This window comes from Rhizobium phaseoli (assembly GCF_010668805.1).
In the GTDB taxonomy this organism is placed as follows: domain Bacteria; phylum Pseudomonadota; class Alphaproteobacteria; order Rhizobiales; family Rhizobiaceae; genus Rhizobium; species Rhizobium phaseoli_A.
In genome coordinates, this window is the sequence record NZ_WUFT01000008.1 from 223,260 (window position 1) to 278,759 (window position 55,500).

General features: G+C 60.0%; 58 protein-coding genes and 5 pseudogenes (2 of these 63 running past the window's edge). 25 read left to right on the plus strand and 38 right to left on the minus strand.

Annotated elements, in window-relative coordinates; translation table 11 throughout:
• Positions 1-903, plus strand: the 3' portion of a protein-coding gene (gene cysD, locus GR197_RS14695) for a sulfate adenylyltransferase subunit CysD (protein ID WP_164010721.1). The gene continues 51 nt to the left of window position 1, outside the view; 903 of the gene's 954 nt are visible here — the last part of the coding sequence; its start codon lies off the left edge, out of view; it ends in the stop codon at positions 901-903.
• 1 nt (position 904) lies between these two features.
• A complete protein-coding gene (gene cysN / locus GR197_RS14700) occupies positions 905-2,401 on the plus strand; it encodes a sulfate adenylyltransferase subunit CysN (RefSeq protein WP_164010723.1) in 1,497 nt (498 codons plus the stop codon).
• A 211-nt stretch (positions 2,402-2,612) separates the two neighbouring features.
• On the opposite strand, the gene GR197_RS14705 is transcribed toward cysN, so the two are convergent.
• Positions 2,613-3,650 (minus strand): LacI family DNA-binding transcriptional regulator, encoded by a 1,038-nt coding sequence (locus GR197_RS14705; protein ID WP_164010725.1) that lies wholly within the window; start codon positions 3,648-3,650, stop codon positions 2,613-2,615.
• Between the two features lie 540 nt (positions 3,651-4,190).
• On the opposite strand from GR197_RS14705, the gene GR197_RS14710 reads away from it, so the two are divergent.
• Complete coding sequence (locus GR197_RS14710; protein WP_164010727.1) at positions 4,191-5,696, plus strand: DegQ family serine endoprotease; 1,506 nt, start codon at positions 4,191-4,193, stop codon at positions 5,694-5,696.
• A 180-nt stretch (positions 5,697-5,876) separates the two neighbouring features.
• Here GR197_RS14710 and GR197_RS14715 read toward each other — a convergent pair whose 3' ends face one another.
• Both GR197_RS14715 and GR197_RS14720 read right to left on the minus strand, forming a co-directional pair.
• Positions 5,877-6,248: a hypothetical protein gene (locus GR197_RS14715; RefSeq protein ID WP_164010729.1), complete on the minus strand. Its 372-nt coding sequence runs from the start codon at positions 6,246-6,248 to the stop codon at positions 5,877-5,879.
• Positions 6,249-6,412: 164 nt separating this feature from the next.
• Positions 6,413-6,802, minus strand: a complete 390-nt coding sequence (locus GR197_RS14720; protein ID WP_164010872.1) for a hypothetical protein — start codon at positions 6,800-6,802, stop codon at positions 6,413-6,415.
• 175 nt (positions 6,803-6,977) lie between these two features.
• Between GR197_RS14720 and GR197_RS14725 the strand changes: the two genes are divergently transcribed.
• From GR197_RS14725 to GR197_RS14755, 8 genes are all read left to right on the plus strand, one after another.
• A complete protein-coding gene (locus tag GR197_RS14725; protein WP_164010731.1) occupies positions 6,978-7,280 on the plus strand; it encodes a hypothetical protein in 303 nt (100 codons plus the stop codon).
• Between the two features lie 156 nt (positions 7,281-7,436).
• On the plus strand, positions 7,437-7,700 hold the full coding sequence (locus GR197_RS14730) for a DUF1488 domain-containing protein (protein ID WP_164010733.1): 264 nt from the start codon (positions 7,437-7,439) through the stop codon (positions 7,698-7,700).
• A gap of 51 nt (positions 7,701-7,751) precedes the next feature.
• Complete coding sequence (locus GR197_RS14735; protein WP_164010735.1) at positions 7,752-8,114, plus strand: hypothetical protein; 363 nt, start codon at positions 7,752-7,754, stop codon at positions 8,112-8,114.
• A gap of 66 nt (positions 8,115-8,180) precedes the next feature.
• Positions 8,181-8,327, plus strand: coding sequence for a hypothetical protein (locus GR197_RS32030; RefSeq protein WP_204330212.1), 147 nt, complete (start codon positions 8,181-8,183; stop codon positions 8,325-8,327).
• 90 nt (positions 8,328-8,417) lie between these two features.
• The gene (locus tag GR197_RS14740) at positions 8,418-8,861 is read left to right on the plus strand and encodes a pyridoxamine 5'-phosphate oxidase family protein (protein ID WP_164010737.1); all 444 of its coding nucleotides are present in this window, start codon (positions 8,418-8,420) and stop codon (positions 8,859-8,861) included.
• 203 nt (positions 8,862-9,064) lie between these two features.
• Entirely contained in the window at positions 9,065-9,301 is a 237-nt protein-coding gene (locus GR197_RS14745; protein WP_007627002.1) for a hypothetical protein, read from the plus strand.
• A gap of 130 nt (positions 9,302-9,431) precedes the next feature.
• Complete coding sequence (locus tag GR197_RS14750; RefSeq protein WP_164010739.1) at positions 9,432-9,599, plus strand: DUF3606 domain-containing protein; 168 nt, start codon at positions 9,432-9,434, stop codon at positions 9,597-9,599.
• A gap of 267 nt (positions 9,600-9,866) precedes the next feature.
• A complete protein-coding gene (locus GR197_RS14755) occupies positions 9,867-10,067 on the plus strand; it encodes a hypothetical protein (RefSeq protein ID WP_164010741.1) in 201 nt (66 codons plus the stop codon).
• Between the two features lie 578 nt (positions 10,068-10,645).
• On the opposite strand, the gene GR197_RS14760 is transcribed toward GR197_RS14755, so the two are convergent.
• The 14 genes and pseudogenes from GR197_RS14760 to rffA all read right to left on the minus strand — a co-directional run bounded on the left by GR197_RS14760 (position 10,646) and on the right by rffA (position 21,249).
• Positions 10,646-10,831 carry a hypothetical protein gene (locus tag GR197_RS14760; protein WP_164010743.1) on the minus strand — a complete coding sequence of 62 codons (186 nt, stop codon included), beginning with the start codon at positions 10,829-10,831 and terminating at the stop codon, positions 10,646-10,648.
• 127 nt (positions 10,832-10,958) lie between these two features.
• Complete coding sequence (locus GR197_RS14765) at positions 10,959-11,387, minus strand: DUF1515 domain-containing protein (protein WP_164010745.1); 429 nt, start codon at positions 11,385-11,387, stop codon at positions 10,959-10,961.
• Positions 11,388-11,409: 22 nt separating this feature from the next.
• Positions 11,410-13,250, minus strand: a pseudogene (locus GR197_RS14770) (hypothetical protein).
• The gene (locus tag GR197_RS14775; protein WP_164010747.1) at positions 13,247-13,456 is read right to left on the minus strand and encodes a hypothetical protein; all 210 of its coding nucleotides are present in this window, start codon (positions 13,454-13,456) and stop codon (positions 13,247-13,249) included. Before GR197_RS14775 ends, GR197_RS14770 begins: the two are co-directional and overlap by 4 nt.
• Before the next feature lie 22 nt (positions 13,457-13,478).
• Positions 13,479-13,841 carry a hypothetical protein gene (locus tag GR197_RS14780; RefSeq protein WP_164010749.1) on the minus strand — a complete coding sequence of 121 codons (363 nt, stop codon included), beginning with the start codon at positions 13,839-13,841 and terminating at the stop codon, positions 13,479-13,481.
• Positions 13,841-14,305: a lysozyme gene (locus GR197_RS14785; RefSeq protein ID WP_164010751.1), complete on the minus strand. Its 465-nt coding sequence runs from the start codon at positions 14,303-14,305 to the stop codon at positions 13,841-13,843. The genes GR197_RS14780 and GR197_RS14785 overlap by 1 nt, the downstream gene beginning before the upstream one ends.
• A complete protein-coding gene (locus GR197_RS14790) occupies positions 14,280-14,534 on the minus strand; it encodes a hypothetical protein (protein ID WP_164010753.1) in 255 nt (84 codons plus the stop codon). The genes GR197_RS14785 and GR197_RS14790 overlap by 26 nt, the downstream gene beginning before the upstream one ends.
• A gap of 256 nt (positions 14,535-14,790) precedes the next feature.
• On the minus strand, positions 14,791-15,153 hold the full coding sequence (locus GR197_RS14795) for a hypothetical protein (RefSeq protein ID WP_164010755.1): 363 nt from the start codon (positions 15,151-15,153) through the stop codon (positions 14,791-14,793).
• A gap of 64 nt (positions 15,154-15,217) precedes the next feature.
• The gene (locus GR197_RS14800; RefSeq protein ID WP_246724580.1) at positions 15,218-16,669 is read right to left on the minus strand and encodes an NAD(P)/FAD-dependent oxidoreductase; all 1,452 of its coding nucleotides are present in this window, start codon (positions 16,667-16,669) and stop codon (positions 15,218-15,220) included.
• Between the two features lie 29 nt (positions 16,670-16,698).
• Positions 16,699-17,463 carry a class I SAM-dependent methyltransferase gene (locus GR197_RS14805; protein WP_164010759.1) on the minus strand — a complete coding sequence of 255 codons (765 nt, stop codon included), beginning with the start codon at positions 17,461-17,463 and terminating at the stop codon, positions 16,699-16,701.
• A 37-nt stretch (positions 17,464-17,500) separates the two neighbouring features.
• Positions 17,501-18,442 (minus strand): glycosyltransferase, encoded by a 942-nt coding sequence (locus tag GR197_RS14810; RefSeq protein ID WP_164010761.1) that lies wholly within the window; start codon positions 18,440-18,442, stop codon positions 17,501-17,503.
• Positions 18,443-18,533: 91 nt separating this feature from the next.
• Entirely contained in the window at positions 18,534-19,244 is a 711-nt protein-coding gene (locus GR197_RS14815) for a WbqC family protein (RefSeq protein WP_164010763.1), read from the minus strand.
• Positions 19,241-20,125: a class I SAM-dependent methyltransferase gene (locus tag GR197_RS14820; RefSeq protein ID WP_164010765.1), complete on the minus strand. Its 885-nt coding sequence runs from the start codon at positions 20,123-20,125 to the stop codon at positions 19,241-19,243. The genes GR197_RS14815 and GR197_RS14820 overlap by 4 nt, the downstream gene beginning before the upstream one ends.
• Positions 20,122-21,249, minus strand: a complete 1,128-nt coding sequence (gene rffA / locus GR197_RS14825; protein WP_164010767.1) for a dTDP-4-amino-4,6-dideoxygalactose transaminase — start codon at positions 21,247-21,249, stop codon at positions 20,122-20,124. The genes GR197_RS14820 and rffA overlap by 4 nt, the downstream gene beginning before the upstream one ends.
• A 423-nt stretch (positions 21,250-21,672) precedes the next feature.
• On the opposite strand from rffA, the gene GR197_RS14830 reads away from it, so the two are divergent.
• Positions 21,673-23,298, plus strand: coding sequence for a hypothetical protein (locus tag GR197_RS14830; protein ID WP_164010770.1), 1,626 nt, complete (start codon positions 21,673-21,675; stop codon positions 23,296-23,298).
• A 55-nt stretch (positions 23,299-23,353) separates the two neighbouring features.
• Here GR197_RS14830 and GR197_RS14835 read toward each other — a convergent pair whose 3' ends face one another.
• From GR197_RS14835 to GR197_RS14915, 17 genes and pseudogenes are all read right to left on the minus strand, one after another.
• Positions 23,354-23,644: a transposase gene (locus GR197_RS14835; protein WP_164010772.1), complete on the minus strand. Its 291-nt coding sequence runs from the start codon at positions 23,642-23,644 to the stop codon at positions 23,354-23,356.
• Between the two features lie 299 nt (positions 23,645-23,943).
• Positions 23,944-24,501, minus strand: coding sequence for an acyltransferase (locus GR197_RS14840; protein WP_164010774.1), 558 nt, complete (start codon positions 24,499-24,501; stop codon positions 23,944-23,946).
• A 129-nt stretch (positions 24,502-24,630) separates the two neighbouring features.
• Positions 24,631-25,989, minus strand: coding sequence for a hypothetical protein (locus GR197_RS14845; RefSeq protein ID WP_164010776.1), 1,359 nt, complete (start codon positions 25,987-25,989; stop codon positions 24,631-24,633).
• A 138-nt stretch (positions 25,990-26,127) separates the two neighbouring features.
• Positions 26,128-26,775 carry a hypothetical protein gene (locus GR197_RS14850; protein WP_164010779.1) on the minus strand — a complete coding sequence of 216 codons (648 nt, stop codon included), beginning with the start codon at positions 26,773-26,775 and terminating at the stop codon, positions 26,128-26,130.
• A 317-nt stretch (positions 26,776-27,092) separates the two neighbouring features.
• Positions 27,093-27,581, minus strand: a pseudogene (locus tag GR197_RS14855) (tail fiber domain-containing protein); the annotation flags it as partial.
• Complete coding sequence (locus tag GR197_RS14860) at positions 27,547-27,963, minus strand: GNAT family N-acetyltransferase (protein WP_164010781.1); 417 nt, start codon at positions 27,961-27,963, stop codon at positions 27,547-27,549. The pseudogene GR197_RS14855 and the gene GR197_RS14860, both read right to left, overlap by 35 nt.
• A pseudogene (locus GR197_RS14865) lies at positions 27,960-29,784 on the minus strand (hypothetical protein). Before GR197_RS14865 ends, GR197_RS14860 begins: the two are co-directional and overlap by 4 nt.
• Positions 29,781-30,488 (minus strand): hypothetical protein, encoded by a 708-nt coding sequence (locus GR197_RS14870; RefSeq protein ID WP_164010783.1) that lies wholly within the window; start codon positions 30,486-30,488, stop codon positions 29,781-29,783. The pseudogene GR197_RS14865 and the gene GR197_RS14870 overlap by 4 nt, the downstream one beginning before the upstream one ends.
• A 29-nt stretch (positions 30,489-30,517) precedes the next feature.
• On the minus strand, positions 30,518-31,084 hold the full coding sequence (locus GR197_RS14875; RefSeq protein WP_164010785.1) for a hypothetical protein: 567 nt from the start codon (positions 31,082-31,084) through the stop codon (positions 30,518-30,520).
• A gap of 235 nt (positions 31,085-31,319) precedes the next feature.
• Positions 31,320-32,105 (minus strand): annotated as a pseudogene (locus GR197_RS14880) (hypothetical protein).
• A 24-nt stretch (positions 32,106-32,129) separates the two neighbouring features.
• Positions 32,130-33,104 (minus strand): phage major capsid protein, encoded by a 975-nt coding sequence (locus GR197_RS14885; protein ID WP_003587937.1) that lies wholly within the window; start codon positions 33,102-33,104, stop codon positions 32,130-32,132.
• Between the two features lie 32 nt (positions 33,105-33,136).
• Positions 33,137-34,216, minus strand: coding sequence for a hypothetical protein (locus GR197_RS14890; RefSeq protein ID WP_164010787.1), 1,080 nt, complete (start codon positions 34,214-34,216; stop codon positions 33,137-33,139).
• Positions 34,217-34,308: 92 nt separating this feature from the next.
• The gene (locus tag GR197_RS14895) at positions 34,309-34,620 is read right to left on the minus strand and encodes a hypothetical protein (RefSeq protein ID WP_164010788.1); all 312 of its coding nucleotides are present in this window, start codon (positions 34,618-34,620) and stop codon (positions 34,309-34,311) included.
• A gap of 17 nt (positions 34,621-34,637) precedes the next feature.
• Positions 34,638-36,737: a hypothetical protein gene (locus GR197_RS14900; protein ID WP_164010790.1), complete on the minus strand. Its 2,100-nt coding sequence runs from the start codon at positions 36,735-36,737 to the stop codon at positions 34,638-34,640.
• Positions 36,737-38,307, minus strand: a pseudogene (locus tag GR197_RS14905) (terminase). Before GR197_RS14905 ends, GR197_RS14900 begins: the two are co-directional and overlap by 1 nt.
• Positions 38,273-38,743 carry a terminase small subunit protein gene (locus GR197_RS14910; RefSeq protein WP_164010792.1) on the minus strand — a complete coding sequence of 157 codons (471 nt, stop codon included), beginning with the start codon at positions 38,741-38,743 and terminating at the stop codon, positions 38,273-38,275. Before GR197_RS14910 ends, GR197_RS14905 begins: the two are co-directional and overlap by 35 nt.
• Positions 38,744-38,761: 18 nt before the next feature.
• Positions 38,762-38,998 carry a spike base protein, RCAP_Rcc01079 family gene (locus tag GR197_RS14915; protein WP_012556908.1) on the minus strand — a complete coding sequence of 79 codons (237 nt, stop codon included), beginning with the start codon at positions 38,996-38,998 and terminating at the stop codon, positions 38,762-38,764.
• A gap of 916 nt (positions 38,999-39,914) precedes the next feature.
• Between GR197_RS14915 and GR197_RS14920 the strand changes: the two genes are divergently transcribed.
• On the plus strand, positions 39,915-40,760 hold the full coding sequence (locus GR197_RS14920; protein ID WP_164010794.1) for a dienelactone hydrolase family protein: 846 nt from the start codon (positions 39,915-39,917) through the stop codon (positions 40,758-40,760).
• Positions 40,761-40,989: 229 nt separating this feature from the next.
• Here GR197_RS14920 and GR197_RS14925 read toward each other — a convergent pair whose 3' ends face one another.
• Positions 40,990-41,535 carry a YidB family protein gene (locus GR197_RS14925; protein ID WP_164010796.1) on the minus strand — a complete coding sequence of 182 codons (546 nt, stop codon included), beginning with the start codon at positions 41,533-41,535 and terminating at the stop codon, positions 40,990-40,992.
• A gap of 440 nt (positions 41,536-41,975) precedes the next feature.
• Between GR197_RS14925 and GR197_RS14930 the strand changes: the two genes are divergently transcribed.
• The 4 genes from GR197_RS14930 to GR197_RS14945 all read left to right on the plus strand — a co-directional run bounded on the left by GR197_RS14930 (position 41,976) and on the right by GR197_RS14945 (position 43,788).
• The gene (locus tag GR197_RS14930; RefSeq protein WP_164010797.1) at positions 41,976-42,326 is read left to right on the plus strand and encodes an ArsR/SmtB family transcription factor; all 351 of its coding nucleotides are present in this window, start codon (positions 41,976-41,978) and stop codon (positions 42,324-42,326) included.
• Positions 42,301-42,786, plus strand: a complete 486-nt coding sequence (locus tag GR197_RS14935) for an SRPBCC family protein (RefSeq protein ID WP_164010798.1) — start codon at positions 42,301-42,303, stop codon at positions 42,784-42,786. The genes GR197_RS14930 and GR197_RS14935 overlap by 26 nt, the downstream gene beginning before the upstream one ends.
• Positions 42,779-43,399 carry a glutathione S-transferase family protein gene (locus GR197_RS14940; protein ID WP_204330213.1) on the plus strand — a complete coding sequence of 207 codons (621 nt, stop codon included), beginning with the start codon at positions 42,779-42,781 and terminating at the stop codon, positions 43,397-43,399. The genes GR197_RS14935 and GR197_RS14940 overlap by 8 nt, the downstream gene beginning before the upstream one ends.
• A gap of 188 nt (positions 43,400-43,587) precedes the next feature.
• On the plus strand, positions 43,588-43,788 hold the full coding sequence (locus GR197_RS14945) for a hypothetical protein (protein WP_164010799.1): 201 nt from the start codon (positions 43,588-43,590) through the stop codon (positions 43,786-43,788).
• Positions 43,789-43,911: 123 nt separating this feature from the next.
• Here GR197_RS14945 and GR197_RS14950 read toward each other — a convergent pair whose 3' ends face one another.
• Complete coding sequence (locus tag GR197_RS14950; RefSeq protein ID WP_164010800.1) at positions 43,912-44,658, minus strand: glucose 1-dehydrogenase; 747 nt, start codon at positions 44,656-44,658, stop codon at positions 43,912-43,914.
• Between the two features lie 106 nt (positions 44,659-44,764).
• Between GR197_RS14950 and GR197_RS14955 the strand changes: the two genes are divergently transcribed.
• Positions 44,765-45,109, plus strand: a complete 345-nt coding sequence (locus GR197_RS14955; protein ID WP_164010801.1) for an ArsR/SmtB family transcription factor — start codon at positions 44,765-44,767, stop codon at positions 45,107-45,109.
• Between the two features lie 156 nt (positions 45,110-45,265).
• On the opposite strand, the gene GR197_RS14960 is transcribed toward GR197_RS14955, so the two are convergent.
• Positions 45,266-45,748 (minus strand): RidA family protein, encoded by a 483-nt coding sequence (locus GR197_RS14960; protein ID WP_164010802.1) that lies wholly within the window; start codon positions 45,746-45,748, stop codon positions 45,266-45,268.
• A gap of 198 nt (positions 45,749-45,946) precedes the next feature.
• Here GR197_RS14960 and GR197_RS14965 point away from each other — a divergent pair, with 198 nt between their 5' ends.
• Positions 45,947-46,645 carry a TetR/AcrR family transcriptional regulator gene (locus tag GR197_RS14965; protein ID WP_164010804.1) on the plus strand — a complete coding sequence of 233 codons (699 nt, stop codon included), beginning with the start codon at positions 45,947-45,949 and terminating at the stop codon, positions 46,643-46,645.
• A 55-nt stretch (positions 46,646-46,700) separates the two neighbouring features.
• Here the strand turns inward: GR197_RS14965 and GR197_RS14970 are convergent, their stop codons facing one another.
• Complete coding sequence (locus tag GR197_RS14970; protein WP_164010805.1) at positions 46,701-48,104, minus strand: tetratricopeptide repeat protein; 1,404 nt, start codon at positions 48,102-48,104, stop codon at positions 46,701-46,703.
• 80 nt (positions 48,105-48,184) lie between these two features.
• On the opposite strand from GR197_RS14970, the gene GR197_RS14975 reads away from it, so the two are divergent.
• From GR197_RS14975 to GR197_RS15000, 6 genes are all read left to right on the plus strand, one after another.
• On the plus strand, positions 48,185-48,460 hold the full coding sequence (locus tag GR197_RS14975; RefSeq protein WP_164010876.1) for a DUF4242 domain-containing protein: 276 nt from the start codon (positions 48,185-48,187) through the stop codon (positions 48,458-48,460).
• Between the two features lie 354 nt (positions 48,461-48,814).
• On the plus strand, positions 48,815-49,465 hold the full coding sequence (locus GR197_RS14980) for a pyridoxamine 5'-phosphate oxidase family protein (protein WP_164010807.1): 651 nt from the start codon (positions 48,815-48,817) through the stop codon (positions 49,463-49,465).
• A 100-nt stretch (positions 49,466-49,565) separates the two neighbouring features.
• Entirely contained in the window at positions 49,566-50,357 is a 792-nt protein-coding gene (locus GR197_RS14985) for an aldolase (RefSeq protein ID WP_164010809.1), read from the plus strand.
• 165 nt (positions 50,358-50,522) lie between these two features.
• Positions 50,523-52,448, plus strand: a complete 1,926-nt coding sequence (locus GR197_RS14990) for an adenylate/guanylate cyclase domain-containing protein (protein WP_164010811.1) — start codon at positions 50,523-50,525, stop codon at positions 52,446-52,448.
• A gap of 494 nt (positions 52,449-52,942) precedes the next feature.
• On the plus strand, positions 52,943-53,440 hold the full coding sequence (locus tag GR197_RS14995; protein WP_164010813.1) for a DinB family protein: 498 nt from the start codon (positions 52,943-52,945) through the stop codon (positions 53,438-53,440).
• A 406-nt stretch (positions 53,441-53,846) separates the two neighbouring features.
• Positions 53,847-55,500 carry the 5' portion of an ABC transporter ATP-binding protein gene (locus tag GR197_RS15000; RefSeq protein ID WP_164010815.1) on the plus strand. 137 nt of this gene lie beyond the right edge of the window, so 1,654 of the gene's 1,791 nt are visible here — the first part of the coding sequence; the start codon lies at positions 53,847-53,849; the stop codon falls past the right edge of the window.

Sequence of the window (55,500 nt, forward strand, 5' to 3'; positions counted from 1 at the left end):
GCGCCACTCGACCCGCATCTGAAGGCGCTGGAAAACGAATCCATCCACATCTTCCGCGAGGTTGCCGCCGAATTCGAGCGTCCCGTCATGCTCTATTCGATCGGCAAGGATTCCTCGGTGCTGCTGCACTTGGCGCGCAAGGCCTTTTATCCCGGCCGCGTGCCCTTCCCGCTGTTGCATGTGAACACCGGCTGGAAATTCCGGGAGATGATCGCCTTCCGCGACGCGACCGCCAAGAAGTATGAACTCGACCTGATCGAGCACATCAATCCGCGCGGTGCGGCCGAAAACATCACGCCGTTTACCCATGGCTCGGCGGCTTTCACCGACATCATGAAGACCGAGGGCCTGCGCCAGGCGCTCGATGCCGGCCAGTTCGATGCCGCTTTCGGCGGCGCGCGGCGCGACGAGGAAGCCAGCCGCGCCAAGGAGCGGATCTATTCCTTCCGCACCCCCGACCATCGCTGGGATCCGCGCAACCAGCGGCCGGAACTGTGGAACGTCTATAACGGCATGATCCGCAAGGGCGAGAGCGTGCGCGCCTTCCCGCTGTCGAACTGGACGGAAGTCGATATCTGGCGCTACATCCAGGCCGAAGACATTCCGCTGGTGCCGCTCTATTACGCCAAGACGCGGCCGTTCGTGGAGCGCGACGGCATGATGATCCTGGCCGAGGATCCGCGTCTCGAACTGCTGCCCGGCGAAGTCCGTCAGGAGGGCATGATCCGCTTCCGCACGCTCGGCGACTTCCCGCTGACCGGCGCCATCCGCTCACAGGCGACCACCCTCGAAGAGGTGATTGCCGAACTCGAAATCGCAACGGTGTCCGAACGCCAGGGCCGCGCCATCGACCGCGACCAGTCCGGCTCCATGGAAAAGAAGAAGCGTGAAGGATATTTCTGAGATGACCGCAGCCCAAACCGCCGTCTCGGCCGCCACCGTCGTCAGCCTGCCCGCCGCCGAGCCGCAGAAGGCCCAGCGCGACACGCGCCCGCTGCGGCTGATTACCTGCGGCAGCGTCGATGACGGCAAGTCGACCCTGATCGGCCGCCTGCTCTGGGACACCAAGGCGGTCAAGGAAGACCAGGCCGCCACGCTGCAGCGCGATTCCACCGGCAAGCAGAACGATCTCGGCCTGCCCGATTTCGCGCTCTTGCTCGACGGCTTGCAGGCCGAGCGCGAACAGGGCATCACCATCGATGTTGCCTATCGCTATTTCTCGACCGACAAGCGCTCCTTCATCGTCGCCGACACGCCCGGCCACGAGCAATATACCCGCAACATGGCGACCGGCGCCTCGACGGCCGATCTCGCTATCCTTCTGGTCGATGCCCGTTTCGGCATTCTCGAGCAGACGCGCCGTCATGCGACGATCGCCTCGCTGCTCGGGATCAAGCAGTTCGTACTCGCCGTCAACAAGATCGACCTGACGGGCTACGACCGCGCCGGCTTCGACAAGATCACCCATGAATTCCGGGAATTTGCGCTGTCGCTCGGCGTCAAGCAGATCACCGCCATTCCGATGTCGGCGCTGAAGGGCGAAAACGTCGTCTATTCCGGCCAGGCCGCCATGCCTTGGTACAGCGGCCCGACCCTGGTGGAGACGCTGGAGCTTGCGACCGTGCGTTCGTCGCAGACGGTCGGCTTCCGCCTTTCGGTCCAGCGCGTCTCGCGCCCGGGCGAAAGCTTTCGCGGCTATCAGGGCACGGTTGCCGGCGGCTCGGTGAAGCCGGGCGACAGCGTCATGATCCTGCCGTCGGGCATGGTCGCCAATGTCTCGAAGATCGTCACCTTCGATCTCGTCCGCAACGCTGCCGTTGCCGGCGACGCGATCACGCTGGCGCTCGACCGCCAGGTCGATGTGGCGCGCGGCGACATGATCGTCTCGATCGACGCCCAGCCGCAGGTCGGCCTTGCCTTCGACGCGCAGATCGTCGCTCTGCAGCCTGAGGGCATCGAGCCCGGAAAACGTTACTGGCTGAAGAGCGGTTCGCGCCGCCAGCGCGTTCAGGTGCAGCCGCTCAGCCAGCTCGAGCTGAAGACCGGCACCTGGACTACCGCCCAGCGGCTCTACATGAACGCCATCGGCAAAGTCCGGCTTGTCTTCGAAGAGGCGGCGATCTTCGACCCCTATGAGCAGAACCGGCTGTCCGGCTCCTTCATCCTGATCGACCCGGAGACCAACAACACGGTCGCCGGCGGCATGGTCACGGGCAAGCGCACCGAACTCGGCGGCCTGCACAATGGCGAAGGCCGTGTCATCCTCTCGCTCCCGGCCGATCTTGCCGAGCAGATCATGGCCAGCGAACTCTTCGCCAGCCGCAGCCACGAGGCCGAGGTGCGCCGCATGACGGCGGCCGAAGCGGCCGACCTCTGGTCGAGCGCTGCAAGCGATATCTAAAGCGCGAAGTTGCCCCTCACCCTAACTCTCTCCCCGTTCTGACGGGGAGAGGGGACGTGCCAAACGAGACGTATCGTGGAACGGAAACGGTGCGGCATATTCCCTTCGCCCCGTTTACGGGGGTCCGAAGGACGGGTCGAGACGCGTGGCGCGAAACCGGTCGATGGCAGCTGTCGGAGGAGGGGCTCGTGCCACCGGTCTCCTTGGCGACTTACCGCGTCGAACCCCGCGGAATAATGCTAAAGCCCAAGTCGGCCTTGTCTTCATCAGCGGGCTCGTCGCGGACGGCGCGCAGCAGCATGTCGGCGACGCGGTAGCCGATATCGTAGCGCGGTATGTGCACCGTCGTCAGCGACGACTCGGTGTAGGCCGAAAATTCCAGATCGTTGAAGCCGCAGATGCCGACATCCTCCGGCACGCGGATGCCGCGCGCCTTGCATTCGATGAGGACGCCAAGCGCCATTTCGTCGCTCTGGGCAAAGACTGCATCGATATCCGGCACGCGCTGCAAGAGGCTGGAAAACAACTCCCTGCCGAGGCCGGTGCGGCTTGGCGCATCGCCGCCGATGATGAGATCGGGGTCGAAGCGCCCGGCTTCCCGCATCGCCGCCTCATAACCTTCGATGCGGCGGCGCGAGCGGACATCCGCGCCGCGGCCCATGAAAGCGATCCTGCTATAACCCTTCGAGAGCAGGAAACGGGTGGGTTCGGCGCCGGCCGCATAATGATCGAGGCCGACAACCAGCCTTTGCGGCTCCTGGCTGAGATCGGCAATATGGGCGATGGGACAGGCAGCACGCTCGATCAGCGGCAGAAGATCACGATAGGATTCGGCGCCGGCGATGATGACGCCGGCCGGCTTCTGCGTCAGGAAGGATTTCAGCAGGCCGGCCTCCCCCTCGCCATGGTTCAGCGTATTGGAATATTGCACGGTGAATTCAGTGTGGCGGAAGCGATCCTCGATCCCGATCATCAGGCCGGTGAAGCCGTATTGGTGCAAGGCGGGCGTGATGACGCCGACGATGCCGTTGTGGCGGCCGGCCAAGGCGCGAGCCGCAAGATTGGGGATATAGCCCATCTCGTCGACCGTGCGCAGGATCACGTCGCGCAGATCATCCGAAACGATCTGCGGATTGCGAAGCGCACGCGAGATGGTGATCGGGCTGACGCCCACCTTCTTCGCCACATCGCTCAACGTCACATGCGCACCGCGCTTGCCTTTGCGCCCCTGCCCTGCTGCCTTGCTCATCGCCCCTCATATGCCACCGCGAAACCCCGTCGATTCGCAGTCTTTACTTTCTGCAGAAGAATTAATTTAGAGTCTACTAACATTTTGTATTCGCAACAGGTTTCGGGAAGACAGTTTCCAAAAACAACGGCATGATCGTCTGCCGGCAAAATTACGGGCGCATGCGGCGATCGGATCACAGGCTCCGGGAATAAGTCCATTTATTTCCGAACGAAATCGCTGCGAAGAAAGCGCTGCGAAGCCACACTTCGGCCGGAAGGTCCGGCGTGTGGTACCCGGTTCAAAAACCTCCGGCGCAAAGATTAAATTCCAGTAATGTCTTACAAATCGGCAATATAAACATGATCAATATTTAATTTGTAAATCCGCCCGCCGCGATCATATGAATCCCGAGCGCCAATTCTTCCATTCGCTCGGTCGCCACCTCAACGACTGCGCTGCGATCGGAGGCATTGGCACCAAACGCCATCCGACGCCAGGTCCCAAGACGTGGAACCACGACGCCATTCAAAGCCAACACTCTCGCAAGGGACCATCACCATGTCACACATCTTGAGCAAACACCGCACTGCAGCGCTGGTCGGAGCCGCCATCCTCGCCGGCGCTGCCTGCCTGCCATTCACCATCAACGCGTCGAACGCCATTGCCGCGCCAGCCGATGCCGGCGGCGTCTTGGCCGCGAGCGGCTCCTTCGCGTCCATCGTCGATGCCGACAAGCCTGCCGTCGTCACCATCACCACGACCATGAAGGCGACCGATGTCAGCGCCGACCAGCAGGACTCGCCGATGGACGAGCAGTTCCGCCAGTTCTTCGAAGATCAGGGGATCCCGCTGCCGCACCAGCCACCGAAAAACCGGCCTTCGCAGCAGGCGATGGCGCTCGGCTCGGGCTTCATCATCAGCCCGGACGGCGTTGTTGTTACCAACAACCATGTCATCGACAATGCCATCGACATCAAGGTGACGCTGGATGACGGCACGGAACTGCCGGCCAAGCTGATCGGCACCGACCCGAAATCCGATGTCGCCGTCTTGAAAATCGAGGCACCCAAGCCGCTGCAGACCATTGCCTGGGGCGATTCCGACAGGCTGAAGCTCGGCGACCAGATCCTGGCGATCGGCAACCCCTTCGGCATCGGCACCACGGTAACGGCAGGCATCGTCTCGGCGCGCGGCCGCGACCTGCACAGCGGGCCTTATGACGATTTCATTCAGATCGACGCGCCGATCAACCATGGCAATTCCGGCGGGCCGCTCGTCGACCGCAGCGGCAATGTCGTCGGCATCAACACCGCGATTTATTCGCCGAACGGCGGCAGCGTCGGCGTCGGCTTCGCCATTCCCTCGGATGAAGCCAAGGCGATCGTCGCCAAGCTGCAGAAGAACGGCTCGATCGATCATGGCTATCTCGGCGTGCAGATCCAACCGGTGACGAAAGACGTCGCCGATGCCGTCGGCCTCGACAAGACAGGCGGGGCGTTGGTTGCCGCCGTCACCGCCGATACGCCGGCGGCGCAGGCCGGCGTGAAGCCGGGCGATATCATCACATCGGTCGGCGGCGAGACCGTCAAGACGCCGAAGGATCTGTCGCGGCTGGTGGCCGACCTTTCGCCGGGCGCCAAAAAATCGCTCAGTGTCTGGCGCGACGGCAAGGTGATCGATCTCAACGTCACCGTCGGTGGCAATGAGGACGGCCAGAAACAGGCCGCCGTTGAAAGCTCGGACAGCAAGGGCGAGGCCAGCGGCCAGCCGAGCCTCGGCATCGGCCTTGCCGACCTGACGCCCGACATGCGCCAGCAGCTCAACCTGCCGCGCTCCATCAGCGGTGCAGTGGTCGCCAGCGTCAACCCGGACAAGTCGGCGGCTGCCGCCGGCATCCAGTCCGGCGATATCATCGTCTCGGTCAACGACAAGCCGGTTCACAATACCCGCGATGCCAAGACGGCGATTGCCGAGGCCGGCAAGGCCGGCCGCAAATCGGTGCTTCTGCTCGTGGAACGCGACGGTAATAAGACCTTTGTTGCGGTGCCATTCAGCGCGGCCTGAGGACCGCGTCTGGCAACAAGACTTTCGTCGCCGTGCCATTCAGCGCCTGACGGCTCGAGTTGGAAGGAGAAGCCCGTGAAAGCGGGCTTTTCGATCGACCGGCGTAGATGGCCTTCGAACCATGCGCCGCTTGGTCGGCGAAGACATACAGGAGGCGTCCGCTGTCGTTCCTATATCTGCTCAGGGCGATTTCAGCTTGGTGTTCTTTGTTCGACTACGAGGCTTGCCTCTCTGGCGGTTTGCCTCCTGCTGATTTGTCGCATCGGATTGGCGGCGTTGGGCAGCCTCCAACTGCTGCTTCGTCGGGAGATCATGCACGTAGGCGGGCGCGCTGAATGCCGTCGCGTTGTCGAACGGCCCTTTGTGTGTCCGCGCCACACCATAGGCCTGGTCCTCAGCGCTATCGATCCCGTGTTCCGACGGCGAGCGGGCGTGACGAGCCTGTGTAATCAGATCGTCGGCAGTCGGGCTTGACGTTGCGCTCTTCTGCGCCGAAGCGATGATCGCGCGTTTCCCGGCGGCGTCCTTTTGATCGGCGCGGTTTCGGGACATGTCTTCATCCTTTTTAGTCGTGTCACATCAGATCGCGATGCATACCGTTCAGACGCGTGCAGCCGTTCAGGGAAAACGACACGCATAACTACGAACATGAATCAGGTTCGATGCAGCGCTTTAGAAGCGAATTCTGCACTGTCGCGTTCGGCGGCCTTCACCGATCATCGTTCAGGCAGCCTGGTTTTTGGAAAGCGATAACCGACCGGCCGTCGCGATGCGTTGGCACGCCTGGGCGCCGTATACCGGCCAATCCGATAGGCCTTCACCGGAGCGCCACCATCATCCTGCCATCTTGCAAAAGACGCATCTTCGATCGCCTCAGGAAGCGGGCCCGAACTCAACTGGGTTGCAAGGTACATTCTCAAAGCCGATCTCAGCGCGGCCTCATCGACAATTCCAATTTGGAAACAATGAATGAGGAAACTTGTCGCGCTGATCTCGCTGATATCGATCGCGTAAGTTTCGCCGCCACGGAAACCGGCCTTTCGAAGAATGCGCTCCAGCATTCTCAAATTGGTGACATCGAAAAACGGATCAGATGTGGAAGACATTGTGTCCTCCTTCATTGGGGCTAGGGTTCGTGCACGCGCCCCAAGCGGCGGTGCCCTTATCGTGCCCGCCGATCACTCAACTTGCGCTCTTTGCCACCTGGCCGCAACCTCATTCGCCGGCAGCCATTGATAATGTCGTCGCAAAACCCATTTTAAGGAGAGGAGGACCCGCATCATGCAGTTCAACGGTGAAGCGACCCTCACGAAGCCGTCGGCATTGGCGGTTTCCGAAAGGCGTGCACTTCTAGATCACCTCAGCGAGGCGATCAGCCGCCTGACTTATGGGCTGGCGGCGGATGGATTGCTCGACCTTGTGCCGTCTCTGCTTGAGATAAACAGCGTTCTCCGCGACATGACGGATGAAATTTCCCGTGTGGACCCTGTTTATTCCGACGAGGTCATGGCGAACACGGTCCGCTTGATCAAGACGTCCGAGGCCTTGCTTGAGAACAGGGTCATCGTGCAGACCATCCATTAAGATCCATCGGCCATTAAGATCGGTCGGCCATTGAGATCGGTCGGCGGTCGGACATGCCGACAGGCTTTGGCATCAAGCTCCTCGTTCTCTACGTGCATTCAGTTCATCGCCGGCTCCGAGTCAACGGCCGGCGCCCACCTCCAAGGATCGACCGCCATGGCACTTATCTTTCCAAACAGAAGCCGGAGCTTCGACGAAGTGCGAAAAGGCGTGCGTTTTACCGGCTATGACGGCATGTTCGAGGTCCGGTTCCTGGTCGAAGAAGGCGCACTCGGCAGTACTATCACGCAGAGTTCGTCCGAGGCTGCATACCTTAATGCCTTCGATGCCGCCCGTTCTTCCATTCAGGAGGCCGCATCGAGAGCCTATCAGCATCGACGCGGAAACAACTTCACGCTCAAGGCCGAAGATTTTCGCTAGAATATTTCCGTTTTTTCTCAGGAATCACGGAAATGCGGGGGAGCAAAAAATATGGTTTCGACACGATACCGGCCGAAAGACCTCAAGCTTGCACGTTGTCATATCGTGAAGGCCGCGCGCCGCATTGCCCATCAGGAAGTGGTGATCGGGAGACTACTGCTCAAAGGCAGTCCCTCGGGATTAGCCTACGAGCTGTTGGGCAGGCTCTACGACGATCAGCGGCAAAAACTCGATCGCCTGAAACTGATCGAAGCGATGGTTGAGGTAAAAGCACAATCCTCTATGGGCGCGCCCCGTCCTGGCGGCGCGCTCGCGCCGCGCTTGACGATTGTGCGCAGCGGCGTGATCTCTCCGCCTGACCGGGAATCGGCCACGCCTTGTAGCGCAGAGGTTTGGCACCCATATTTGGTGTAGTGGCAGTTTGTGAACGAGCACTGCTTTAGGGGTCGTTAGCGTTCCCCGGCCCCAAAGGAGGGCATCATGTCAGCCACGGTAAACATCCATTCGTGGAAAAGCCTGGTCCAGCATGTCGGCAAGTTCCGCTATATCGACTTTCTGGTGAAATTGACGCCGGCGATCAGCGTGGCTTTTATCGTCTTTATCGTCTTCAAGGATGTGTTCTGGTAGGCGCTGGGCCACCGTGGCAGGCCAATACGCGCCTCGCTGTACTAATCAAACGAAGGTTTGTAACGCCGACTCTGGAACTGGACACCGCAAATGCAATTGCGAGAAATGGGTGAACAAGATTGCCTCGCCTTTCTGGCAAGCCACACCCGTGGCCACCTAGCATGCCTAGGCGACAAATATCCCTATATCGTTCCCATCCACTATGCGTATGAAAAAGATCGGCTTTTTATATTTTCAATGCCGGGCCTGAAGGTTGATCTATTGCGGGCCAATTCACCAGCCTGTGTTCAGGTTGAAGAATTCGGCGAAAACCGAACGTGGAAGAGCGTGCTTGTTCAGGGCACTTCTGATGAGCTGACCGATACGCCGCCCCGGCATGACGAACGCATCCACGCCTGGTCTCTCCTGCAAAAGCAGCCATTTTGGTGGGAACCCGGATCGCTTGCCTTAAACTCGGAAAGCGAAGACAGTCCTGCTCCCTCGATATTCTTCGGCATTTCGATTGATATGGTATCTGGGAGGCAAGTGGTTTAAACTGCAGCCTTCAGACCTGCCACGCCCTCTCGATTCGCAGGGCGGCGTTGCTGCACCATATATGGAACTCCAGACAGACACGGCTAAACGCTGTCCGACACCAGCCTTCCCATAGAGGCGCGGATTGCTTGATGCTTTTTACCAACGCGGGCTTGCTGAGCCAGCTCGCGTTTAATGGCACGCGACCTCCGATAGGGAAAACCATGAACCACGCACCTGAGAACGACGCGCTTTTCAACATCACCGGACACTTCGTACAGGAGCTGAAGGCCGTTCTTCAAAGCGAGAGCATCGTCGAAGGCTCCGACTACGAAAACAGCGCCTTCGACGAAAAACGACGGGCGGAAGGACTTCACCTGTTACGCTTCCACAAGACCGGCACCGCAGCTCAGGCAACCCAGATCTGGGAAAAACATATGACAGCCCGGTCTCATCGCTAATCCGGAACGAAGGCCATCCGGCCGACGTTGACGGGATGCCGGCTCTCTAAACCTCGTCTTGAGACGATGGCGTTGGCGCGTCCCGATATGACGCGCCGCTCAGCTCAACATTTCCATGAAAGGAAAAATCATGACCAATGACAAAACGAAAAAAGCCGCGGCGACAGACGGACCCTACGACGTCATCTACTTTGCGAAGAAACACCGCATTTCCAACGAGGATGCCAGGGCCATCATCGAAAAGTATGGCGCCGATCGCAAAGAAGCGGATAAGGCCGGCCGCCGCATCAGCGTCTGAACCAGGATTGGGCTTGCCGGCGTGGACTCTAATGGCTCCCGCCCCCCCATCTGCTTGCGATGCCAGGATGCAACATCGGCGGACGAATTAACCCTACTGGCTTACCTTAATATCAGCATGCGCTTGAATACATCGAGCTGTGTGCCATCGTATCGTCAGGATAGATTTCTGGTTCCTGACCAGCTCGCCGGAACCGTGGCCCGCCTCTTAGCAGAGAGGCCGGCTTCCATCCATAGGGGCCGAGCTCGATGATATGGAGGGTAAGCCATGAGCAACGTCTTGAAATTTCGTCCAAAATGCGCGCATGTCGACAGTCTGGCCGACTGCCGGGAAGCGCTCGAACCTATCGTGATGAATATCCTCAGCGAGGCGATCGGCAGGGGATATCCGCCGGCCGAAGCCGCCATGGTGGTCGCCGATATCGCCGACGATTACATCCTCATGCTGTCGCGCCAGCTGCGGCGCTGATCCGCTTGCAAGCCTCGCGCCTCGTCTGCGCGCGGCAAAGTCGGCGGATCGCTGCATCTTCGGTGGCGTGGATCTTCAAACGGCCGGGTCACGGGCGACACCTGGCTGTCGCCGCTTTAGAGGCAGAGCGCCTCCCGTCATACCGGATGTGAAAGTGGACCGCGCAGCATCTGCAGGGGTAGCAGCAGTGGTACAGGAGACGAGACCTGCTGCACGGTCCGTCGGCCACAACGTCGGGATTTGTCGGAAGTTCCCGGGTTCGCGGCACGACAGATAAGCCCGCGCGCGGCAACATCTGCTGGAGGGACAAGCCACAATTGTTCCCCTCATGTTCTAATCGCTAGACTGGTGTTCTTCGAACCTGGGGGAAGACACAGACTTCATCACAAAGCCAGAAAAAACCCCGCCGGAGCGGGGTTTTGAGTAAGTCGGGGTGGGTCGGCAGCGTTATCTGCGACATGGGAACCCCGCTAGCGGGATTTCTCGCCCTCGCCTCTGGGGCTCGTTGCTTCATTCCCTCACTCTTTGAATCATCGTCGTAATGCGGCGTGAAAGCGATCATTGAAGCGACGCCGTCGCTATCGCCACCGCGGCTGCCGTGGTGGAGCGTTGGCTTGAATTTCGTGCAGCGGCGCGCGGGATCCGAGAAGCTTCTTCAGCTTCTTCTCCTCCGCCGGGCCAATCCCGAACTTGCGGCAATGTTCTGCGACATCATGCTCCCGTGGGCCGGGAACGCGAACTTGGCGATGGTTCATGCTCTTCATGGCTATTTCCTCCTGAGAGGAAAACCAGCACGGAGCAGATTTGTTCGTTAGCAAGGTCTAAAATTTGCGTTGCTGGCTCCGCTGTCGGCGACTGATGGCAGCAGCACAGAATAAGGTGTGCGATTGCTCAACTGATCTTCAACCAATGCCGCAGTGCCGCCACCGCGCCATCGCTGGCATAGGCAATCATCCCCCCGATCGTCAGCCCGGCAAAGGCAATCAGGCCCGATATGCCGTAACCGATCGATTTCATCCGTTTCCACTCTTCCAGTGCCGGCGCCACCGCCTCCTGGTTCTTCTCGACGGTCTCCTTGAGGTTCTTGATCTCCTCGCGGATCCGGGCGTCGACACCGCCGCTGATCGCTACCGTTGTATCGAGATTGGCGATCTGCCTTGCCTGTTCGTCGAGCCGCGTGTGGATCACCGCACGGCTGTCGTGGGCATTGGCCTTCTCATCGCTGACCTCGTTGCGCAGCAGTGCGACGTTTTCCTCGATGCCGGTCAGCCTTCCCTCGACGCGCCCGAGAGCGCGGAGAATATCGTCGTTGGATGTCATCTCAGTAGCCGCTCGCTATGCCTTAGGGATAAAATTTCAGCTTCTCGGATTGCGGAATGCCGCCGGCGATACGGTCGATCACGGCGCCATAGGGATGAACGCCATCCGGCGTGACGCTCGGGCGGACGATGGAGCCGACCGGAAGCACCGTGGCGCGCGGGATCGAAATCGTGATCGTGTTGCCGGAGATGCTGCCGATCGAGGTCGTCGACAGGCGGGTAATGCCATACGGTCCGGCATAGGTGTTGATCTCCTGCTCCGGCCCGAAAATGCTGGCATCGGCAACCTCGATCGTCGTGTAGTTCGCGACACCGTCGGTTCCCGCCTGCGCCGTCACCGTGGTGCTCGGCAGTTCCAGCATGCCCGGCCAGACGCCATCCCGGACGCCGGAAACCCATGCCCCATAAGTGTCGATCGCATCATCGCAGCAGCCGCTCGTCTTGGCGAGAATGTCGCTACGAAGGCGCCATTTGCCGGAGGCATCCGTGCCGTCCGCCGGCCAGCTATTGTTGGCCGAAACGTCTTGATACTCCGCTCTCGATAAAGGTCGTTGGCGCTGATTGCGCCCGTTGCCGGCGACGTCGCCGATCCGGCGAAATTATAGGTGAAGGTCGTCGGCCCGGTGATCGTGATCACCACATTGCCGTTGTACTCCGTTTGCGCAGCGCCGGAGATCGAAACCGTCTGGCCGGTCGCCAGGCCATTGATGCCGGATGCGATCGTTGCGGTTACGACAGTGCCGACCGAGGTCAAGGTCACGGTGCGGGTGGAAACGGTGCGGCCGAGCGGCGGGAAGGCGACGATCCTGACGCCGGGATAGCGCGCCCGAAGCCTTGTGATCAGGCTCCTGTAGTTGGTGGTGAAGAAGACGGCGTAGGTGGCTGCCGTGTCGTTCTGGCCCATCTGGTTGGCGATGACGGTGAACGGCTTCTTGCCGTTGTTGAAGGCGGTGATCTCATCGACAATGGCCCAGCGCCGGGTCGCGATCGCCGCACCGGTGCCGGTAAGCTCGCGCACGGAGCCCGATCCCGGCATGCCGATCATTAGAAAGGGAATGCGGCCGATGCCGCCGTTTTTGTCGAGCCACCGACGAAACCAGCCGAGATTGCCGCGCGCGTCGGCAGCCGCGGAAAACTGCTGGCGCGCCTCACCCAAGCTGTCGACGACAGCAAGCGCGACCGGCCTTCCATCCCAATCGCCCTTGGCGACCATGAAGTCGGGGCCGTAATATTGCGGCTGCGTCTGCGTGGCGTAATTGGTATCGAGTGCCGCCGTGCTGTCGGCAAGCGGGGTGTCCTTTAAGGCCAAGAGGGTGGCGAGATCGCCGGCGCCCCAGACGCGCTCGCCGCGATGCTTCTGGATACGGTAGACCGGCCAGATCTTGTCGCCGACGGCGGTGTGATAGAACAGCCAGATTTCGATTGCGCTTTCCGGGTCGACATCGGGAATGGTCAGCTCATCGGTCCAGGCGCCATTCGTCTGGTCGGCAACCGTTATGGTGTTGAGGCCGGCGAAGGTGCATTGGTAAAAGACACCGGCGACCCGGATGAACATCGCATCGGCGACCACAGAATTGCCTGGCGTGCCGATCGTGCCGGTGACGACCGTCTCCTGCGGCGCGTTTCCGCCTTCCGTCGAGGCGAAGCCGGACAAGTGAAAGCGGAAGGTTCTGGTCTTATATTGCGGCGTGTTGACGACGATCTTGCTGCACACATAATTCGTGCCGGAAGCGGCGGTGACGATCGTGCCCGATGGCATGCGGTTGCGGGAGGCGAAGAACATGTAGCGATCTGGGTCCACGCTGCCCCCACCCCCGCCACTCAGCATCGGATTAACAAGAGCAAGCGAAATGGCATTCATCATCGGCGTGTTCCAAATCTGCTGGTGAGGTCGGTATAGAAGCGAATGGTGCGCCCTTGGCGGGCATTGGCGCGGTCGAGGGCCTGGCGCTCGCGGGCGAGGATGGCGATGACGGGCTTACCTTCCACGACAGGCGCATGCGCTTCCTGCCGCAGCAGATCATCGGGCAAGGGCGGCAGCGCGATGCCGGCCGCCGCCTGCCCTTTCATCCCCGCCGCTCTGTTCAGCCGCTCAGTGGCGGAGCAGCCACTGACGATCAGCAGCAGTGACAGCGCAAGCGCGGTTCTTTTCCGAAAGCTGAAGCTCATAGGATTGGATCTCGATTTCAAGTGTGTCTTTGGCCGCCTGCTCGGACGCTTCGGCAGCGGCCAGGCGCTTGCGGTGCTCTTCGATGGCTTGGGCAGCCGCGTCACGCTGGCGTTCCATCTCGGCGGCTCTCGCATCGGCTGCGCTCTTTTCGGCCAACAGGATATAGCCGGCACGCGCCTCGCGGGCCGCCGAGGGATAGCCGATCGCAACCGCATAGAGGTGATAGAGCACCAGGCCGGCGGCGATGCCGGCGGCCATCTTGAGCGTGTCGAGCAGGGAGAACATCAGATGCCCTCCAGGCAGAATTGGCGTTCCTTCTGCCGGCGCCGAGTCAGGCCAGGAAAGGTGATGCCGGCGGCGCGGTTCCACTTCAAAAGCTCCTCGCAGCCCTCGGCCGTCCTGCCCTGGTTGATGAGCCTGACGGCGCTCGAGCCGCAGGCCGCCTTGACGCCGACATTATAGGCGAATGAGGTCAGCGCCACGAAACGAGCATCCGGCAGCGGCACGCGCACGCAGCTTTCGACGCCGCTCGCATAGGTCTTGAGCTCCAACGCCAAGAGCGCCTTGCACTGCTCCACCGTCTTGTGATCGCCAGGTTTGACGCCATTGGTGCTGCCATAGCAGATCGTCCATGGCTGCCCCTGTGTGGCCGGATCGGGATAGGCATTCTGGCGCAATCCCTCGAACGAGCCGACAAGCGCCACAGCCATGGCGGCTGCGGCACTACCCTTCTGCAGGCGGTTTGCCATTCAGATCTCCTGAGATTTTCTGCTGAACGAAGATGCGGGCGACGATCGCCGCCACGGCGAAAAGGCCGGTGATCGCCGACATGGCGAGCTGGATGTAGAGGTTGCGCGACACCCAGGTTGCCGCGACGAAATTGAGGACAGGCTCAAGCACGATGAAGAGCAGCGCCAGTGCCATCAGACGGACGGACCAGGCGTGCTTGATCACTGCGCGCCAGTTATGGACGAGCATGGGGTATCTCCGAATTTTTAGGGGGGTGACGAAGCGCCCGGCTCCAGGTGGAGACGCGGCGTGCGTTAACGTTTCAACGGTGCGGAGGGTTGTCCTGCCCAACGCAAAACGACACTAAATTAGCTCAGCGGGGCAAGCTCATCACGGCTGAACTTCCTCTGCAGTCTAACTCTCCAGTTCGTCAAACACCTTATCTCGGTGTCTATGAAACGGACAGCCGGCCAACGGGCCACGGCAGGTCACCTTGGATCGCGCGCTAACGCGTGCCAGCAATAATTCCCATGAAGATCAATAGAACGGCAAAAAGCCGCATGGCTGTTACCGGCTCGCCAAAGAAGACCATGCCTCCAACAGTTACAGAAGCAAACATCACCCCGATAAAAATCGGATAGGCCAATGACAGTTCATAGCGTTCCAGCACGGCGAACCACGCGAACGACGCGATAAATGTCATCGCATAGGCTGAAAGAACCAATGGATCACTCAGGTAGCGAATGATTCTTGTCAGAGCAGTGGCAGAGCCGACCTGATCGGCCAGCACTCCGATGCGCCACTTTGTTATAAACTGACTGTACAGCGTAAGAATGACGGTCGGCAGGATCGCCAGAAGCAGCTTCATAGGGTTGCGCTACGGTTGTGATCATTACAGGGGACAGGCTGCCGAGAGCTCAAGACGTTGTCGATCATGGAACAGCGTGTCCGTAGCGATACATGTCAAGCATCTCAGGCGGTATACCCCAGTCTTTGGCGCCGATCTGATCGTGCAGACGTTCCACGGCGTCGCGCATGTTTGCCTCGATCTGTTCCGGCATACGGCTCGTCGCGGGCGAAAATCCGTGCTGGTATGCCGCGCTCATCTGGTGACGGACTGCTTTCGCGACAGCTTGATCCCGCGTCATGGTTCGCAAAGGCTTTCGACTGGGTGCAAAAAACGCATAACCCTCGTCTACAGCTTCGCCGTGCAGCATCTTCGCCATCACTTCGGAGATCAGAGGAGCGAGATGGAACCCGTCTCGCTTTGTTCCTGTGGCGGCGAACAGATTGGCGATCGACGTCTGCCCGAGCAGCGGGTAGGTGTCCTGACTGTTAGGGCGCGCGCCGACGTTCACACGGATCAGGTCGGCCCGGTAATAATTGCTGTTGATCTGCTTTATGGCCCCGTTGAGCAGGCCTTCGATGCTCGTCAGGCGGCCATGCGCGTGGAGCTGCGGCGCAATGAAATTGCTGGCCCCGACGAGCACATGGTCGTTCGGCTCGTTTGGCCCCTGAAAATAGGGCGCAGCATACAGGCCACAGGCCAAACCGCGGTTAGGGGTACGAATGACGTGGGAGAGTGCATCATCCGGGCTGCGGATTTCTATCGATGTGCCGATGCCATAGAAGATGCGTTGGATCAGGTCCGGCAACCCGCTGCGATCCAAAACGTCCCACGCCGTTGCGCCGGTGGCCAGGACAAACTGGTCGCCTTCGACCTGTTGGCCTGACATCAGAGTGACATGAGTAATTGCCCCATCCGCATGGTTGAAACGGTCGACACCTTCGTCGATAAAGCGCACACGCGCCGCTCGGCGCAGCGCACCCTCCATCTTCTCCAGCATGAGACGCGGATTGAACCAGCCCTCGTTGTGAATGAAGACAGCGCGGCTCGCGCGGTAACGCTGGTGCGGCTTGTAGTGGGGAATGTCTTTCGGCGAAATAACGTCGTGCTGCTCGTTGAAGTCGACCAGCGCAGAGAGGATGGCGTCGAAATTGAGATCGTCGAGATCGTCGGCGGCGTTGTTGTTGACGACGTAGGTGCCGGATTTGAAACATCCGCCACCCGCGCATCCCTGACAGGCGGAGCAACCACCGGGAAGTGCGTCGCCTGCTGCATCGATAAGCGCCTGCTCGAAGGCTGGCCAGAGGCGCGTCGCCCGATGACTCATCTCAAATCGAAAGAGATCGATATCGGTATCGAGGCCACCATGCTCGATTTCCGCGAAGGAATTGAGCATCGCCGCCGCGGCAAGCGTCGCGGATCCTGGGCGCTGCGGCGGGCCGACCACGACGATCTCATCCGAAGCGTTTGCGCGCCGCAGCAAGCCGAAAGCGATCGACAACCCCACAACGCCGTTTCCCAGCACCACCCGTTTCATGTCAACTCCAAGCGACCGTAAGATACGATTCAGATCTTCTTCAAATAACAAAGCCCAGGATAGGTCGGGCAGCGATGGAGACTGTGGCCGTACTTGCCGATGATGTTTTCCGCATAAACGCGTCCTTCAGCCGGAATGACATTTCTGGTCAACTGCCAGAAAGCAGCAATGCCGCCCGGCACCATCCTCTGCCAAACAGCCTCGAAAGCTTCGAGCGACGGCTGATAAGAATTTACATCGAAAAAGGCGAGCGCCACAAATTCATGGGGATTTTCAGAGAAATGTTGCGGGATAGTCTCGCGGCAGTTCCCTTTAATTACCTTGTGCTTGCCGAAATTGTGTCCCATGGCGTTGGATTGCTCATGCAGTTTCAGCAATTCATCGAGATAGCCGGCATATTCCTGGCCTCCGACGCCATAGGTGCCGTCGCGATGCAGCTCTGACGGAGCATCCTTGTCGGAGAAGCCGACATAGCCCTCGAACGTGTCGAAACAGGCAATCCGACGATTGAGATGCAGAGGTTCGTAAATGGCCCGTAGGTTCTCGCACAGCACGGCTGTCTGGCCGCGCCATGTGCCAATATCCAGGATGGAGCCGGGAATATCGACGATCTGTACATAAATATCCCGGATCGCCAGAATACGCGCCAGCAATGAACCACGCAGGAAAAGACCGGGCGAACGCTCTTTTTCCTCTGGCGTTGCAGGATAGGTCTTCTGCAATTCGAATATCTTATGTCTTGCGTCGATGCTGGTGGAAGGTGAATAGCTTATAGAGGTGGATTCGTGCGACATGATCTATCTCTGATTTTTGGGTAAGCAGCGGGTATTTCTATTTCCAAAATCTGTCCTTGATAATATAGAGCGGACGATTTTGAACTTCCTTGAAAATCTTCCCAACGTAGAAGCCGACAACGCCCAAGCAAATCAGCTGGACACCAACAGCAAACAGGCCGATCGCGGCAAGAGACGTGAAGCCGGGTTCGATATTGGTCAAAAACAAGCGCATCACCACAAGCGCCACGCCCATCACTGTACCAAATGCACTAAGGAGCAGCCCCAGCGACATCACGATCATCAGCGGGCGCTCAGAAAAATACAGCAGTCCATCCAGCCCCAGCCGCAGCCGTGACCAGAAATTATAGGACGAGCTGCCCTTCAGTCGCGGCCGGTGGGCGATGCGCGTATAACGCGGCGAGAATCCCATCCACTGGTCAAGACCTTGAGGAAACCTCGTTTTCTCTGTCAGGCCATTGTAAGCATTGGCGTATCGGCGGCTCAGCACACGCAGGGGAGACGTGTTCTGCGGCGACTCGAGACCGGTCATGATTCGAAAAAAGCTATAATAGAGCCGAGCGGTCATGCGATTGATCAGCGGGCTTTCCCGTTGCTCGTACTGTCCGATCACGATGTCCGCCTTCGTCGCCGTCATATGCTCAAGCAATGTCGGAATTTGGTCCGGATGGTCCTGCATATCGACGTTCATTCGGATGACTACATCACCCGTGGCCTCACGGAAACCGCAAGCGATGGCAATGTGCTGCCCAAAATTCCTTGACAGGTCGATGATCCGGACGAAATCGAACTTGGCCTGCAACGCAAGCAGCAACTCAAGGCTGTTATCCGGGCTGCCGTCATTGACGAAAATGAGCTCCAGTATCGCTCCAAGATCCTCGCGCCCTGTAAATGCACGCATCACCCGCTGGATCTCCACACACAGGTCATCGGCCAAATAGCCATCGCGATAGATGGGCACCACAATGGAGTAATTCACAGCTTGCGCCCGATATATACGCGGCCAACCTGCTCGGCTGCAAAGCCATGCGGCAAAGCGTCTCCTGCCTTGCAAAGGAAAGTCAAATGGCTCAACATCCTGCTGCTCCCTGTTGCTGTCCGGGCATGGCCGAAAGTCCAGCCCCGTGCCCATTCAGAATAGGATCGATGATGCTGACTTGCCCGTCGAAAGCGCCGTGAAGCTGGGCGTATTCCGGATAGGGGCCATAACTCATCCACTCAACCGTAACCCCTGCGTCCCGAAACATGGCTTCGTCCAGATAAACTTTCGCAGATGGACCTGACAAATAATGCGTTGCTCCAGCTGCGAGACAGGTCTCAAGGACTCGCTCGCTTCGCGCGCCGCGCGGAGAGTAGATCCTGTCGCGGGTGATCACAACATCCAACTTTAGCATTTCGACGACATGTCTGAGGAACAACTCATTGACCTCCGTCAGCAGTTGCAATTTCTCGAACTGTTTGTAAATCGATTCGATAACAGGGAGAAAAAACTTGGCGGCCGGTGCCGTCTTATAGGCCTGACGGATCTGGGAAAAATGTGCCTGAGCCCAATCTCCCTTGATTTCAACATCCTCGATGGGTTGCCCGAGCCTGTCGCTGGTCATCACAGGAATGGTCATCCAGCGCGTGCCCGTTGCGGTCTTGATCTTGTTCCGATTGTGCCAGTGGCCCTTGCTATAGGCGACCTGATCATAAATGATATATTCATCGCAGCGGCTGATCAGGTCGAAGAAGCCACGCCAAGGAACATAAGATGACTGTATGATCGCCACGCGTTTCATGGCCGCGCACCTGCGGTCTTTCGTGCCACCACGAAACGCGATCCGCCGGCCGGCAGGCGCACTCCGAGGCGGATAAGCTGGCGTTCGCCATCCAGCAACATCTCGAACGACCTATCCACGAACCATGGCAGTTGCAGCTCCCGCGCCGGATCATGATCCTTGGCGCGGCTGCGCGTGGAGCGCTGGAGCGCGAAAACCGGCAACAGGCTCGTCACAAATGATGTCGAGAAAATCACCTCAAGGCCGGCGGTAGCACATTTCTGCTCCAGCTCGCCGCGCCGATAGCGGCGTTTGTGGAACGCCAGATCATCGTTGCGGCTCCAAAGGCCCGGGTGTTGCGGAACAGACAGCAGCACCCCGCCGCCAGCCCGCAGGGCCTGGGCCATTTGCCGCAAGACCAGCTCGTCCTCTTCGATATGCTCAAGCACATCGAACGCACAAAGCAAATCGAACCCCTCACGGAAAGGAATGTCGCGCGCATCCATCTGGAAGAGTTGCCCCGCCCCTTTCAATCGATCGCGCGCGTAAGGCAAGCCGTTCAGATAGATCTCGCTGCCGCACAGGACCGCATGCGGAAGAGCCTCGCGCAAAGCCGTGAGGACGAAGCCCGTGCCGCATCCCACTTCCAGCGCCCGTTGGCTGCTAGCAAAATATCGCCGCACAAGATCTGTGATCAGGCGGTTTCTGGCTCGAAACCAGAAGCTGCCATGCTGCAAGGCCTGAAGCTGTTCATGTGAATTGCTCGCCATACCGTCATTGTCACGGGCAAGTGCGGGCGCAAAGGTCAGGAAACCATCATCCAGAGGCACGAGCGTGTCACATTTGGGGCATCGCCAGATGTCCGCCTCATACACGGCATCGCACACCAAACAACGTTTCATCGCGCCGATTCCAGAACCCGACTGGCGACACGGGCAATATCTGCCTCGGCCAGCCCGCCATGCAGGGGCAGACGAAGCAGAGTATCGGCCGTCTCGTTGGTGACCGCCATCGATGAGGCCCTTAGTCCATATCGCTCACCGGCTGGGGAAGAATGCAGAGGAACATAGTGCGTAACGGCCCCAATGCCTTCCATCACCAACTCGCGGCGTGTTTCTTCGCGGCGTTCAAGATTAGTAAAGCGCACATGATAGATATGCCCGTTATGTGCAGCGTCGGCCGGAATTTCAGGAAGGCGCAACCCGTTATGGCCGGCCGCTTTGAATATTTCATCATAGGCATGCCACAGCGAAAGCCGATGCCGCGTCAGCTCCTCGGCGTACTCAAGCTGAGCCAGAAGCACGGCAGCCACCAAATCGGATGGCAGGAAGGAGGACCCCATATCCTGCCAGTCGTATTTGGCCACTTCGCCGCGAATGAACTGGGAGCGATTGGTGCCCTTTTCCCGGATGATTTGCGCTCGCTCGACGAGACCGGGATCATTGACAATCAGGGCCCCACCTTCGCCAGAGACAACATTCTTGGTCTGATGAAAGCTCAAAGTGGCCAACTGGCCGAATGTTCCGAGAGCCCGGCCTTTCCAGGAAGCCAGGTAAGCCTGGGCCGCATCCTCCACCACAGCCAGTCCATGGCGCGAGGCGATGGCCAAAATAGGCTCCATCTCGCACCCCACTCCGGCGTAGTGAACGACGAAGATTGCCTTGGTTCTCGGCGTAATGGCAGCCTCAATCAGCGTTTCGTCGATATTGAGCGTATCGCTGCGAATATCGACGAATACCGGCACAGCTCCGCGCAGCACCACCGCATTGGCCGTCGACACGAAGGTGAACGACGGCATGATAACCTCATCCCCCGACTCAAGGCGGAGAAGCATTGCGGCCATTTCCAAGGCAGCGGTACACGAGTGGCACAGAAGCGTGCTGGCACCGTACATCGAGTCCAGATGCGCATGACATCGCTTTGTGAAGCTTGCATCGCCGCCCCACTGGCCCGAGAGAAGGCATTCGTTGAGATAGAGCGCCTCCTTCCCGATCAAGTGAGGCAATGCAAAGGAGACACGATTCATTCACAAACATCCAAAGCAGCGTATAGCGTCAAAGGCTCGATAGCAAAAAAGCCCCCGCTTTGCGCCCCTAATTAAATTATAATCCACATAAGACAAGCGAATTTCCGCCAAGACCGGGGACATAGGTCACAACGCTCGCGACGATACATTATTCCATTAAAAGAACCGCTTGGTTTGCAAATTTATATTAAGAGAACCGTTCGGTTTGCAAATATTGGCTTAACCGAGGCCTTTTATCAACTGTGCAAGGTCCGGCAACCGAATCACACTCGGTGCTATTGCATCTGTCCGCCGATCCCACTCATTGGATCGATGGCTCATTCGACCTTGACGTTGGCTAGACAAACAACGCCAGAGCCCACAACGCGATATCCATATTTTCTAGGAAAATGGACGTCCCGCTTGCCCAAGGAAAGCCAAGAGATGCCCGACATTAAAGGACTTTTCAAAAGAGCTGAATTGCAGATATTTCTCGTTTACATGGGAGCCCACCTTCCCATCTTCCTTTTAGCGGATGCACGATATTGGGATGACTGGAGCCTTTCTGGCGCAAGCAATGAAATGCTTGTTTCTGTTTTTACTCAGGCCGGATTTCCACTTCTCGGATATTATCATTATGCCGTTCAATTAATCGGCTGGTGGTTTTACGCTTTCTCAACGTTTGCGCTCGGCTACCTCATCATTCATGTATTCTATCTTATCCTGAAGTCTTTCGATTTCTCAAAATCTGACGCGACGGCGCTGTCTCTCCTCGCGGCAGCCTCGCCGGTTTACTTTGCCAGAATTGCGGCCATAAACAATCCAGGACTATTTTTTCTACTGGTATTTGTTTTTGCCTTATATCTTTTTATAGTTTCGGTGATTAATAAAAATATTCATACAGAATACCATTCTTATGCGTTATTTCTTTTTTCTTTTCAGTTTAACGCTCTTATATCGTTCTTTCTTTTGGTGCTTTTTATTGCTGCATTCCTGTTTTACAAGGAGGGCAATAATTCAACAGATGTCTACTATAAAAACCATTTAAACAAATTCAAATATGTCATAAAGAGAACGGCTGCAATCGTGCTTTTGCCCTTCCTTTACGCCATAATACAACATTTTTTATTCAAAAAGAGCGGCATGTTTGCCGCCAGCTACAATGTCATCGACATAAATTTCGGCGCAATACTATCGGAAATCAAAGTCGTAATTTTATATTTATTCCCGTATGATGGCATATATATTGGAAAGCCGGTCGCGCTGACGATATTTTTGGCCGCCTCGCTCATTGTTTACTTGATCAGACCAAATTCTGCGGGGAGCGGCACGGAGGCCGAACGCAACGGAAAAGGTTTGATAGGCATCGGCGTCGTGCTGTTAGGTCTGGGGGCCTCAGCCTATGTCTTGGTTGGGAAGGAACCCTCTTATGCGCCTTGGATGGCGACCCGCTTTCAAGTGCTGCTTCCGTTCGGCGCCGCCTTTTCTACCCTGGGTCTTTTAAAGATCATCTGCGCCGTTTTTCCGGCAGAGAACCCCAATATACGTCATCGGGTGAAAATGGCCTCATTTGGTGGCCTGATAGCAGTGTTCATTGTGAATTGGTGGTTTGTCTACGCCACTTTTTACGTCGACCACCTGCGCCAGGAGGCTTTTGCCGATACCATCAGGAACACCCCTTCCCTGCAAAGCCGCAATTACGTTATCCTTGATAGATCTGGTCTGAACGCATTCGATACAATGCCCGGATTGGGAGAATATGCCGGCCTGCATGAAGCAGTGACCGGGAAACAAGATGCATTGATTTTGGATTATGACTCCATGACAGCATATGGCGGTTGGTCTGAATTTGTTGGCAATTTTAAACGGTTCTTGGGAGCTTGGTCGAAAGTCGAAGACGCGGCGTTAGATGTTCCAGGATGCCTCTACATCGTTAATCGCGAACGCAACGTGCAAAGCAAGTGGGCCTATGCGGTGAGTGCTTTTATCGTCAAGATAAGACATCCTGAACACTATACGGCAAGGCACCTCTTGAGTTTTGATGGCCCCTACTGCCAGTCGCCCCGGTGAATGTGACGTGCTCTCCGTAAATTAGCTAAACGATCCTCCAAGAAGAATGAGCCTGTCATGATATCAGCCTCGGGCTTGCTTCTTCGACCTTCCGACCCTGATAGCCGCCATCGCAAAGCGGTCGGCGAGTTTGTCGAAAACGAGGGCTGCCCCGTCGCGATCTTGAATACCCGCCGAGGACGTCTGCCTTGAGAAGCATGCCCAACGTATCGACCAGAATGTGCCGCTTGCGGCCCTTGAGCTTCTTGCCTGCATCGTAGCCGACATCGCGGCGGGCATCCGGGCCAGTCTTCACCGATTGGCTATCGATGATGGCAAATAATGGCTGTTCTTCGCGGTCTTCCAACTGCCGGGTCCGGCAATAGAGCGCATCATGAATGCGTCGCCACGTCCTGTCCTGGCAGAATCATTTGAAATAATGATGGACTTGCTCTTCGGGGGAATCCGCCACTGCAGAAAAGTTTATCAATCTGCGGCTTGGTGAGTGAGGCAGCGAAATCAACAGACGTTATCGGCAATCTGAGAAGGAATAGCCGCTGAACTCGTGGGCGCAGAATATCACGCAGCTGCAGCGCAACGAGGGCGCCCCGAAACGCGTGGGCCAAAACGCCGCCCTCGATACTGCTGCCCACAAGCAAGCGCCGATTAAACGCGGTATTTGACAACTTTCGCCGGTGACCCCACGGCGATTGCATAGTCGGGAACATCGGCCGTGACGACGGAATTTGCTCCGATCACGGCGCCGGTCCCTATCGTGACGTTCATCAATATTTTGGCACCTGCCCCAATCCAGACATCATCACCAATTTCGACAAAGCCGATTTCGGCCTTCTGAAGCCTGATGGGTGTATCGCGCCGCATGCCATGTCCGTGATCTATGATCTGAACGTCTGAACCGATCAACACGTCATTCCCTATAGATATGCGGTTCTTGGCAGTGATGATGTTCCGGCGGCCGATGACGGTGTTGTTTCCAATAAACACCTTCGGCTCAGGCATCGTGAGTTGAAAGAAGGAATAGTCTTGGATCGTGACGTTGCTGCCGACCTCAAGAACTGCTTGCTTCACCATGCGGAACTCAGCGCTGCGCTTGACAACCAGGTTCGAGCCGGCGCGACTGAAGTAGCGAAATCGCTTGTAGGCCGTAACGAGACGCTGAAGAATTCCTCCGCGATTCCGGTACGATGCTTTATCAGTCGCCATGATTTCCTCCGAGTCGGGAGGTCATTAGCTCACGACGTCGTTTATTGCCAGAGATCGCGTGCGTATATCCCCGCCAGAAGCTCGAACACGGCGTCCATTGAACGATCGCTCAACCGGGAACAAACGGCGTTACGCATACCTCCCACAAGGGAAATAAAAGCCATCGGTCCAAACCCAAAGGTTCCCCGTCGAGCCGCCGGTTATCTGGCGAATCTGTTTGCTTGTGTTGGTCCAAATATCCTGCGAACCGACTGCGAAGCCGCTGGCGACTTGGCTTGTACCAACGTTTGCACCGTCAGCGCCGACACCGGCAGTCAGTGTGCCCTGCGCTGGGTCAGACAGCAGAGTTGCGTTGGTTGTCGCCGATGATGTGAACTCAAAGCGAAGCTTCGCCTTGACCTTCACCCCATTTGGGACTGTCAGCGCCAATAGCGCCGAATTAGTGGAAACCGCGAGATTCACAGCATCCTTGACCGGCGAAACGAAGGTATATTCATCCCTCGGATACATTACGAATGCTCGAATAAGCGAGCTTGCGTCCGTCAGCACCACACCGATGCATTTGACGATGGTATAGCCGGTGAGCAGCGTCGTGGTGATCCCGCCGATCGTTGAGGAAGTCGAAAGAACCACGTCAAAAGACAGGTCTGCGTCCTCGCGCAAGGCATATGCAAAGTAGGTCGCGTTCGCCGCAACGGCGCCAGCGTCAAGGCCGCCGGCGCCGGTTCCAGCGGCAAATGTTCCCGTCACCCGCTTCGTCCATGGCGCTGCGCTGGAAACGAAGCTTGCCCCCGTCCTGGCAGATCCTGCGGCAAAATCGACATGGGTGTTCGGGCTGCCGGCATTATTGGAAATGGTGAGCCCGACAATGAAATCACCGACAGCGGAGCTGTCGGCCTTGCTCTGGATCCTGGCGAAAAGCTTGTTGGTGAAGAAGGCGGCACCGGAACAGATGATTTCGACGCTATAGCCATCCTTGAGGACAAGGGTTGCCGCCCCGTCGATCGTCTCTGCCCCATTCGGATCAATCGTCAGATCCCCGCCATCGGCGATAATGCAATAGTGCCAGTTGGCGCCGAGCGTTGCCGCTGCGGTCAGGGTGAGCGTCGCTGCCGCGGTAAAGCGATGGACGGCGTTGTCGTCGGATGCGAGCGCGGTGTAATCGCCTGACTTGGCCGCATAGACCAGATCCTGATCGAACGCGACGTCGACGCCGTTCTGGGCAAAGCCGAGCAGACCGCCGCCTTTCAGATAGAGGCCGGTCTGCGGGGTCGAGGCGAAGCCGACGCCCGGTGCGGACACGGTTCCGCTCGCGGCCTTGAGCGGTGCGATCATCGGCGCCGAGCCGTCGCGCGGCAGCGAATTGGTGATTTCGTTGCCGAGGTCGGTGGTCAGCGCGTTCCATGGCGCCGGGTCGATGACCTGGCCGACGGAGGGTGTCGTGCCGGCGGGTTTGGAATAGACGCCGGTTGATGGGTTTCTGGGCATTTACCTTGCTCCGAAAGGAAAAGGCCCCGCGATTGCGAGGCCATTGTGGTGTGTGTAGCGAAGGCGGGCGTATGGGCGGCCGTATTTTGTACGGGTTGAGCAACCCAGAGTATTTTGTGGAAAGATATGCGGGGTAGGTTACCAGCCACCACCACCACCACCACCGCCGCCGTTTCGACCGCGGACTCTAAGAAGCGCGCGTGTAAGAGCAGCCTTCGCGGCGGCTCTACGACCACCTTCGGTACCGGCTTTCGCCGGCATCATACCGCTTCCTTTTAAAGCGCCCATACCGAGTCCTTTCAAAGCCTCTTCGCCAGCGCCACGAATGGCCTGCTCGGCTCGGTTGCTGAAACCACCTTCCCCATTCCCGAAACCTTCAAAAGCACCACGCGCGATGTCGGCCGTCCTCCCTGACGGCAACTTAAAAGCCAGGTCAGAGGCCAAACCTCCGGCGCGCTGCAGCGTTTCGGAGACATAAGGATGCTGTTCGTCGAAGGCTCTATCCATCCCGCGCTGATTAGCGAGTGCGTTATCATACCGCTCTCCAAACGTTTCGCCCGGCAGGGGCGGAAACAAAAAATCGGGCAACAGTGGATCAGCAATGGGCGCCAGCAATGCAGCTGTCCCAGCGTCCATTTCGTCGAGATAGGGACCGACGACAGTACCGCGGCTGAAGGCGCGTAAGGCATTGTTAACCGAGAGGTCGCCGGACTGCCCCGCATAAGGGTCATTTCTGAGCTCGGCAACTCTCCTCGGCGGTACAACCGGTGCTCTGTTATCTGGCATTATGATCTCCTGTGGGTGGTGATTGGGCTCGACAAGGCTTCCGAGCAGCAGCTTGGAAGTCTGCGTCAGTCTTCGGGTGCCGGAGCGAACCTGAGCCGCGCCCGGCTTCTCCACTCTTGCAAGGATTGAATCGCCACGGCGTGCGCCACGGTGGGACGTTTGCGATGGCAATGGCCTTCACAAGGGCCGAACGCGAAGGCCGTTCATCGGAATTTGGATTGAAGGAATGGCCACTGTCCATTCGGCAGAAAAGGCCGACAACAACAGGTGGAGCCTAAATTGCGGGCTCTAGCGACCCTTGACAGCAAAAGGGCTCCGGCATTGTCATGGAACATTGCGCTGGCTACCGAACAGCGACCCTTATCGGCTAGGCTCTGGTCGAGGCTTGCCTGATCGCGATCCCACTGGTTGTTGAAACCGGATTGCCAGTGATCGTTGACATATTTGTCGACATTGCCGGCGCTCAAATCGACGTTGGTGCCGAGTATGCCGGAGACCTTGCCGGTCTGATCATTGGCAAGCCTGGCAAGGCCGAGCTGCGTCTGCTGCGTCTGGTCATAGATCGCCTGGTTCTCGGGCGAGTACTTCTGATAGGCCGAATAGACCGGCAGCTGATACGTCTTGCCGTTCTGGTCGGTCATCGTGCTCTTGCCGGTGACCTTGTATTCCAGCGAACCATCCGGCGTGTACTGGTTGGTGTGGCTCAAGCCGGCATTGGCGATGGCGGTGTCGACGTTGGTGGCCGTCTGGGCCGCCGCGGTCTGGGTCGGATCAGGCGCCTTGGGGGCCTTCGGCGTGGAGACCATAGGGAAAATCCTCCTTCATGATTGCGTAAAGCAGCGCGTCGCAGTCGCCGAAATAGGCTTGCTGGCGGCCTTCCAGCCGCGCTCCGAGTCTTGCGAGCATCGTCTGGGCGTCGATATTGTCGGCTCGTGTCCTTGCGGTTGCGCGGCGGCAGCCGAGCTGTTGCACGACATAGCGAAACACCGATCGCATCAGCGTCCGCGTCAGCCGGTCGGCGGCAAGCGAGATCTCGACGTCATGCGCGGTCCAGACGTTGAAGACGAAGCCGGCGATGATCCGGCCGCGGTCGACATGGGCGAGCGTGGTGTAAGGCGGGTGGAAGCCGACGCCGATCCGGCCGCCGACCCAGGCAGCGATTTCCCCGCGCGGTTCGGAGACGATCAAATCGGCGCGCCTTTTTCATAAAGCACCGAACCGCCGACGACGGCCGCCTCGGAGACGGAGCCGGAGGAGCCGGAGATCAGCGCGCGGATCGTCGGCGCCAAGGCCGAACCGGCGCCACCGGCGGAGGCGAATTTGCGCACCAGCGACACGCCGGGGAATTTCGACACGCCCCAGACCGCCGTTCCCCATTTCGCCGCTGCATTGTTTTCGACCGACGACAGCAGCGCCGTCGGTATCTTGGTCTGGTAATCCACCGAGATCCCGCCATACATCAGCGAGGAAACGCCGATCTGCGCCGTCACTCCGATCAGCTTCGAGAGCTTGGTCGAGAGCCCGTCGCCATAGCGGCTCCACGCGCCGACCATCAGCGCGTCGATCGCCACGCCATTGTCGTTGGCGCCGACCTCGGCCTCATAGACGGTGCCGTCGCCGGCGCCGAAGAACAGCCGGTCTTGCCAGGTCGCCCAGCAGGAGGCCGGCATGCCGACGAAGCGGCACCAGGCGCCGGTTTCGGTGTTCATGACATATTGATAGGGGCCGAAGGAGGACGGCAGGTTGACGATCGCCATCTGCCTGGCCGGGAAGCTCGAAAGCTGCCATTCCTGCGATGTCGTGCCGGTCGCCGCCACCGTCTCGCGCCAGGTCGGGCCGATCCTGGCGGTAATCGCCCCGAGGCTGGTGGCGCCGCGGTCGAGCTGCACCGCCTTGGTGATCGGCACGATGCCGTCGGTGGTCATGATCGCGAGATCCGCGCCGACCGAAAGCAGGCATCGATCGCTGCCGAGCGGCCGGCCGAGCTTGAAGGTGCCGATCAGGCCCCAGTTCGAAACGCTCGAGGGATCAGAGCCCTGGAAGACAATCACCTCGCCTTCCGAGGAGATCAGCACCAGGCATTGCTGCAGGCCGGTGGAAACCGGAATGGTCCAGACGTTGATCGCAACCAGCGTACCGCCATATTTCATGTTGCCGCCGACCGGCAGCACCGTGGCCGCACCGCTGACGGCGTCGGTGGCGAGATACCAGACATTGGTCGAATTCTTCTCGATGAACCACAGGCGCGAGCGATAGGCGGTGACGGCGATCAGCAGCGAGGCGTCCGGTATGCCGGTGATCATCGTCGAGGCGACGTAAGGCGTGGCGACCGCGCCCTTTTCAAGCTGCGCATTGGTGACCGTTCCCGTCACGGTGACGACAAGCGTGCCGGCCGCCGGCGTGAAGGTGAGCGACACCCGGTTGTTGACGCCGGTGCCGGTCAGCGTGCCGGAAAAGGCGCCCGACAGCGTAACCGAGCCGGTGCCGAAGAAGCTCAGCGTGTAGGGCGTGTTGCGGACGGCAACGTTCTGGGTGGCGAGCGCTGCGGTGCCCACCAGAAAATTATTGGTCCAGGAGGTGCCGTTGAAGAGCAGCGGTGTGTCCAGGCCATTGACGAGGCGCAGGAATTCCTGGCCGGCCGGGTTGGTATATTGCTGCACCGACCAATGGGCGCTGGCCATGCCGGAGACGACGGGCGCACCGGCAGCCCCGCCCCACCGTCACGTCGAAGATCTTGTCGCCGGCGGCGGCAAACAGCCTGTTGCTGACGCCGGAATAGGGGATCACCGTCTGCACATCGGCGCCAAGGCCGCTTGAGAAGGCGAGGAAACCGTAGCGGGCGCGGACGCGGTTGGCCTCGGGAAAGAAATTGTCGAGCTGAAACGCCGCATCTTCAGGCATATCCGCCATCTCGACATCGGTTCGCCAGCCGCCGATCGGCGCGATCCAGTCTTTGCTCGGCGAAACGCGGCGGGTTCGGCCGTTTGCGGGGACAGGTCTGCGGGTCATGGATTTGCCCCCGTGATCGTGCCGGGCCAATAATTCTCGGGCGCCTGGCCCCTCGCCGGCAGCGAGAGGTCGATAGGGCTTGCGGCCCGGTCGGCGCCGATGGCGGCTTCCTTGGATCGCTCGAAACTGGCGATCTCCTCGCCGTAATCGAGGCCCTTGGCCCGCTTCCAGCGCCAGATCAGCGAGAGTTCGAGCAAGTCTTCGGGAAAACGGGCGGTATCGGTGTCGTTTGCCCAATTCGCCGCAGTGGTCGCGCCGCCATTCACCGCCACCCAGAAGCCGGAGATATAGGCATATTCCATCGTCTCGCCTGGAGCGTTCGGGTAGATGTCGAGCTTGCCGCCGGCCATGCGCCAGATCTGCGGCACCGGGCTGGAATTGAGGATCGTCTGGCGCTGCCAGGTCTGCGGCTCGACGGGGCCGTTGAGCTGCCAGAGGCGCGAGGCATTCCAGATCCTGGCATTGGCGGCGAAGCGGTTCCAGTCATCGGGCGGCTCGGCCGGCTCCGGATTTGCACCCGTGGTAACGAACTGCCGCCGCACCATCAGCGCCGACCAGTCATGCTCGCGCACCAGGTCGCGGCCGGCGCGGGTGGAGAGGATGCGCAGCTGCATGATCTGCGGATCCGCCGAGGACATGACGGCCGTCGGCGGATCGAGGTCGATTTCCGCGCAGACGTTCTGAATGATGGTCAAGAGCGACATGCGCGGGATCTCCGGTTCGGACCAGCGGTTCAGGCGGCGGGGCGGCTGCGGGCCTTGCTGCCCTGGGCGTCGTTTTCGAGCGCCTCAAAGCGGGAGGCCATCTCCTTCATCTGCGCCTGCAGACGCGTCACCTCATCCTTCAGCCGCTCGTTTTCGGCGGCAAAGGCCGACGCCGCGCTGGAGTTTTCGGCGGTGGCGAGATAGGCCCGGGCGGCGGCGGTAAGCTCGTTGGCGCCCATGCCGATCTTCTGCTTGGCGGTGTCGGAAAGGGCGGCGAGCTGCTCGACGGTGTAGATGTTGACCGCCTCCATTTCCTTGATCTGACTGGGCTTGAGATAAGGCCATTGCGTCAGCGGCGTGCCGGTCAGCTGCTCACGGGCCTCGGCGCCTTCCTTGAACCGCTTGTAGGCGTCGGAAAAGCGCTGTTTGTCGTTGTCGGTCACCTCGCGGTAGACCTCGGTATGCTTGTCGCCGGCGATGAAGATGCGGACGAATTCCTTATCGGCAAAGATCGGCCGGCCTTCCTTCTCGGTCAGAAAGGTCTGTTCGACCGGTTCGAGGCTGAAAGAGGCATAGATTCCGGTGTTGTCGGGCATTTGCTGGTCTCGCTGTTGATGGCGGGGAGATGCGGGCGCCGGAGCGCCGCTGTGATGTCGTGCCGGTGGCTGCCCCTCACCCTAACCCTCTCCCCGCTCGCGGGGAGAGGGGACGTGCCCCGCCAGACGTTGGCGAGGGACGCCGAGGGAGCGGCATATCCCCTTCGCCTCGCGCGCGGGGAGAAGGTGGCGGCAGCCGGATGAGGGGCACGCCAAACATAGAAAGATCGACGGCTTAGTTCACCTTCGACAGATATGGCCGCATCAGCGTCGCTTCGAGCACGCCCGTCGCGGTGATGGTGATGCCTGTGCCGTTGGCCGTTGCATTGGCCGAGAGCGTGATGCTCTGGACGACGCCGTTCGGGCTGTAGGTGATGCCCGAAATCGTCGTGCCGCCTGATATGCCGGTCCCGGCAACCGCCGCACCGATGAACGGACCGGAGCCGGCATTCAGACCGGCAATACCCCCCAGCAGGTTGGAGCCGTTGACCGTCGTCGCCGTGAACGTCTGGTTGGCGGCGGCAAAGTTGACGTTGGCGATGGCCTTGGTGGTGGCCGTGGCCGAGGCCGGGGCGCTTGCCTGGCCTGCGGTGGCGGTGGTTTCGGCAACGACGAGGGCCGCCGTTGCGGTCGCCACCTGCGACGGCGCCTGGCCGTTGCGCTGCAGCCAGAGGTAATAGGTGCCGGCGGCAAGGGTGATGGCGCCGACCGGACCACCGGTCAGCGTCGGCGGCTGGGCGGCCCCGGAAAAGACGCCGCAGCGCTGGCCGACGACGGCCGCCGCCGTGGTCAGCAGCGAAGCGACATAATCCCGGGTCCACTGGAACCACTGGCCGGGCTAAAGGGTGGTCTGCGAGGCCAGCACCAGCTGGCAATAGACCCATTCGGATTCACGGTCCCCGCCGGCGATCGCGCCGAGGGAGAAGTTCGGCCCGGGAATACCGGAGCCGGAAACGATCGGGCCTTCGACGACGAACGGGTTCGCGCCAAGACGATCGGACTGGATTGTTGCGACCGACATTTGCTTTGTTCCTTTCGTGGACGATCAGGCGAACAACACGCCCTGCAGGAAGGCGTTGTTCATGGTGAGGTTGCCGGCAAAGCCCATCAGCTGGACGAAGGCATCCTGGTTGGTGTTCATGCGCTCATCGCCGATCGGCGCCATGTCGCGGTCGCGGTGCGGGCGGTAGAACAGGTACTTGGTGTTCAGGAAGAACATCTGATTGAGCGGCGCACCGCCGCCGAAGCCGCCGTCGAAGATCACGTCGGCGCCCATGTATTGCAGCGACTGGAAGCCGGCCATGCCCTTGTCGGCCGAGGTGATGCGCTGGATCGCCTGCAGCGATTCCCAGTAGAGGCGGAAGAAGTTGTTGTCGGCGACGACGAGGTCGGGCGCGTCGGAGCCGCGCACGCAGGACATATAGAGCCGGTTCATATAGCTCTGGATGTTGGCATTGGTGGCGGCGGCACCACCATCGGCCGAGGCCGAGAATTTCTGGTTACGCCAGAAACCCCAGGTGGCGCGCGAAATGCCGCCGACGGTGCCCGAAGTCGGCGAGGTCGAGATCAGCAGCTGCAGGCCGCCGATCTGCCGGCCGCCATCGGCCGTGCCGTCGGAATAGCAGTCGAGCGCGATGTTGTTTTTCAAAGTGGTTTCGGCATTCTCGATGCGCTGCTCGAGCAGATCGAGGATCGCATCCTCGCCGGAGTTCTGCAGCTGTTCGAGGCCCGACATGGAGACGGCGACCGCGGCCTGCTTCAGGTCGTATTCGGCAGCGGTGATGACGTCGGAGGGCTGGACGTTGAGGATATCGTAGCCGGAATAGCGCTTGAAGGTACTATTCTCTTGATATTGCAGTTCCTGGACGATGGTCCGGCCGCCGGAGATCGGCTTCTTGCGGCCGCGGCTGTTGAGGCGGGTGAGAAGACCGTTGTTCTTCGTCACGTCGTCGGCGACCGTGCCGCTGCGGTTGCGCAGCGTCGTGGTGACGATTTCAGAGAGGTTGGGCGAAATGGGCATCGATCATTCCTTTGCTCAGAATTGGCCTTTGATCAGACTTGGCCGCGCGAAAAACGCATGGCGTCGCGCAGCGAGTCTCGGATGGAGGTGGGCTGGCCTCTTGCCGCATCGCGGGTCGGGCCCGGTGCGGAAGAACCAGAGATGGATCGCGAGGCGCGGCGGGCTTGATCTGCCGCTGCTGCCCTCTGGGCTTGTTGTTGGTGGACGGGCGCCGGCGCAGTCTGGCTGATCAACTGCTGGCGAATGTCCGGGCGCATCCAGCATGCGGCGTCGTAGGCGTCCTGGAGCGACGTTGCCCGCCCTGCGTTGACGAGGGCGATCATGTCGTCGAGAACGTCTTCGGCGTGCGCGTTTGCCGGATCGGAAAGGAAGGCATCGACTTGAGTTTCGGTGTCTCTTTTCCGCAAAACATGTTCGACCGTCGCCTCGACATTGAAAGATCGAGGCTGCGGTTGTGATCGGGCCTGCTGCGAATTGCGCTGCAGGATCTCTCCCGTCTGACCGTTGACCAGGGCGTGAAGGTTGACCCCGGCCATTCTGGCGACGTGAACGACGGTATTGACGGGATCGTGGATGAGCGCCTTCTCCCAATCGATCGCCCGGCGCATGACATCGGCATGGGTCATGCCGGCCTGGCGGACGATCGGGGTGAATTCCTCGAGCCCCTTGTAATCCTGCAGGACGCGGAAGCCGTTATCGACCTCCTGTTCGCGCTTGGCGATCGCCGCCTGCACTTCGTGGGGAAGGCTTGTGAACTGCGCCTTGGCTTCCGCCGACCAGCCGGGCGGAACCCGGTTGCCGATGGCTGCCGGCTGTTCGCTGCCCTGGCCGCGGCTCTGCAACGCCTGCTGGGCGAGCGCGGCATTTGCCGCAGGCGCCTGCCCTGCCCGCGCGGTGGCGGCGGCCTGTTCCTGCCCCTTGGCCAGGAAGCGGCCGTTTTCGCCGTCGCGCGGCTGGCCTGATATATCGCCCGGTCCATTGGCGTCGACGGTGTCGATCGCCGCTTTCAGGCTGTCGCGGATGCTGACGGGCCTATCGCTCAATGGCTTGTCGTCGAACGCACCAAAATCTTCGCTGCCGTTGCCGGCCTCGTTCAGGTCTTCCATATCCATTGGGAAATTTCCTATGTCGGGGATTGATGCCCGTTAGAGCTTTTATGCATGTCGTTATCCCGGAACCGCTACACACTTCCGGGCGACATGCATTAGGCGTTGTATTCGGCGTGCACGCGCCGCAGTTCGTTGCGGATCGCCGTTCGATCCGTCTTCGGCTTCTCGATCGGCTGCGGCTTTTCATTGCCGATCTCGATCACCCCGGCTGCCCGGTAGGCCGAGCGCAGCCTGGCCTTCGAGGTGTAATGCCGTCCGTCATGCATTGAGCGGATATCGATGCTGTCGCTGACGAAACGCGGTGCCGGCAGATCCGACTCCGCCGGATTTTGCGCCGGCAGACAATCGTGCGGCCATTGATCGAGCTGGTGCCAGCCGCCGCAGACGCGGCAATAGCGTTCTCTCATGCTGTTGCTCCCGAGGCCTATTGATAGGGGGGCTGCGCGGCGCGCATCTGGTCAATCGCCTGCGCCGCCATCTGGCCGCGCGCCTGTTCCACCGTGGCGCGATGCTCGATCTCGGCCTCTGCGACACTGAGTTCGGCTCTGCGCTGTTCGGCGCCGGCCTTCACCTCCGCCGTCTTCAGCTTCAGCATCTCGCCGGGCGAAGGCTGCGGTTCCGGTTTTGGCGCGGCTGCAGCCTGGGAGAGCTGGGCTCCCACCTGCTCCAGCGTGCTTTCGAGCTGGCGGCCGGCGCGGAAGCCGCGGGCGGCAAAGAGCAGCGTTTCGACCATTACCGGCACCAGCATCGGGCTCTGCTGCGCCATGGCGCCGGCCTGCTGCATGAAGCCGCCGACCATCTGGACGAATTCCATGCGGCGCTGCTTTTCGGCATCCTCGTCGGGCTCGATGGTCGAATCCGTTTCGATCTCTATCTGGAAGCCGCGAATGCTGTCATTGCGCAAGAGCTGCACCACCTCGTCGATGGTCGGCTGCTGCATCATCTGCTGCAGCTGCGGCGGCATTTCGGGCGGCGGCGGCGCCGGCTGGCCGGTCTGCTCTGCCCGCATGGCCGCCTGGTGTGCCGCCATCTGCATCTGCTGCATCTGCATTTGCACCTGCTGTTTCTCGGCCATGCTGGGAAGCCGGATGCCGCTGACAAGCATCAGCGTTTCCGGCTGGAACTGGTCGCAGATGATTTCGCCGGCAAGGCGGATGATGTCGCGGGCAAAGCGGGCCAGCTCGGCCTGGCGGTCGCGGATGCGGATCGAGCCCCACTGGCTCTTGATGCGCTGTGCCGTCGCGGTCTCCGACGCCTGGGTGTCGCCGCGGACGATGTCGGAAATGCCGGTGATCTGATAGACATCCTCGATCAGTTGCTTGCGGGCCGACATGCAGGCAATCAGGACTTTCTGCACCTCGTCGATCGGCAATGTCACGATGGCTTTCGAGCCGCCCTTGTCGGTAAACGCCGCCCATTCCGGGATCGGCACCATGACCATGTCGTTCTCAGGCCGCATCGCCTTCTCGATCGCCGGCGAAATCGCGCCGTCGCCGGAGGGATAAAACACCTTTAGCCGCAGCTGATCGGTCAGCTTGTTGATGCGTTTGGTCAAGAGATCGATCTCATCGCATTGCTGCTGGTAGTAGACATAGTCGGGAACCGGGATCAGCGAGCTCGTCGACATCGTGCCATAGGCCGGGCGCGGGCACGGCCAGAAATGCGTCAGGTCGAGCGGCGGCTCGGAGACTTCCAATGCCACCGGCGAGCCGTCGGCGATCCAGACGGTATAATTCTCGCTCTTGCACCAGATCTCCCAGACATGGGTCTTGCCTTCATTCTCCAGGCGCTCGGCCTGGCTGGCACCCCTATTGCCGGCCGTGCCTTCCGCCGCCCGCGATGCCATAGCCTCAGCGCCGAAGCGCTTCTCCATTTCCTCGTCGGTCATGGGAACGCGCCGCGCCACCCAGGTCACATCCTTCCAGCGGCGCGCCGGCGAATGCAGGAAGTCCGACCAGTGGACATAATCGATGCACACACGCTCGTCGCTGATCGCTTCCGACTGAGCACCGCCGATCTCAGCGGGCAAACTCTCGGGTCGATTTTGGGCTGCCGCCGGGTCCGAGGGCTGGACGCCCATATCGAGCGGCTCGAAATCGGCCTCATAACGCAGCCACACCGTGCCGCGGGCGCAGAGCAGGAAATCGTCGCGCACCGCCCGCATGATCGAATCGATATCGGCCTCATCGCCGGTATAGGCGAGATTGCGCTCGACCAGCTCCGAAGCGATGCGCGCCACCGGCTGGGCATCCTTGAAGCGGCGCTCGACGACCGGTTGCGGCACACGGGCATAGACGGCCGGCTGAAGCACCGAGGTATTGGCCCAGAGCATCGGAAAGCGGCGCTTGGCCGCACTCGTCTGGTCGGATTGCTGGTCGAGATAGATCTTCTCGATCTTGACGCAGCGGTCGTGCCAGGATTTGAAATAGCGCTGCGCGCGCTCGAGCTCCTGCTGCCAATGGGCACCGACCTTGGCCGGATCCCAGCGCTGCCCGCCCTCTGAAGCCGTTATTTCGTCTTCCATCAAACACGCTCGCTTTGGGTCGGAGTGGAATCGGCAAAATCGTTGAATGTCATCGTCTGGAATGTCGGCAGCGGCTTACGCTCTGGCTTCAGCGGTTCGGGCGCCAGTCCGGTGAAGATGATCGCCAGCCCGCCGAAAGCATCGGCACCGTGTGATGCCCAATTGTGCAGCGGCTCGTCGCGAAAGACGCTCAGATCCTCGTCCCAGTCCTTGCGGTAATTGCGCAGGCATTTGATGCCCTCGATGCAGCCAGCCTGGTCGAACTCGATCCTGGCCAGCATGCGCCGGGTGGCGTTGATGCGGTCATGCACATAGGCGCGCTCGACCTTGCGGACCGTGCCGAGACCACGCGCCCTCACCTCTTTCAGCATGACCTCGATGCGGGTCATGCCGCCGCGCGTCCACTCCCGCACCTTGATGTCATGCGGCATATTGTGGACGCCGTAGATATAACCGTGTTCGTTGGCGCGCCGCTCCAGCTCGTCGAGCATGCCGTCCATGCCGCTGCCGGTATGCTCGAAATAGCCGATCATCCTGACCCGGCCGGGCAGCACCTGAAACAGCCAGACGCTGTTGGCATCGTCCATGCCGATGTCGGAAATGGTGTGAACCGGATAACCGTCCACATGCGGGAAAACCCCGATACGCTCTTCGGCGTCGGCCACCGCCATCTGGTCGGCATAATAAGCACCTTCGACGCTCGCCTCGAAAGCCTCGGCCGGCGTCGAGGGATATTCGCGCTTCATGTCGCCGAGCTGGGTTTCGGCCTTCTTGACGTACCAGGCCCTCTGCCCGTCGGTCAGGGTGATGCCCTGCTCTTCAAGCTGGCGGAAATATTTGGCGAAAGCATCGCTGACGATGACGCCGTGAGGCGCGATCGCATATTGCGGCTCCTTCCACCACGGGAAGAAATGGAACTTGAAGTCCAGTTCGGTGAGCTTGGCGACTTGCCGCTGCTTGACCTTGGCATCCTCGCAGAGCGTATAGAAATGCCCTTCCTGGCCTTCCGCCGTGCTTTCGATGAACACCAGCTGGCCGGCCTGCACCGTATTCAAAGCGCCGGTGCGCACCTCCCGCGCCTTGTCGGGATATTTGGCGCACAGTTTGCCATATTCGGAGATGTGCAGATATTGCAGCGTCCCCGAGCGCAGCGACGTGCCGACGCGGATGCTCGAATTGTTGGCGAGCAGCAGTTCGGCCTGGTTGCCCCTGACGACGGGCACGGCGTTGCGGATACCCTCCGGCAGATTGTCATAGGGATATTTGACCTTGTCCCGGAAATCGTCTGCACGTCGCCGAGCGTATGGGCGATGGTGCCGGCGCGGATATCCCGGTTGAAGACGCAGGCATCAAGCATGAAGATCTGGATGAAGGTGGTCAGACCGAGCTGGCGGGCCTTCAGCAGCACGTTGAGATAATGCATCTCTTCGAAAAACGTCATCTGCGTCCAGTTCATCTCGAACCTGACGCGCCGGCCCGCTTTGTCGGTGATCCAGTAGAGATTGTTCAGCCGCCAGCGCCAGTCGGAAAACTGATCAACCGCCGTTTGGAAGTCCGCGGGTTTTGCCATTGATATCTTCCAGCAATTGCGAGACTTCGCCGGTCACGCCCTGTTCGGGCTCGGCCTTCGAGCCGTATTTCTTCGGCTTCAGCTTCTCGGCAACCCATTGGCGGGTGGCGATGCGCAGCTGCGAACGCCGGATCGCCTCGCCATTCTCCTGCCAGCCAGTGGTATCGCCGGCGGCATTCTTCTTCTCGATCCAGTCATTGCTGCGGTCGTCGGCAATCTCGACCAGCTCGTCGACGAAACCGTCGGCGAGGATCTCGCGCGCCAGCGCATAGCGCGCCCGAAACCCCGCCTTGCCGTCATCGGCGAGCCAGGAGAGCACCGTCGATTTCGCCGGCATATCCTCATCCCGGCAGATCGACCGCAGGCTTTCCCGGTCGGCAATGCGCTCGCAGATCTTCTCGGCCAGCGCCTGGGTGAACTTGGTCGGTCTGCCCATAGGTCTGTTTCTGAAAGCTCAGAACAGCGCGATGATGTTGGACGCCGTGGTCCCGGTCAGCGCCACGATGGCCGCATGCACCGGCAGGATCGTCCCGGCCGGCACGCTCTTGAAGACCACCGGATCCACATCCCGCCGCGGCGCAATCGCCACATCACCGGCCGTGCCGATATAAAGCGCACGCGCCCCGACGATCGCACTATCATTCGGCGTCACCGCTGCTGCCCGCGAGGCCGGAGCAATCGAAGCGTCCATTGTGGTTCTCCTTTGAAGAGGTGGGTGTCCATGCCGACGCTGCCGCAAGGGCGCGCTTAGCTCCGATAGGTTTGGCGAAAACCTCCCTCCACCCTCCGACATCCCAGGCCTCGAGCCTGGGATCCATGCCCACGTCTGGCGGAGGCCAACGTGGATCCTCGGGTCAAGCCCGAGGAGGACGGAGAAAGGGGTCGGCTCTGCGCCAAACCCGCGGTGGCGTTCGATGACACTGGCCGGGGAGGCTGGGCGAATGCATGCAATCGAAGAGCGATACCGACTTGATCATCGGCATGCCTTTGGATTCAATTTTCGCAGCTTGGATTTACGGTAGTGATAAATGATCCGCCGGGGGGTGATCAAGGGCTGATGTGGGTTTTGTCAATTTGGAGCGCACGCCAGAATGTCACCCATTGCTGCGCTGGTGGATTTGGCGAAACAATGGCCCCGCCCTCCGTCATCCCAGGCCTTGAGCCGAGGATCCATCCCGCTCCTGATAGTGGCCAACTTGCAAACCTTGGCGAAACCGCAGTCGACCGCAGGCCGACGCCGATTTGGTCAACCTCACCTCGGGATTCAAATTTCGCAGCTTGGATTTACGGTAGTCATAACTGAGCTATCGGGGGGTGATCAAGGCCTTTCAAGGGTGATCGGGGTCAGCCCTCTCCCGGACCCAGTTGGCGGCAGGCTTGCCGCGCCCGGCTGCGAAGTTGGCGAAACGCTACCCCACTCTCCGTCCTCCTCGGCCTTGAGCCGAGGATCCATGCCCGCTGCTGATGGAGGCCGAAGTGGATCCTCGGGTCAAGCCCGAGGATGACGGAGCAAGGGGTGAGCGGCTAGCAGAATGCCCCACCCGCTTTGCCAACCTCCAGCTCCGGCGTACAATTGGCAGCCTTTCGGTCAAACGGTGGAGGCGTCAGTGAAAACCGCGCGGCTTTTTCTTTGCCTTGTCGCTTGTCTCGGCATCCCGCTTGCCGAAAACCAGGCCGATGCCGACGAATTGGTGCGGTTCGAAAGCGTGCCCGTCAAGCTGAGCCCGTTCCGGATACGCAAGGCTGGCGAACAAGGAGAGATTATCTCCCAACCGCAAGGCACGCCGTTGCTCGGATATCTGTCCCGCCCCCAGAGTCAAGGCCCCTTCCCGGCCATTGTCGTCATGCATGGCTGCGATGGCTTGCGGTTGAGCGTCAAAGACCTTTGGCCGAAACGGCTGGTCGCTTGGGGTTACGTCGTGCTGGTCGTCGACAGCTTCACCACCCGCAACATCCAGGATACCTGTCAAAGCGCTCTCCCCGACCAGGTCTTCGATGCCTATGGCGCTTTGGATTTCTTAACGAAATCGGGCTTTGTCGATACCAGGCGCGTCGCGCTGATGGGCTTTTCGGCGGGCGGCACCGCGACGCTGGAGGGAACGAAAATCGAAGGCAACGAACAGCTGATGGATCACAAATTCAGGGCGGCGGTCGCCTACTATCCGGTCTGCGCAGCCAGTCAGGGCGATGCGACAGTGCCGATCCTGATTTTGAGTGGTGAACGCGACAATTGGAGCCCGACGGAACCATGCCGGAAGAGGCTTGCCAATCTGAGTGACGACAGTCCGCCGATCGAGCTCAATATCTACAAGGGTGTTTATCACGATTTCGATGCCCCGGAGTTCCCGGTGGGACGGCGGGTGTTCGGGCATATCGAAAAATACGATCCGGACGCCGCCTCAAAATCCATCCGCAGCGTTTACGCATTCCTTCGAAAATATCTCTCGAACTAAAGATCGACTCGCGATCCGATTCGACACGATCCTGCCATCCGCCGGCGGCGGGTGTGGCATCAGCGCGCCCCAACCTCCGTCATTCCAGGCCTTGAGCCTGGAATCCATGCCGGCTGCTGATGGGGGCCGGCGTGGATCCTCGGGTCAAGCCCGAGGAAGACTGAGCGTGGGGCGAACTCTGCGCAAATTCAGCGCCGTATGGCGAAATGATAGTGCGCTTATCCCAAGACTAAATGCTGCTCGGCCGCGCCGATGTGGTCGAATTGCTCGCCGAAGACAAGAAGTCGTCTTCGGCGGTCGGCAGTTTTCCTTCCGGGGTCAGGTCGTCGACGGCCTTGGGGAGTTCGCGGCTCAGGCGGCCGAGAATCTCTTCATGCGAAAGGCCGGTATTTTGGGCGATTTCGTTCAGGACATCCGGGCCGAGGGCCTCGGCGAGCTGGCCGTCATCGATGTCGGCATTCTGGCCGGGCTTGACCCACGAGTCGATCTTGTCGCCGTGGCCGTTCTGCTGGAAAGTCTTGAGGAGATCGCCGAGACCGCCGCTGACGATGCCGCCCGAGCTCAGGCCGCCGAGAAGTCCGCCAAGACCGCCCAAACCACCGCCCGAGCCGGCCAATCCGCCGAGGATGCCGCCAAGCCCGCCCGGCTGCTGGGCTCCGGCGCCGCCCTGCTGCGGGTTCTGGATACCGCGCAAGAGTTCACCGATCTTGTCTCTGTTCTGATAGCCGGCAACGGCAAGAACGGCGAGAAGCGCCTTCAATGGACCGCTCATCATGATGAATCCTCCCATGGTTTAAACGACTGCAGGCGACCCACGCAGGTGCTGCATGGGCAGCAATGTCCAGAGCGCCCAAAGGTTCCGCGCCGGGCACTTAAAGACCGGCCGTTCACCTTGCCGCTGATGCCGCAAATCAGATTTCCGGGCATGCGCGCCGATTGGCGAAGGTCATCCGATCCGGTCCACGGCGCGTCATCCCCTCATATGCTGTGCATATACGTGAGGCTAGATCCAACTGGCGCCGAAGTTCCGTGCCCAAGGGAAGCTGGCACCACATTCGGCCGGGTTTTGCCGGCTGCGGGATCTGCAGACTCGGGACCGCCGCTTTTGCCAACGGGTGCGTTTCTTTTCCGCCATTGCCAATCTTCCGGAAAATTGCCTTTGACATTTCGTTACATCCAATATAGCCCTATGGTTATATAGCTACATGGTGATATATGGACGACAGGCTCGATGCGATTTTCTCCGCACTCTCCGACCCCACAAGGAGGGCAATTCTTGGACGGCTTGCTCACGGCAAGGCGACCGTGGCCGAACTCGCTGATCCCTTCAAGTTGTCTCAGCCCGCCATATCGAAGCATCTCAAGGTCCTGGAACAGGCCGGATTGATCCGCTCTGGCCGTGAAGCGAATTCGCGTCCGCGCGTCCTTGAGCCGGACGCGTTGAAGACAATTGCTGATTGGATCGCCGATTACAGACGCTTCTGGGATCAAAGCTTTGATCGCCTCGATGACTATCTGTCCAAGGTACAAGGATACGAAAATGACAAATCCAGAGACCGACACTGACAACACCCGCGACCTAGTTCTTGTGCGAAGGTTCGATGCCCCATGCGATCTCGTTTTCAGGGCATGGACCGACCCGGAAGCGTTGGCGCAATGGAGTGGTCCTCACGGCTTCAAGGCGGTGGGCGACCGGCTTGAAGTCTGGCCCGGCGGTAGACACCGCGCCTGCCTGATCGCGCCAGACGGAGAAAAGCACTGGGTTGGCGGAAAATATCTGGAGGTCGAGCCGCCACACAGGCTTGTCTTCACACATGCCTGGGAGAGCGGAACCGGCGAAAACAGCCCGGAAACGGTCGTCACCATCACGCTGAGGGAAAGCGGCGGAGGCACGGAAATGACGTTTCGGCAGAGTGGATTTGAAAGCGCGTCGTCACTTGAGGGTCATGAAGCCGGTTGGTCGCAAAGCCTCGAGCGATTGGGCGTTTTTCTGGGGACTGAATCCGAAGGACCGGATCATGCGTAAGGCGCCAATGAAGCTTTACTATTGCGAGACGCTCAATCCTCGGAAGGCCTGCGCCGCCGCACGTTTTCTTAAAGCCGACGTCGAGTTCGTCAGGATTGACCTGGCAAGCGGAGAACAGCGCACCGCAGAATTCCTGGCGCTTAACCCGAACGGGAAAGTCCCGGTGTTGCAGGATCACGCCGGAACCTTATGGGAAGCGAATGCCATCATGTGCAGGCTGTCTGACAGCGTTGCATCGGATTTCTGGCCGCATGACCACCGGCAGATCGACGTGCTGCGCTGGTTGAGTTGGGATGCCAGTCATTTCACCCGGCACGGGGCAACGCTGTGGTTTGAAACCTTGATCAAGCCGTTGTTCGGCGGGAAGCCTGACGTCGGCGTGATCGACGATGCGAAGACGAACTTTCGACTCCATGCTCGCGTGCTCGACGACCATTTGGCCAGCAACAGCGTCGCGGTCGGGGAGACACTGACTGTGGCAGATTTCGCATTGGCCGCTGCACTTCCTTTTGCGACCGCTGCTGGAATTCCACTCGCTAAGTTTCGGCATATCCAATCGTGGTACGGACGGCTTGAAGAACTGGATGCGTGGCGAAACCCTTTCCCGGCGTAGCAGAGGTAGTGCGGAAATCTCCCGCGCCAAGACGGTGACACCAGCGATTGAATTGACCAAGCCTATTGGAGCTTTTAAAAAATAGCTTTTGCGAAACTGCGGAATAGCCAAAACGCAACCGGCGGATTGGCGACGCGACGCGGCACGGCTGTCTGCATCAGCCATGGAGAAACACGATTATCAAGATAATGGTATTGCTGCACAGCGCCGATGGCGTGGATTGGCAGTCTCCCCCTAAAGGCACAAGCCTGAAGACATTGAGCGAAGCCGAAGAGCAAGGCTTCATCTTGATCCGCGGGGAATTTCAGAAACGACAATTCCGCCTGACAAAGCTGGGGTTCGACTATGTCGAGCGCGACAAGCGGCGTCTGGAAGCTCGCAGGCTCTAAGTGGAGAGCCGAAAAAATAGCCCAATCTTACAATCTGAATATCGAATGCACCGCTTCGGCAGCCATTTTTCTATTGGGTCGCTCGTCCGCGCGCGCCCGAGAGGCGCGCGCAAAACCCAGCCCTTAGCGAAAACCACCGCTGGCAAGCAGTTTCTCGCCGGTCATCCAGCGGGCGTCGTCGGACGCCAGGAAGACGGCGATGCCGGCGATATCGTCCGGCTGACCGGTGCGGCCGAGCGGCGTCTGGGCGATCGCCGCCTGCTCGAAATCCGAGCCGATGAAGCCGGCGGTGTGTGTGCCTTCGGTCTCGACGATCCCCGGCAAGATGGCGTTGACGCGGATTTTGCGCGGGCCGAGCTCGTTGGCGAGCACGCTGTTGATGCCCTCGACAGCGCCCTTGGTGCCGGTATAGACGGCGGAGGTTGCCGGAGCGAGACTGGTCGCCGCCGACGAGATGTTGATGACGCTGCCGCCCTCGCCGAGATGTTTGACGGCGGCCTGGGTGGTCAGCAGAACACCCAGAACATTGACGTCGAACATGCGGCGATATTGTTCTTCGGTCACCTCTTCGAGCGGCGTAAATTCATAGACGCCCGAGTTGTTGACCAGCACGTCGAGCTTGCCGAACTGCTTGACCGCGGCATCAATCAGCCCCTGCGCCTGCTCGGCCTTCGAGACATCGCCCTGCACGGCGATCGCCTTGCCGCCGGCGGCGCTGATCGCCTCAACCACGGCGTCGGCTCCGGCCTTGCTCGAAGCGTAGTTCACCACCACCTGCGCACCTTCTGCCGCAAGGGCCTTGGCAATCGCGGCGCCAATGCCTTTGGAGGCTCCGGTTACCACAGCGACCTTTCCCGTGAGCTTAGCCATATCCAATTCCTTCTGACCGGACTGCCGTCGACACTGGCGGCCTTGTTCCGTAGTTCAGAAATTCGGAACTGTTGATCTTAATGTCAAGGGTCGCTATATAAAATTCATGAGACCGCTCTTTCACCCAGCATTAGAGGACATCCGGCCAGAGGCGATTCTTTATGCGCTTGCCGATCCGGAGCGCGCCGCAATTTTCGCTTGGCTTTCCGGCGCCGGCTGCGGCGGGACCTGTTCAGCGCTGGGTCAGCTCGGCGAGCGGGTCATCCCGAAGTCGTCGCTGTCAAACCACTTCAAGGTGCTGCGCGAATCCGGCCTGATCCTCAGCGAGCGCCAGGGCGTGGAGATGCGCAATCAAACCCGCTGCGCCGAACTGGATGATCGCTTCCCCGGCCTGATCAAGGCCATTCTGACGGCTTATGGACAGATACCCGGACAGCCGAAGGCGGATTGACGGGCGGACTGCCGTTTGGCGACACCGCGCCCCCACCCTCCGTCTTCCCATGCCTTGAGCCTGGGGATCCATGCCCCTCCTCGAGACTGCAGCTATATCCAGCGCTGCCCTCGGCTGCGCCGCGCCGTCGAAGCCCATCGAGTTTCGTGGCCACCGCTAGTCCAGAACGACGACGGCTTCGACCTCGAAGAGCATGGGGTCGATCGCCAGCTTGGGAACCGGAATCAACGTCTGCGCCGGCAGGGCCGCGCCGAACATCGCCTTGACGTTTTCCGTCAACACTTGAAGCTTGGACATGTCGTGATCGACCACGAAGACCGTGAGCTTGGCGACCTGATCCGGCCTGGCGCCAAGCGCATCAAGCGCGGTGTGCAAATTGGCGTAGGCCTGCTTCACCTGGACGGCGAAGTCTGATGATAAAGCTCCGGTGCTATCCTGGCCGCCCTGTCCGGAGATATAGGCCAGCCGGCCTTCCCGCGGCACGATCACCGCCGTGCTGTAGCCATTCGGCGAGGGGTCGTAGAGGTTTTTCGGATTGACGATGGTCAGCTTGAGATTGGCCTCCTGGGCTGTCGTCGCAGCGGGAATTCCAATGGTCATGATGAGCCCTCCAATGAGCAGATGCTTGATGCGTGACATGGTTTTCTTTCGGGCTTTGAGGGCTGCGAGTAACCTCCCCCGCAGCCAGCATGATTGAGCGTTGACTCGTCACCCCTGGCGATCGACCCGTACAACGTACGATTAGTTTGCATCGTACAACGTACGAGTCAATCGGTCAGCATCGACATTCGTTGCTTTGTCAGCTTAAATCGGCGTTCTGTTCAGTTAGGAAATCGGATGGCAGCCAAACGCAGCGGCGCTGGAAGCAAGCAGTCTCAACGGAAAACTCCGTCGCCTCCGGCCGGGTCCGAACCGCGTAGTGAACCGGCTCTTTCTCTCGAACGGATCGTGGCGACTGCCATCGAGCTGCTGGATACCGACGGGCTGGACGGATTGAAGATGCGTCGGCTGGCCGATCGCCTCGGCGCCGGCGCAATGAGCCTCTATTGGCACGTCGGCAACAAAGAGCAGGTGTTTGATCTGGCGCTCGATTCGGTGCTCGAATATCGCGGCCCGGCGTCCATCGATGCCTCGGAAAACTGGCGCGGTGATGTCGTTCACATGCTTGAAGACTGGCGCGCCTGTATGCTGCGCCATCCCTGGTCGGCATTTCTCCTGCCGCGCCGGGCGCTCGGCCCGAACATCCTGTCTCGCCTGGAACTGCTGAGCCGGACCTTGTCCAGAGCCGGTGTGGCGGACGCCGATCTGAACGTCGCGATCTGGTCGCTGTGGAATTATGTGATCGGCGCCACGACCACAAGGGCAAGCTTCGAGCTCTCGGACGCGGACAGAGCCGCCGCGCAGCAGCGCCTTGCAAGCCTCAGCGAACACTACCCCACCATCGAACGCTCTCGCCTGCTGCTCGACAATGACTGGGACGGCGCCTTCAGCAAAGGCCTCGACTTCCTGCTGGATGGCCTCGTTCCCAAACTATGAATTGTCGCCACTTCCTGCCGTTTGGAGCAGCCATTGCAGAAGATACGGCGCGGGCCTAAAGCGCGTCGCCTCCGCTCAACCCTGATGAGAGTTCGTTTGCTTTCCGGGCATATTGATCGGCCTGCTCCTCCTCGCCCATCGCTGCCAGCAGAAGGGACAGATTCCGATACGTCTGCGGGTCGCAAGGACGCAATCTTATCGCGGTGAGATAATGTGACTTCGCATCCGACAGGTCGCCTTTCTCGTGAAGAAGCACCGCCAGATTATTGTGGGCTTCCGCGTATCCCGGCGACGACTTCAGGGCTGCACGATAATGTAATTCTGCCGCGGCGATGTCTCGCCCTTCGAGAAGCATGGCATAGTTGTAGTGCGCTTCGGCGTAATCGGATCTTAGCTGCAGCGCCTGCTTGTAGTGCGATTCAGCCTCTTGCGCATCACCGTGCTTCTCGAGGAAGACGCCGAAATTGCTATGAGCTTCGGCAAAGCCCGGCCGAAGCCGGAGCGTTTCCTGGAAGTGATGATGCGCTTCGAACCGATCCCCCCATTGGTCGAAAAGACCAGCGAGACGGAGAAGGGCATCGACGTAATCTGGCCGGCACTTCAGAGCCTGCCGATAATGCGCTGCCGCTTCATCCGGGCGGTCGGTCTCCTCGAGAAGGATCGCCAGATTGTAGTGCGCTTCCGGATAGTGCGGCCATAGGCGAACGGCATCCAGATAGCGGGTTTCGGCGGCGGTTCTGTCACCAGCGGCTTTCAAGATGACCCCGAGATTGTTGTGCGCTTCGGGATAGTCCGCACGAAGCTCCAATGCTTTTTCATAGCAATGCAGTTCCTCGGCTAACTCCCGTCCATCCGTGCCGGCGATCCCGGCCCCTTTCAGGAACCAGTCCTCGGCCGTCATCCGCTCCTCGGACCGTGCAGCAAGAGCCGTATGGTCGACCGAGGCGATCCGATAGAGATGCCGCCTCGGCAGGTAGTCGCCTTTGAGTTCGAAGACATCGACCTCGTGGAAGAGATAGACCGGCAAATCGATGAGATCGAGGACGGTCTGCGTCACGAAGAGGGTATCGGGCTCGGCACATGATTCCACCCGCTTCGCGATGTTCAAGGCACGACCGATCCAGGCGTCGTCATCATGCATTCGCGAGCACTCACCGAAGTGGCAACCCACGCGGATTGGAAGGTCGTGCGCCTGGCTGGAAGTCAAGTGACGCCGCCGTTGCTTCCAATAGGCGATCAGCTTCAACGAGAAGTGGACGGCTACATCAGCAGATTCGAATAGATAAAGATGCCCGTCCCCTGTAAAGTTCTCGTGCCGTCGTCCGTATTGGCTGGCGAGCATCTGAGACAGGTATCGATATTCGGCGATGGCGCTGGTGATCGTGTCGCGCGAAACCCTGTTCCAAACCGCTGAGTGTCGGACGAGGTCTGTGAATACGGCGGCAAAGTAGATGTCCATTCGCAATGGCCGGAAGTTCAAAGCGATCGTGCAACATGTCCAAACGCTTGCTGTCGTCGCTCAACCTGAGGACAATCATCATGCCACAGTACATGGTCGAAAGACACCTGCCAGGAATCACGCCCGAACAGCTCAGCGCTGCGGCGTCCCGCGCCAAGAACGTCACCGCAGAGATGACCAGCCAGGGAAAACCTGTGCGCTATCTTCGCTCGACATTCGTACCGTCAGAGGAACGATCATTCTGCCTGTTCGACGCTTCGTCGGAGCAAGACGTGCAGGAGGCAAACGAACGCGCAGAGATCCCATTGTTGAGAATTACCGAAGTTAAGCACATCTCCGCCGACGACCTAGCCTAGCGCGTCCGTCGCCGACACAAGCGCAAAGGATGCAACGAGCGCGTCGGGCCGGACGTTGCCCACGGCTTAGATCCTCGGGTCAAGCCGGAGGAGGACGGAGATTGGAGTGAACTCTGCGGCAAATACAGCGACGTGTGGTGGAAGGGAAAGTGTCATTGCCTCCTGGCCCTCTCCTCTAAGCCTTGAGTGCCTCCGGCCGCTCCCAGCCCCTTGTTCCACGTTATCGGATCTTGACAGGCCATCGCGTTTTGAGGTACGTACATCACGCGATAAGACCGGCGACGCATCGCCGATCAAACCGAATCCTCAGGCGGGGCTGTCCAAGCCAATAACGCAGCTTCGAAAGGCAATGGCATGAAGGAATTCAAGGTCAATCCGGACTTCGCCATCAAAGATGATCTCGGCCTTCGAGGTCTGTTTGAGGCGACACATGCTCTGGCCGTGCAGAAGTGTCAGGACAGTCTCGGCAAACATGCGCAGGAATTTATCCGGCGTTCGCCATTCCTGTGCATCGGCACGCAGAGCCCGGATGGAAAAGCCGATGTCAGCCCCCGCGGCGATCCTGTCGGCTTCGTCAATATCCTTGACGAGCGAACGCTGGCGATACCGGACCGGCCGGGCAACAACCGGCTCGACACTTTGGTCAATATTCTCGCCAATCCGAGCGTCGGGCTGCTGTTCATCATTCCGGGTTTCGACGACACATTGCGCGTGAATGGCAAAGCCACTTTGACGACTGACCCTGAACTTCTGCAAAGCATGAACGTCAACGACCGCGCTCCCAAACTGGCGATCGTCGTCAAGGTGAACGAGGTTTTCCTCCACTGCGCCAAAGCCTTTCGGCGCTCGCATCTGTGGCACCCGGATCATTTCCAGGATCGCAGCGAGATGCCGTCGCTGGTGAAAATCATCCTGGATGAGACGACTGGCGCGCCAAGCGATGAGGATGAGATGCGCAAAATCGATGCCGATCTCGAAGAGGCATACAAGCGGACGCTTTACTAACCGGCACGCTTGCATTTCTCTCCGGCCGGCTTGATGCGCGGGTGATCCGGGCGTAATTCAACGAACCGCCCTCTCTGCCACACCAATCTGAAACGATCCCATGGCCCACTCGCTCAACACGCCCCCCTCGCCCGCCGCCGGCGCCAACCAGCCGAAACTCGATGCCGAGGAAATCTGGCAGGCGCGCGTCGATCTGGCGGCTTGCTTCCGGATGGCGGCACGGCTCGGCATGGAGGAAGGGATCTGCAACCACTTCTCGGCCGTCGTTCCCGGCTATGACGACCTGTTCATCGTCAATCCCTACGGCTACGCTTTCGCCGAGCTGACGGCCTCGATGTTGCTGATCTGCGATTTTCACGGCAACGTCGTGTCGGGCAGCGGCCAGCCCGAGGCCACCGCCTTTTACATCCACGCCAGGATCCATCAGAACATTCCGCGCGCCAAGGCGGCGTTCCACACCCATATGCCGTATGCCACCGCGCTTTCGATGACCGAAGGCGATCCGCTGATCTTTGCCGGGCAGACCGCGTTGAAATTCTATGGACGCACAGCCGTCGACAGCAACTACAATGGCCTGGCGCTCGACGCGCGCGAGGGCGACCGGATCGCTGCAGCGATCGGCGATGCCGACATCGTCTTCATGAAGCACCACGGGGTGATGGTCTGCGCAGCCAATATCGCCGAGGCCTGGGATGACCTCTACTATCTCGAGCGCGCCTGCGAAGTGCAGACGCTCGCCCTTTCCACAGGACGTCAGGTCCTTGCCGTCGCGCCTGAGATCGCCGAAGCGGCGTATCGGCAGATGCGCGAAGGAGATCCGGAGTCGGCCCGGCTTCATCTGGAGGCGGTGAAGCGCGCGCTCGATCGCAGCGAGCCCGACTATAAGCGCTGAGTCGGCCCGAGCCTTCTGCAGCGACACCAAGTTCTCTCCCGGGCGGCAGAGCTGCTATCGCCAGCTTGTGCAAGCCTTCAAAAAGCAGTTAGCTGGCATCGTTGGGTAGCGCATGCCAGACTGGCATTGCGCTATACGAGACGTGTCCGCATTTCGGGGAATCGCGTGCGCTGGTCCAAACCGCTCAGACTGCATCTTGGCGTCCTGGTCGTCGCGTCGCTGCTTTGCACCTCGGCGCCGATCATCTGGATGGCATTCAGCCACGGAAGCGATGCCGCGGTCAGCGCCGGCGCGCAGCAGATGCGCGCGATGAGCCTGCGGCTGATCGAGGGATACCGGAATACGCTGCAGGGCGGCACCGAGGCCGTGACGCTGGCATCCACCCTGCCGCAGCTGGTTTCCCCGCCGCCCCAGGATATCAAGGCAAAACAGCAATTCTTTCAGGAGGTTCTGCGAAACGTCCCGAACGCCACCAGCGTTTACGCCGGCTATCCCGACGGCTCCTACCTGCAGGTGATCAACACGGCCCGGCGCGACGTTCGCCAGACGCTTGCCGCACCCGATGATACCACTTTCGCGATCCGAATGATCGCACGGAGAAACGCGGCCGATGTCATCTCGACGCTTGCTTTTCTCGACAAGGATGCGCTGGTGATCGGGGAACGGAATGTCGAAGATACATCCTTCGATCCGCGGCAACGCCCCTGGTATCAATCGGTCATTCAAGATGGCGTGCCGGTTTCCGTCGGACCCTATGTCACCGGAACGCTGAATGTTCCGACGCTGACGATCGCAGCCCCGATGCTAGATGATGGAAAGGTGGTCCTCGGCATCAATATTCACCTGCAGACCGTCAGCCGCCTGCTCGATGCCAGTGAGATTTCGCCGCGGGCGCGGGCTTACATCATCGATGCCGGCGGCAATCTCGTCGCCCATTCCGACCCTGATATCATGAGCAGGATCATCGGGTTATGGTCGAGAACATCCGGCGGCTTTGCCGCGACGGCAAACAGTTTCGACCCGAGCCTCGAAACCGTGGCGCGGCTCAGGCAGGATCCGGCCTTTGCCGCTGGCGGCCTGGCACGGGTGGATTTCGATGGCAAAGCCCATCTTCTGCAGATCGCCCCGATCAGCGTATCCGGCCTGTTTTCGGGCAGCGAGGCGGCAATCGTCGTGCCGCTGGAGGACCTGGTGGCTGAGGCCCATCGGCTGCTGATGCGCAATCTCTTCATCGCCGCCGCCTTCGTGCTCGCCGGTGTCGCCGCATCGGTCTTGCTGTCGCGCATGGTCAGCACCTCTCTCTATCGGCTGGCGGACGAGGCGCGCAGGATCGGCGATCTGGATGTGGGGGAGAAACCGATGTCCCACTCCTGGATCAGCGAGATCAACACGCTGGCAAACGCGCTGGCGGCCAGCCGCCATGCCATCGGTCAGTTTGCGCTTTATGTCCCGCGGGAAGTGGTCCGGCAGATCGTCAATCCCGAGACGAGAACGATTGTCGGGGCGAAGCGGCAGGATGTGACCGTACTGTTTACCGACATCAAAGACTTCACGACCATCTCGGAACAACATTCGCCAGAAGAGGTGGTCGACACGCTTTCCGCCTATTTTGAACTGCTGAACACCATCGCCGAGCGCAATGGCGGGGCCGTCGTGCAATATCTCGGCGATTCCATTTTCGTCATGTGGAATGCCCCGGTTGCCGATAGCAGCCATGCGGAAAACGGCTGTCGCTGTGCGCTGGCCATGAAAGCGGCGGTCGACGGCTTGAACGACGCCAATCTCATGAATGGCCGCCCCGAGCTGTTGACGCGATTTGGATTGCACACCGGCCCGGCCGTCGTCGGCAGCTTCGGCGCGATTTCGCGTCAGCAGTACACGGCGATGGGCGATACGATCAATGTCGCGTCCCGGCTGGAAGGCATGAACAAGGACCTCGACACATCGATCCTGGTGAGTGCGGCCACCCGCAACGCCGTCGCCGACCGCTTCACCTTCCGCCCCATCGGCCTCGCCCCCGTCAAGGGACGCGCCGAGAAGGTCGACATATGGGAGCTTGTCGGGGAAATCGGCGTCGCGCCGCCAAGATGAGACGTGCGGGAGAGCCGATGCTGTGCCGTGTAATGGCAGCGCAGCAAGATAGACCCAGGCGGACGGCCGAGTTGGGCGAAAGCGCACCCCCAAACTCCGTCTTCCCAGGCCTTGAGCCTGGGAACCATGGCCCCGCTGGTGGCAGCCGGCGTGGATCCTCCGGTCAAGCCCGAGGAGGACGGAGGGTGGGGTGAGCTCAGCGGCAAATTCAGCGACGGAGGGCGGCAATGGGCAGACAGCAGCCAACTGCCTTCGTCGGAGTGCGTCAGAAACGGACATGACGACTTTGCGCCATGAGCCAATGCCAAAAAAACTAAAAATGTCATCAGGCATTTGCGGCGATGCTGTTTCAGGATAGACTGATCGTCGTTGACGCTGTGCCGTGCGGCCCCCTCATCCGACCCTTCGGGCCACCTTCGCCCCGATGGGGACCCTATGGGTCTTCCCTGCAGTCGCCTATCTCCCCAACACCGCTAACATCGGAGTCAGAGACAATGATCTCAGCCGACTATTGCCGACTCATGGCCCGCTACAACAGCTGGCAGAACACCTCTCTGGTCACCGCCGCCGATGGGCTGACGCATGCGGAGCGCTGGAAGGATCGCGGGGCGTTCTTTCAATCGATCGCCGCGACGCTGAACCATCTTTATTGGGCCGACGCTCTGATCCTGGCGCGACTGAAGGGCAATCAGCGCCCTGAGGAAACCATCACGCACTCGCTGACAAGCCCATTGGATTGGGATGCGTTCAGGAGACTGCGCTTGCAACGCAACGCGGAAATCGAAGCCTGGGCCGCAGGATTGCACGACGCGGATCTCGACGGCATGCTTGTCTGGTATCCCGGCGACGGCGCAACGCGGATCGAGAGGCCGAAGGCGAACTGTGCTGTCGAACTTTTCAACCACCAGACCCACCACCGCGGCCAGGTGCATGCGATGCTGACGGCAGCCGGTGCAAATCCGGAGCCGACCGACCTCTCGCGTCTGGCATAACCGTATCGGTGATAGGCTCGACCAACCTGCCCACCAGCACCTATCAAGCCCTCTGCCGAAACCTGCACGTTACAGAATGTGTCGTTTTCGCATCACTTTCTGTCAGGTTGTAAATTCCTGGTTGGCAACGGCGATTGCCTTCGCTACAAGAGGCTTACCGCGTCAGATCGAACATAAGGGAGGCGTTGCATGACATCATCAGCAATCACCAAAGTCCTCCCGTGCGGAATGTCCCGACACTAGGTCATTTCCATTCGCGGCCCGCCTCAAGCGCGCCCGACATGCGGTTTTCACTCCCTTCATAGCCCGATTGATCTGACGGGATCATTTCGTCTCCCGTTCGGGCTGTGCCATTTAACTCTCGTTTTTGAGGACCGGTTGCCGATATGCGGCCGGGTTGGTTCAAATGACTCGCAAGAAGCTCGATTTCCGCGCCGATGCCTATCGCAACGTGCTCGGCTTTATCTTTCATCACTGGACTCACCGGCCTGGTTTGGTGGGGCTGATCATCGTGCTGGTGATTTCAAGCACGCTGGCCGAAGTCATGGTGCCGGTCTTCTCCGGCCAGATCGTCGATGCCATTGCCGGCACGAATGCGGCTGACAGTGCGCTGCGCGCCTTCGTCATTGTCGTCGCTTTGGGCTTCAGCAGCGTGGCGCTGCGCTATTTCATCTTCAACGGCATCATCCGGCTGACGCTGCGCACCATGGCGGATGTCACCAATGGCGGTTTCCACAAGGTGCAGCGGTTCTCCACCGACTGGCACGCCAACAGCTTTGCCGGCTCGACGGTGCGCAAGATTACCCGCGGCATGTGGGCGCTGGATTCGCTCAACGACCTGCTGCTGGTCGCACTTTTGCCGTCGATCGTCATGCTGGTCGGCGCCAGCATCGTGCTCGGCAGTTATTGGCCGATCATGGGACTGATCGTCAGCCTGGGATCGCTGATCTATATCGGCGTCACCGTGGCGCTTTCCATGGGCTTCGTGTCGCCGGCGGCAAGGCTTGCCAATGCCTGGGATACCAAGCTCGGTGGCGCGCTCGCCGATGCGATCAGCTGCAACTCGGTGGTCAAGGCGTTCGGCGCCGAAAGCCGCGAAGAGATCCGTCTCGGCCATGTGCTTGGCAAGTGGGACAGCCGCACGCGGCGGACATGGAAGCGCGGCACATTGAGCGGCACGATCCAGGGCTTCATGATGGTTTCCATGCAGGCAGGCATTCTGGGAACCGGCCTCATCATGTGGCGGCAGGGGCTGGCAACGCCTGGCGACGTCACCTTCGTGCTGGCGATGTTCCTCGTCCTGCAGGGCTATCTGCGCAATGTCGGCCAGGACATCCGCAATCTGCAGCGTGCCGTCAACGACATGGAAGAACTGGTGCTGCTCGACAAGATGCCGCTCGGTATCGAGGACAGGCCGGACGCCACACCCATCAATATTGGCAGTGGCGAGATCGTCTTCGATCGCATCACCTTCCAATATGGCGCTCATCCCAGCCCGCTTTATGAGGATTTCTCGGTCGTCATCGAGCCGGGCGAGCGTGTGGGGCTAGTGGGGCATTCGGGCTCGGGCAAGACGACCTTCGTCAAGCTGATCCAGCGCCTCTACGACGTCAATTCGGGCGCGATCCGCATCGACGGGCAGAATATCGCCCGGGTCGAGCAAGCAAGCCTGCGCGGCCAGATCGCCATCGTGCAGCAGGAGCCGATCCTGTTTCACCGCACGTTGGCCGAAAACATCGCCTATTCCAGGCCGAACGCCTCGCGGCGCGAGATCGAGCAGGCGGCAAAACAGGCGAGCGCCCACGATTTCATTCTGAGCCTTCCGAAGGGCTATGAAACGATGGTGGGAGAACGCGGTGTCAAACTGTCGGGCGGCGAGCGGCAGCGCGTCGCCATCGCCCGCGCCTTCCTGGCCGATGCGCCGATCCTGATCCTCGACGAGGCGACATCCAGCCTCGACAGCGAGAGCGAAGTGCAGATCCAGCAGGCGATGGAACGCCTGATGGAAGGCCGCACCACACTGGTCATCGCCCATCGCCTCTCCACGGTGCGGGCGCTCG

Bases quoted from the DNA above. Each gene is read 5' to 3' on its own strand.
- GR197_RS14875 (WP_164010785.1), bottom strand. From the start codon at position 31,084: ATGCCCGACAACACCGGAATCTATGCCTCTTTCAGCCTCGAACCGGTC.
- GR197_RS14815 (WP_164010763.1), bottom strand. From the start codon at position 19,244: ATGAAACGCGTGGCGATCATACAGTCATCTTATGTTCCTTGGCGTGGC.
- GR197_RS14955 (WP_164010801.1), top strand. From the start codon at position 44,765: ATGAGACCGCTCTTTCACCCAGCATTAGAGGACATCCGGCCAGAGGCG.
- GR197_RS14820 (WP_164010765.1), bottom strand. From the start codon at position 20,125: ATGAAACGTTGTTTGGTGTGCGATGCCGTGTATGAGGCGGACATCTGG.
- GR197_RS14975 (WP_164010876.1), top strand. From the start codon at position 48,185: ATGCCACAGTACATGGTCGAAAGACACCTGCCAGGAATCACGCCCGAA.
- GR197_RS14850 (WP_164010779.1), bottom strand. From the start codon at position 26,775: ATGCCAGATAACAGAGCACCGGTTGTACCGCCGAGGAGAGTTGCCGAG.
- GR197_RS14735 (WP_164010735.1), top strand. From the start codon at position 7,752: ATGGTTTCGACACGATACCGGCCGAAAGACCTCAAGCTTGCACGTTGT.
- cysN (WP_164010723.1), top strand. From the start codon at position 905: ATGACCGCAGCCCAAACCGCCGTCTCGGCCGCCACCGTCGTCAGCCTG.
- GR197_RS14765 (WP_164010745.1), bottom strand. From the start codon at position 11,387: ATGACATCCAACGACGATATTCTCCGCGCTCTCGGGCGCGTCGAGGGA.
- GR197_RS14885 (WP_003587937.1), bottom strand. From the start codon at position 33,104: ATGCCCATTTCGCCCAACCTCTCTGAAATCGTCACCACGACGCTGCGC.
- GR197_RS14925 (WP_164010796.1), bottom strand. From the start codon at position 41,535: ATGATGAGCGGTCCATTGAAGGCGCTTCTCGCCGTTCTTGCCGTTGCC.
- GR197_RS14790 (WP_164010753.1), bottom strand. From the start codon at position 14,534: ATGCTCGTCCATAACTGGCGCGCAGTGATCAAGCACGCCTGGTCCGTC.
- GR197_RS14950 (WP_164010800.1), bottom strand. From the start codon at position 44,658: ATGGCTAAGCTCACGGGAAAGGTCGCTGTGGTAACCGGAGCCTCCAAA.
- GR197_RS14830 (WP_164010770.1), top strand. From the start codon at position 21,673: ATGCCCGACATTAAAGGACTTTTCAAAAGAGCTGAATTGCAGATATTT.
- GR197_RS14840 (WP_164010774.1), bottom strand. From the start codon at position 24,501: ATGGCGACTGATAAAGCATCGTACCGGAATCGCGGAGGAATTCTTCAG.
- GR197_RS14940 (WP_204330213.1), top strand. From the start codon at position 42,779: ATGCGTAAGGCGCCAATGAAGCTTTACTATTGCGAGACGCTCAATCCT.
- GR197_RS14785 (WP_164010751.1), bottom strand. From the start codon at position 14,305: ATGGCAAACCGCCTGCAGAAGGGTAGTGCCGCAGCCGCCATGGCTGTG.
- GR197_RS14995 (WP_164010813.1), top strand. From the start codon at position 52,943: ATGATCTCAGCCGACTATTGCCGACTCATGGCCCGCTACAACAGCTGG.
- GR197_RS14890 (WP_164010787.1), bottom strand. From the start codon at position 34,216: ATGGATATGGAAGACCTGAACGAGGCCGGCAACGGCAGCGAAGATTTT.
- GR197_RS14980 (WP_164010807.1), top strand. From the start codon at position 48,815: ATGAAGGAATTCAAGGTCAATCCGGACTTCGCCATCAAAGATGATCTC.
- GR197_RS14965 (WP_164010804.1), top strand. From the start codon at position 45,947: ATGGCAGCCAAACGCAGCGGCGCTGGAAGCAAGCAGTCTCAACGGAAA.
- GR197_RS14760 (WP_164010743.1), bottom strand. From the start codon at position 10,831: ATGAAGAGCATGAACCATCGCCAAGTTCGCGTTCCCGGCCCACGGGAG.
- GR197_RS14985 (WP_164010809.1), top strand. From the start codon at position 49,566: ATGGCCCACTCGCTCAACACGCCCCCCTCGCCCGCCGCCGGCGCCAAC.
- GR197_RS14805 (WP_164010759.1), bottom strand. From the start codon at position 17,463: ATGTCGCACGAATCCACCTCTATAAGCTATTCACCTTCCACCAGCATC.
- GR197_RS14705 (WP_164010725.1), bottom strand. From the start codon at position 3,650: ATGAGCAAGGCAGCAGGGCAGGGGCGCAAAGGCAAGCGCGGTGCGCAT.
- GR197_RS14900 (WP_164010790.1), bottom strand. From the start codon at position 36,737: ATGGAAGACGAAATAACGGCTTCAGAGGGCGGGCAGCGCTGGGATCCG.
- GR197_RS14960 (WP_164010802.1), bottom strand. From the start codon at position 45,748: ATGTCACGCATCAAGCATCTGCTCATTGGAGGGCTCATCATGACCATT.
- GR197_RS32030 (WP_204330212.1), top strand. From the start codon at position 8,181: ATGTCAGCCACGGTAAACATCCATTCGTGGAAAAGCCTGGTCCAGCAT.
- GR197_RS14740 (WP_164010737.1), top strand. From the start codon at position 8,418: ATGCAATTGCGAGAAATGGGTGAACAAGATTGCCTCGCCTTTCTGGCA.
- GR197_RS14795 (WP_164010755.1), bottom strand. From the start codon at position 15,153: ATGAAGCTGCTTCTGGCGATCCTGCCGACCGTCATTCTTACGCTGTAC.
- GR197_RS14870 (WP_164010783.1), bottom strand. From the start codon at position 30,488: ATGTCGCTCTTGACCATCATTCAGAACGTCTGCGCGGAAATCGACCTC.
- GR197_RS14775 (WP_164010747.1), bottom strand. From the start codon at position 13,456: ATGAAAGGGCAGGCGGCGGCCGGCATCGCGCTGCCGCCCTTGCCCGAT.
- GR197_RS14730 (WP_164010733.1), top strand. From the start codon at position 7,437: ATGGCACTTATCTTTCCAAACAGAAGCCGGAGCTTCGACGAAGTGCGA.
- GR197_RS14745 (WP_007627002.1), top strand. From the start codon at position 9,065: ATGAACCACGCACCTGAGAACGACGCGCTTTTCAACATCACCGGACAC.
- GR197_RS14930 (WP_164010797.1), top strand. From the start codon at position 41,976: ATGGACGACAGGCTCGATGCGATTTTCTCCGCACTCTCCGACCCCACA.
- GR197_RS14935 (WP_164010798.1), top strand. From the start codon at position 42,301: ATGACAAATCCAGAGACCGACACTGACAACACCCGCGACCTAGTTCTT.
- GR197_RS14715 (WP_164010729.1), bottom strand. From the start codon at position 6,248: ATGTCCCGAAACCGCGCCGATCAAAAGGACGCCGCCGGGAAACGCGCG.
- GR197_RS14945 (WP_164010799.1), top strand. From the start codon at position 43,588: ATGGTATTGCTGCACAGCGCCGATGGCGTGGATTGGCAGTCTCCCCCT.
- GR197_RS14910 (WP_164010792.1), bottom strand. From the start codon at position 38,743: ATGGGCAGACCGACCAAGTTCACCCAGGCGCTGGCCGAGAAGATCTGC.
- GR197_RS14780 (WP_164010749.1), bottom strand. From the start codon at position 13,841: ATGTTCTCCCTGCTCGACACGCTCAAGATGGCCGCCGGCATCGCCGCC.
- GR197_RS14845 (WP_164010776.1), bottom strand. From the start codon at position 25,989: ATGCCCAGAAACCCATCAACCGGCGTCTATTCCAAACCCGCCGGCACG.
- GR197_RS14755 (WP_164010741.1), top strand. From the start codon at position 9,867: ATGAGCAACGTCTTGAAATTTCGTCCAAAATGCGCGCATGTCGACAGT.
- GR197_RS14710 (WP_164010727.1), top strand. From the start codon at position 4,191: ATGTCACACATCTTGAGCAAACACCGCACTGCAGCGCTGGTCGGAGCC.
- GR197_RS14720 (WP_164010872.1), bottom strand. From the start codon at position 6,802: ATGTCTTCCACATCTGATCCGTTTTTCGATGTCACCAATTTGAGAATG.
- GR197_RS14895 (WP_164010788.1), bottom strand. From the start codon at position 34,620: ATGAGAGAACGCTATTGCCGCGTCTGCGGCGGCTGGCACCAGCTCGAT.
- GR197_RS14800 (WP_246724580.1), bottom strand. From the start codon at position 16,669: ATGAAACGGGTGGTGCTGGGAAACGGCGTTGTGGGGTTGTCGATCGCT.
- rffA (WP_164010767.1), bottom strand. From the start codon at position 21,249: ATGAATCGTGTCTCCTTTGCATTGCCTCACTTGATCGGGAAGGAGGCG.
- GR197_RS14750 (WP_164010739.1), top strand. From the start codon at position 9,432: ATGACCAATGACAAAACGAAAAAAGCCGCGGCGACAGACGGACCCTAC.
- GR197_RS14915 (WP_012556908.1), bottom strand. From the start codon at position 38,998: ATGGACGCTTCGATTGCTCCGGCCTCGCGGGCAGCAGCGGTGACGCCG.
- GR197_RS14725 (WP_164010731.1), top strand. From the start codon at position 6,978: ATGCAGTTCAACGGTGAAGCGACCCTCACGAAGCCGTCGGCATTGGCG.
- GR197_RS14970 (WP_164010805.1), bottom strand. From the start codon at position 48,104: ATGGACATCTACTTTGCCGCCGTATTCACAGACCTCGTCCGACACTCA.